55 protein-coding genes are annotated in these 43,538 nt (G+C 45.3%); 18 read left to right on the top strand and 37 right to left on the bottom strand.

Annotation, left to right across the window (positions count from 1 at the left end):
* Window positions 1-158: 158 nt before the first annotated feature.
* The 6 genes from ACE1AQ_RS17570 to ACE1AQ_RS17545 all read right to left on the bottom strand — a co-directional run bounded on the left by ACE1AQ_RS17570 (window position 159) and on the right by ACE1AQ_RS17545 (window position 4,637).
* Entirely contained in the window at window positions 159-335 is a 177-nt protein-coding gene (locus ACE1AQ_RS17570) for a hypothetical protein (protein ID WP_008197130.1), read from the bottom strand.
* A 112-nt stretch (window positions 336-447) separates the two neighbouring features.
* On the bottom strand, window positions 448-1,401 hold the full coding sequence (locus ACE1AQ_RS17565; protein ID WP_008197132.1) for an asparaginase: 954 nt from the start codon (window positions 1,399-1,401) through the stop codon (window positions 448-450).
* A gap of 22 nt (window positions 1,402-1,423) precedes the next feature.
* A complete protein-coding gene (locus ACE1AQ_RS17560; RefSeq protein WP_002763155.1) occupies window positions 1,424-1,927 on the bottom strand; it encodes a CGLD27 family protein in 504 nt (167 codons plus the stop codon).
* A gap of 5 nt (window positions 1,928-1,932) precedes the next feature.
* Window positions 1,933-2,337 carry a ribosome silencing factor gene (rsfS, locus tag ACE1AQ_RS17555; protein ID WP_008197135.1) on the bottom strand — a complete coding sequence of 135 codons (405 nt, stop codon included), beginning with the start codon at window positions 2,335-2,337 and terminating at the stop codon, window positions 1,933-1,935.
* A 55-nt stretch (window positions 2,338-2,392) separates the two neighbouring features.
* Window positions 2,393-2,989 (bottom strand): bis(5'-nucleosyl)-tetraphosphatase (symmetrical) YqeK, encoded by a 597-nt coding sequence (gene yqeK / locus ACE1AQ_RS17550; RefSeq protein WP_008197136.1) that lies wholly within the window; start codon window positions 2,987-2,989, stop codon window positions 2,393-2,395.
* A gap of 79 nt (window positions 2,990-3,068) precedes the next feature.
* Window positions 3,069-4,637 carry a YcjF family protein gene (locus ACE1AQ_RS17545; RefSeq protein WP_008197138.1) on the bottom strand — a complete coding sequence of 523 codons (1,569 nt, stop codon included), beginning with the start codon at window positions 4,635-4,637 and terminating at the stop codon, window positions 3,069-3,071.
* A 913-nt stretch (window positions 4,638-5,550) separates the two neighbouring features.
* Here ACE1AQ_RS17545 and ACE1AQ_RS17540 point away from each other — a divergent pair.
* Both ACE1AQ_RS17540 and ACE1AQ_RS17535 read left to right on the top strand, forming a co-directional pair.
* Window positions 5,551-6,312 carry a PEP-CTERM sorting domain-containing protein gene (locus ACE1AQ_RS17540; protein ID WP_253257692.1) on the top strand — a complete coding sequence of 254 codons (762 nt, stop codon included), beginning with the start codon at window positions 5,551-5,553 and terminating at the stop codon, window positions 6,310-6,312.
* A 556-nt stretch (window positions 6,313-6,868) separates the two neighbouring features.
* Window positions 6,869-7,597, top strand: a complete 729-nt coding sequence (locus ACE1AQ_RS17535) for a PEP-CTERM sorting domain-containing protein (protein ID WP_110544159.1) — start codon at window positions 6,869-6,871, stop codon at window positions 7,595-7,597.
* A gap of 304 nt (window positions 7,598-7,901) precedes the next feature.
* Here the strand turns inward: ACE1AQ_RS17535 and ACE1AQ_RS17530 are convergent, their stop codons facing one another.
* Complete coding sequence (locus ACE1AQ_RS17530; RefSeq protein ID WP_002756874.1) at window positions 7,902-8,219, bottom strand: DUF3067 family protein; 318 nt, start codon at window positions 8,217-8,219, stop codon at window positions 7,902-7,904.
* A gap of 285 nt (window positions 8,220-8,504) precedes the next feature.
* On the opposite strand from ACE1AQ_RS17530, the gene efp reads away from it, so the two are divergent.
* The 9 genes from efp (at window position 8,505) to ACE1AQ_RS17485 (ending at window position 15,842) form a co-directional block, all read left to right on the top strand.
* A complete protein-coding gene (gene efp / locus ACE1AQ_RS17525) occupies window positions 8,505-9,062 on the top strand; it encodes an elongation factor P (RefSeq protein WP_008197149.1) in 558 nt (185 codons plus the stop codon).
* A gap of 166 nt (window positions 9,063-9,228) precedes the next feature.
* Window positions 9,229-9,723 carry an acetyl-CoA carboxylase biotin carboxyl carrier protein gene (gene accB / locus ACE1AQ_RS17520; protein WP_008197151.1) on the top strand — a complete coding sequence of 165 codons (495 nt, stop codon included), beginning with the start codon at window positions 9,229-9,231 and terminating at the stop codon, window positions 9,721-9,723.
* A 5-nt stretch (window positions 9,724-9,728) separates the two neighbouring features.
* Window positions 9,729-10,715: a zinc-dependent alcohol dehydrogenase family protein gene (locus ACE1AQ_RS17515; protein WP_008197152.1), complete on the top strand. Its 987-nt coding sequence runs from the start codon at window positions 9,729-9,731 to the stop codon at window positions 10,713-10,715.
* 947 nt (window positions 10,716-11,662) lie between these two features.
* The gene (glmS, locus tag ACE1AQ_RS17510) at window positions 11,663-13,564 is read left to right on the top strand and encodes a glutamine--fructose-6-phosphate transaminase (isomerizing) (RefSeq protein ID WP_008197154.1); all 1,902 of its coding nucleotides are present in this window, start codon (window positions 11,663-11,665) and stop codon (window positions 13,562-13,564) included.
* A 55-nt stretch (window positions 13,565-13,619) separates the two neighbouring features.
* Window positions 13,620-13,922, top strand: a complete 303-nt coding sequence (locus ACE1AQ_RS17505; RefSeq protein ID WP_008197156.1) for a hypothetical protein — start codon at window positions 13,620-13,622, stop codon at window positions 13,920-13,922.
* Window positions 13,913-14,152 (top strand): DUF2283 domain-containing protein, encoded by a 240-nt coding sequence (locus ACE1AQ_RS17500; RefSeq protein ID WP_002794713.1) that lies wholly within the window; start codon window positions 13,913-13,915, stop codon window positions 14,150-14,152. Before ACE1AQ_RS17505 ends, ACE1AQ_RS17500 begins: the two co-directional genes overlap by 10 nt.
* Before the next feature lie 289 nt (window positions 14,153-14,441).
* A complete protein-coding gene (locus ACE1AQ_RS17495; protein WP_106909451.1) occupies window positions 14,442-14,642 on the top strand; it encodes an aspartate aminotransferase in 201 nt (66 codons plus the stop codon).
* A 30-nt stretch (window positions 14,643-14,672) separates the two neighbouring features.
* Window positions 14,673-15,539 carry an Rpn family recombination-promoting nuclease/putative transposase gene (locus ACE1AQ_RS17490; protein WP_110544156.1) on the top strand — a complete coding sequence of 289 codons (867 nt, stop codon included), beginning with the start codon at window positions 14,673-14,675 and terminating at the stop codon, window positions 15,537-15,539.
* Window positions 15,540-15,599: 60 nt separating this feature from the next.
* Window positions 15,600-15,842: a hypothetical protein gene (locus ACE1AQ_RS17485; protein ID WP_110544154.1), complete on the top strand. Its 243-nt coding sequence runs from the start codon at window positions 15,600-15,602 to the stop codon at window positions 15,840-15,842.
* 65 nt (window positions 15,843-15,907) lie between these two features.
* Here the strand turns inward: ACE1AQ_RS17485 and ACE1AQ_RS17480 are convergent, their stop codons facing one another.
* Window positions 15,908-16,537 (bottom strand): PEP-CTERM sorting domain-containing protein, encoded by a 630-nt coding sequence (locus ACE1AQ_RS17480; RefSeq protein WP_110544152.1) that lies wholly within the window; start codon window positions 16,535-16,537, stop codon window positions 15,908-15,910.
* A gap of 213 nt (window positions 16,538-16,750) precedes the next feature.
* On the bottom strand, window positions 16,751-17,509 hold the full coding sequence (locus ACE1AQ_RS17475) for a sulfite exporter TauE/SafE family protein (protein ID WP_061432451.1): 759 nt from the start codon (window positions 17,507-17,509) through the stop codon (window positions 16,751-16,753).
* 315 nt (window positions 17,510-17,824) lie between these two features.
* Here ACE1AQ_RS17475 and ACE1AQ_RS17470 point away from each other — a divergent pair, with 315 nt between their 5' ends.
* Window positions 17,825-18,712 carry a lipid kinase gene (locus ACE1AQ_RS17470; protein ID WP_008197180.1) on the top strand — a complete coding sequence of 296 codons (888 nt, stop codon included), beginning with the start codon at window positions 17,825-17,827 and terminating at the stop codon, window positions 18,710-18,712.
* Window positions 18,713-18,714: 2 nt separating this feature from the next.
* On the opposite strand, the gene ACE1AQ_RS17465 is transcribed toward ACE1AQ_RS17470, so the two are convergent.
* Both ACE1AQ_RS17465 and ACE1AQ_RS17460 read right to left on the bottom strand, forming a co-directional pair.
* Window positions 18,715-19,770, bottom strand: a complete 1,056-nt coding sequence (locus ACE1AQ_RS17465) for an amino acid ABC transporter substrate-binding protein (RefSeq protein ID WP_110544150.1) — start codon at window positions 19,768-19,770, stop codon at window positions 18,715-18,717.
* Window positions 19,771-19,794: 24 nt separating this feature from the next.
* A complete protein-coding gene (locus tag ACE1AQ_RS17460) occupies window positions 19,795-20,535 on the bottom strand; it encodes a TIGR00297 family protein (RefSeq protein WP_110544148.1) in 741 nt (246 codons plus the stop codon).
* Window positions 20,536-20,580: 45 nt separating this feature from the next.
* On the opposite strand from ACE1AQ_RS17460, the gene ACE1AQ_RS17455 reads away from it, so the two are divergent.
* A complete protein-coding gene (locus ACE1AQ_RS17455; RefSeq protein ID WP_106909445.1) occupies window positions 20,581-21,285 on the top strand; it encodes a cytochrome b/b6 domain-containing protein in 705 nt (234 codons plus the stop codon).
* A gap of 100 nt (window positions 21,286-21,385) precedes the next feature.
* Here ACE1AQ_RS17455 and ACE1AQ_RS17450 read toward each other — a convergent pair whose 3' ends face one another.
* From ACE1AQ_RS17450 to ACE1AQ_RS17435, 4 genes are all read right to left on the bottom strand, one after another.
* Window positions 21,386-22,003: a bifunctional 2-polyprenyl-6-hydroxyphenol methylase/3-demethylubiquinol 3-O-methyltransferase UbiG gene (locus tag ACE1AQ_RS17450; RefSeq protein WP_106909444.1), complete on the bottom strand. Its 618-nt coding sequence runs from the start codon at window positions 22,001-22,003 to the stop codon at window positions 21,386-21,388.
* Window positions 22,004-22,290: 287 nt separating this feature from the next.
* Window positions 22,291-22,530, bottom strand: coding sequence for a 2Fe-2S iron-sulfur cluster-binding protein (locus ACE1AQ_RS17445; RefSeq protein ID WP_008197189.1), 240 nt, complete (start codon window positions 22,528-22,530; stop codon window positions 22,291-22,293).
* A gap of 9 nt (window positions 22,531-22,539) precedes the next feature.
* On the bottom strand, window positions 22,540-24,015 hold the full coding sequence (gene cobQ / locus ACE1AQ_RS17440) for a cobyric acid synthase CobQ (protein WP_110544145.1): 1,476 nt from the start codon (window positions 24,013-24,015) through the stop codon (window positions 22,540-22,542).
* Between the two features lie 191 nt (window positions 24,016-24,206).
* Entirely contained in the window at window positions 24,207-24,608 is a 402-nt protein-coding gene (locus ACE1AQ_RS17435) for an Npun_F0494 family protein (RefSeq protein WP_172456630.1), read from the bottom strand.
* A gap of 115 nt (window positions 24,609-24,723) precedes the next feature.
* Here ACE1AQ_RS17435 and ACE1AQ_RS17430 point away from each other — a divergent pair, with 115 nt between their 5' ends.
* The 3 genes from ACE1AQ_RS17430 to ACE1AQ_RS17420 all read left to right on the top strand — a co-directional run bounded on the left by ACE1AQ_RS17430 (window position 24,724) and on the right by ACE1AQ_RS17420 (window position 26,344).
* The gene (locus tag ACE1AQ_RS17430; protein ID WP_008197202.1) at window positions 24,724-25,026 is read left to right on the top strand and encodes a hypothetical protein; all 303 of its coding nucleotides are present in this window, start codon (window positions 24,724-24,726) and stop codon (window positions 25,024-25,026) included.
* A gap of 55 nt (window positions 25,027-25,081) precedes the next feature.
* The gene (locus ACE1AQ_RS17425; RefSeq protein ID WP_106909442.1) at window positions 25,082-25,537 is read left to right on the top strand and encodes a ferredoxin; all 456 of its coding nucleotides are present in this window, start codon (window positions 25,082-25,084) and stop codon (window positions 25,535-25,537) included.
* A gap of 132 nt (window positions 25,538-25,669) precedes the next feature.
* On the top strand, window positions 25,670-26,344 hold the full coding sequence (locus ACE1AQ_RS17420) for a response regulator transcription factor (protein WP_374808890.1): 675 nt from the start codon (window positions 25,670-25,672) through the stop codon (window positions 26,342-26,344).
* A 376-nt stretch (window positions 26,345-26,720) separates the two neighbouring features.
* On the opposite strand, the gene ACE1AQ_RS17415 is transcribed toward ACE1AQ_RS17420, so the two are convergent.
* Both ACE1AQ_RS17415 and ACE1AQ_RS17410 read right to left on the bottom strand, forming a co-directional pair.
* Complete coding sequence (locus tag ACE1AQ_RS17415) at window positions 26,721-27,320, bottom strand: ATP-dependent Clp protease proteolytic subunit (protein WP_002734165.1); 600 nt, start codon at window positions 27,318-27,320, stop codon at window positions 26,721-26,723.
* A 35-nt stretch (window positions 27,321-27,355) separates the two neighbouring features.
* Window positions 27,356-28,042, bottom strand: a complete 687-nt coding sequence (locus ACE1AQ_RS17410) for an ATP-dependent Clp protease proteolytic subunit (protein ID WP_002746650.1) — start codon at window positions 28,040-28,042, stop codon at window positions 27,356-27,358.
* Between the two features lie 741 nt (window positions 28,043-28,783).
* Between ACE1AQ_RS17410 and ACE1AQ_RS17405 the strand changes: the two genes are divergently transcribed.
* Together ACE1AQ_RS17405 and ACE1AQ_RS17400 are read left to right on the top strand one after the other, a co-directional pair.
* Entirely contained in the window at window positions 28,784-30,085 is a 1,302-nt protein-coding gene (locus ACE1AQ_RS17405; RefSeq protein ID WP_374808887.1) for a DNA methyltransferase, read from the top strand.
* The gene (locus ACE1AQ_RS17400) at window positions 30,016-31,008 is read left to right on the top strand and encodes a hypothetical protein (RefSeq protein WP_374808885.1); all 993 of its coding nucleotides are present in this window, start codon (window positions 30,016-30,018) and stop codon (window positions 31,006-31,008) included. Before ACE1AQ_RS17405 ends, ACE1AQ_RS17400 begins: the two co-directional genes overlap by 70 nt.
* 652 nt (window positions 31,009-31,660) lie before the next feature.
* Here the strand turns inward: ACE1AQ_RS17400 and ACE1AQ_RS17395 are convergent.
* From ACE1AQ_RS17395 to rplC, 20 genes are all read right to left on the bottom strand, one after another.
* Window positions 31,661-32,227, bottom strand: coding sequence for an adenylate kinase (locus tag ACE1AQ_RS17395; protein ID WP_002753892.1), 567 nt, complete (start codon window positions 32,225-32,227; stop codon window positions 31,661-31,663).
* Between the two features lie 71 nt (window positions 32,228-32,298).
* The gene (secY, locus tag ACE1AQ_RS17390; RefSeq protein WP_008197232.1) at window positions 32,299-33,618 is read right to left on the bottom strand and encodes a preprotein translocase subunit SecY; all 1,320 of its coding nucleotides are present in this window, start codon (window positions 33,616-33,618) and stop codon (window positions 32,299-32,301) included.
* A gap of 310 nt (window positions 33,619-33,928) precedes the next feature.
* Window positions 33,929-34,372 carry a 50S ribosomal protein L15 gene (gene rplO / locus ACE1AQ_RS17385; protein WP_002780095.1) on the bottom strand — a complete coding sequence of 148 codons (444 nt, stop codon included), beginning with the start codon at window positions 34,370-34,372 and terminating at the stop codon, window positions 33,929-33,931.
* A gap of 10 nt (window positions 34,373-34,382) precedes the next feature.
* Window positions 34,383-34,904 carry a 30S ribosomal protein S5 gene (gene rpsE, locus ACE1AQ_RS17380; RefSeq protein WP_002757584.1) on the bottom strand — a complete coding sequence of 174 codons (522 nt, stop codon included), beginning with the start codon at window positions 34,902-34,904 and terminating at the stop codon, window positions 34,383-34,385.
* Between the two features lie 26 nt (window positions 34,905-34,930).
* Window positions 34,931-35,293 (bottom strand): 50S ribosomal protein L18, encoded by a 363-nt coding sequence (gene rplR / locus ACE1AQ_RS17375; protein WP_008197243.1) that lies wholly within the window; start codon window positions 35,291-35,293, stop codon window positions 34,931-34,933.
* A 3-nt stretch (window positions 35,294-35,296) separates the two neighbouring features.
* The gene (gene rplF / locus ACE1AQ_RS17370) at window positions 35,297-35,857 is read right to left on the bottom strand and encodes a 50S ribosomal protein L6 (RefSeq protein ID WP_374808882.1); all 561 of its coding nucleotides are present in this window, start codon (window positions 35,855-35,857) and stop codon (window positions 35,297-35,299) included.
* A 105-nt stretch (window positions 35,858-35,962) separates the two neighbouring features.
* Window positions 35,963-36,364: a 30S ribosomal protein S8 gene (gene rpsH, locus ACE1AQ_RS17365; protein WP_002734721.1), complete on the bottom strand. Its 402-nt coding sequence runs from the start codon at window positions 36,362-36,364 to the stop codon at window positions 35,963-35,965.
* Between the two features lie 229 nt (window positions 36,365-36,593).
* Window positions 36,594-37,133 (bottom strand): 50S ribosomal protein L5, encoded by a 540-nt coding sequence (gene rplE, locus ACE1AQ_RS17360; protein ID WP_008197247.1) that lies wholly within the window; start codon window positions 37,131-37,133, stop codon window positions 36,594-36,596.
* 54 nt (window positions 37,134-37,187) lie between these two features.
* The gene (gene rplX, locus ACE1AQ_RS17355) at window positions 37,188-37,541 is read right to left on the bottom strand and encodes a 50S ribosomal protein L24 (protein ID WP_002733835.1); all 354 of its coding nucleotides are present in this window, start codon (window positions 37,539-37,541) and stop codon (window positions 37,188-37,190) included.
* Between the two features lie 73 nt (window positions 37,542-37,614).
* Window positions 37,615-37,983, bottom strand: a complete 369-nt coding sequence (gene rplN / locus ACE1AQ_RS17350; RefSeq protein ID WP_002732358.1) for a 50S ribosomal protein L14 — start codon at window positions 37,981-37,983, stop codon at window positions 37,615-37,617.
* Between the two features lie 20 nt (window positions 37,984-38,003).
* On the bottom strand, window positions 38,004-38,246 hold the full coding sequence (gene rpsQ / locus ACE1AQ_RS17345; RefSeq protein ID WP_002734070.1) for a 30S ribosomal protein S17: 243 nt from the start codon (window positions 38,244-38,246) through the stop codon (window positions 38,004-38,006).
* 6 nt (window positions 38,247-38,252) lie between these two features.
* The gene (gene rpmC, locus ACE1AQ_RS17340; protein ID WP_002746608.1) at window positions 38,253-38,471 is read right to left on the bottom strand and encodes a 50S ribosomal protein L29; all 219 of its coding nucleotides are present in this window, start codon (window positions 38,469-38,471) and stop codon (window positions 38,253-38,255) included.
* The gene (rplP, locus tag ACE1AQ_RS17335) at window positions 38,471-38,890 is read right to left on the bottom strand and encodes a 50S ribosomal protein L16 (RefSeq protein ID WP_002734310.1); all 420 of its coding nucleotides are present in this window, start codon (window positions 38,888-38,890) and stop codon (window positions 38,471-38,473) included. The genes rpmC and rplP overlap by 1 nt, the downstream gene beginning before the upstream one ends.
* A 30-nt stretch (window positions 38,891-38,920) precedes the next feature.
* Entirely contained in the window at window positions 38,921-39,649 is a 729-nt protein-coding gene (gene rpsC / locus ACE1AQ_RS17330) for a 30S ribosomal protein S3 (RefSeq protein WP_008197249.1), read from the bottom strand.
* A 23-nt stretch (window positions 39,650-39,672) separates the two neighbouring features.
* Window positions 39,673-40,032: a 50S ribosomal protein L22 gene (gene rplV / locus ACE1AQ_RS17325; RefSeq protein ID WP_002746605.1), complete on the bottom strand. Its 360-nt coding sequence runs from the start codon at window positions 40,030-40,032 to the stop codon at window positions 39,673-39,675.
* A 153-nt stretch (window positions 40,033-40,185) separates the two neighbouring features.
* Window positions 40,186-40,467 carry a 30S ribosomal protein S19 gene (rpsS, locus tag ACE1AQ_RS17320; protein WP_002753908.1) on the bottom strand — a complete coding sequence of 94 codons (282 nt, stop codon included), beginning with the start codon at window positions 40,465-40,467 and terminating at the stop codon, window positions 40,186-40,188.
* 30 nt (window positions 40,468-40,497) lie between these two features.
* Window positions 40,498-41,331: a 50S ribosomal protein L2 gene (gene rplB / locus ACE1AQ_RS17315; RefSeq protein WP_002771036.1), complete on the bottom strand. Its 834-nt coding sequence runs from the start codon at window positions 41,329-41,331 to the stop codon at window positions 40,498-40,500.
* 33 nt (window positions 41,332-41,364) lie between these two features.
* Window positions 41,365-41,670, bottom strand: coding sequence for a 50S ribosomal protein L23 (locus ACE1AQ_RS17310; protein ID WP_002746599.1), 306 nt, complete (start codon window positions 41,668-41,670; stop codon window positions 41,365-41,367).
* Window positions 41,660-42,292 (bottom strand): 50S ribosomal protein L4, encoded by a 633-nt coding sequence (gene rplD / locus ACE1AQ_RS17305; protein WP_008197253.1) that lies wholly within the window; start codon window positions 42,290-42,292, stop codon window positions 41,660-41,662. Before rplD ends, ACE1AQ_RS17310 begins: the two co-directional genes overlap by 11 nt.
* A gap of 20 nt (window positions 42,293-42,312) precedes the next feature.
* Window positions 42,313-42,951: a 50S ribosomal protein L3 gene (gene rplC / locus ACE1AQ_RS17300; protein WP_002796429.1), complete on the bottom strand. Its 639-nt coding sequence runs from the start codon at window positions 42,949-42,951 to the stop codon at window positions 42,313-42,315.
* Between the last annotated feature and the right edge of the window lie 587 nt (window positions 42,952-43,538).

Below are 43,538 nucleotides of genomic sequence, written 5' to 3'. Positions count from 1 at the left end.
TCCCAGCTTTGGTGGGTAAAATGTATTCTAAGATACATTTCTCAAGAGCGAGGGGGTGGAACGAACCACAAAGACACAAAGGACACAAAGATCGACCGATCCTATGTCAATTAAACTTATCACACAGAACCTAGAAGAGCCATATTCTGAATAGCTTGTTAAGTTTTTTGGTTAAAATCACTTATGGTATAAGTCCCTTCTGCAATTCGTCGTTCTTTTTCCGCTTCTTCTAAAAATTCAGCTAGGTGTTTTTTTAGATAGGTTGCTAGGCTATCTTGTTGTTCTTCAGAAAGCAGTGCAATTTGCTCGAAAGTTTCTTGAATTAATTTAGTCATAGGTATTGTACTCCGAAGTTCAGTTTTTGAGGAAAAAAATCAAGAGATAAATACTGCCCTAACACACCAAAAAGAAAAGTTTTTGATGTGTTACCCTTGGTCAACCTACTATTTATAACAAAGCCATTTCTCCCACCACTTCCAAGCGGGTATAACTGCCGATTTTAAGGAATTTTTCCGAGAGAGATTCGGCCACATTGGGAGTAATCCAGCCTAACTGTTTGAGAATTTGCAAAGCGGCGGCATATTTAGCCCGTTTGGAACCATCTAAAGCTTTAATTGCTAATCCTAAACCTTCACCGACGCGCCCAATACATTGAATCCCTTCGGCCCCGGCTTTACTGACGATTTCCCCTTGGCTAACCTGCATTAATTCCGTATCAAAAGCCCCTTCTCCTGCTACCATGCGGGGATGATAGGTCATCGCCCGGACGATTCTTTCTAAGTCTAAACGGTTGCCAGAGGCTAACTGGGCGTAGAGATGGGCCATTTGCCCCAACTGCATTGAATAGGTGGGCGCACCGCAGTCATCGTGGGCGCTGATTAATTCATCCCCCGGCATTCCCAATAATTCGGCAATTTTGCTTAAAATTAGCTTTTGTATCTGACTAGAACGCCGCAGATAGGTATTTAACGGCCAGCCACGCTGTTGACACACTGCTAACATCCCAGCGTGTTTGCCAGAACAATTGTACTGCAAGCGACTGGGTTTGCCTTCGGGGAGGGGACATTGCAGGGCATTGGGATCGATATCGGCGCGCCAGAGAATATTAAAGACTTGACGGGCGTGTTCCACCGTGCCTTGGTGAGAACTACAGATAATGGCTAGATCCTTATCGTTGAGATCGTAGCGTTCGAGGGTGCCGGTACTGATGACAGCCAGTGCTTGAAAAGGTTTCAGGGCCGAACGAATAAAGGCGCTAGTTTCGGCGCTGCCGGCGGTGGATAATACCCGGCCGCGGTCATCGCAAATAGCGGCCTCGACATGATGAACCGATTCAATAATACCTTCCCGGAGGAGATGAATTTCTAATCGGTGGGTTGGTGAACGTTTTACCCTATTCATTCAGATTGGTGATTGGTTGCGGTTAGTGAGTGAAAAATAGCCAGAAAAGACCACTGATAGCGACAATTGCCCCTAAAATCAGGGCGGTTTTTTGTAAACGCTGGAGAATGGGCTGGATTTGATAGGAGACGATTAAACGATCGCGGGTTAAAATGGCGGCGGTTTTTGTCCAGATTTGGCCATCGTACCAGCCCGACTCTTCATAAAATACTTTCTCCGATTGCAAGCGATCATAGACGTAGATCCAGCCTAAATACAAGCGCAATAACACCAATCCTACCAAAATTGTCGAGCCAAAAATCCCCGCGCAGAAGAAGAGAAAAGGGGCCTTTTTGAGGGGAAAACTAGCGGCGGCAATCGGTCCGACAATTAACCATGTCCACAACCATAACCAGACAATTTTTTTTGTATAAGAGGCTACATCTAGCGTCGCCCAACGGAAAAACCAAGATTCTTTTAATTGTTCGTACTCGTTAACCGGTTGCTGTTCTTCCGGGACGGGACAGAAATCAAGGGAGGATTTCATGGATTCTACTCCTCTAAATGGTCGCTAGGTAGAGGAATCCGTTGAGCATGACCCCAAAATGCTTCTAAATTATAAAATTCTCGCTCTTTTGGTAAAAAGATATGGACAATGATAGCGCCATAATCCATCAGGATCCAGCTACCTTCGCTTTTTCCTTCCACTTGTCGGGGGGATTGTTGCCATTCTAGTTCCATAGCAGCTTCGATCGCATCCTCGATCGCTCGCACTTGGGTGGTAGAATAGCCGGTAATAATCAGAAAATAATCGGTTAAATAACAGATATCGGCGACTTTCAGGATGGCGATGTCCCCTGCTTTCTTGTCCTCGGCAGCGGTAACAATTGTCTCTAGAAAATTTTCGGTCTTGAGATTTTCGGCGATGGGGGTAATAATTCCAGTGGGATTGGTCATTCAGGTTGTGGTTATCCTTTGGCTGAGGTGGTTGTAAGCGAGTCTTGAGATTATGTTAATCAATGGTTTTAGTTTCTGTTGGTTGTTCTTTAACAATTTGTAACGCCCAGTTGCGCGTTAGCACGGTGCGGGGATGAATGGGACAATGGCTACTTAAAAGATATTTTAGGGAATAATCGCAGGTTTGTTGAACGCTTTTATGGAGATTTTGATAGCTGAGTTGTCGTAGGGCGTTTAATTCGGGTGTATCGCCGCGATTGGGTTCCAAGGCATCGGCAATAAAGACTATACAGCTAAGATCGCTCATATTGGGTTTACCGAGGGTATGATTGCGAATTGCTTCGAGAATTTCCTCGTCGGTAACGTTAAATTCTTTTTTGGCGACAATTGCGCTCACGTCGGCGTGGAGTAAGTGGGGATGGGATGCACAGATATTATCCACGTCTATTCCCGCCGATTCCGCCATTTTTAGCAGTTTTTTGGGCTTGAAAAATTTAGCCAGATCGTGCATTAACCCGGCTTGCCCTGCTTGGACGGTATCGAGATCGTGATGACGAGCTAAATCAATACACATGGTCTCCACACCGAGAATATGGCGCAGACGGTGTTCGTTGACGTTTTCTTTTAACCAGTCGATAACTTGCTGTCGCATCTTTTTTTGCCCTTGTGGAACCCCAAAACGATTGTAACAATTACTATACAATTTTGCCTATCGCTTCAAGGTTCGATCTTTACCAATCATCCTCGCGAGTAGCTTCTAAAACTTCTTCTTGCTGCCAATCATCCTGAAAAGGTTGTACCACTTTACCGATCGCATCGGCCACAAAAGACTTAATAAATTCTTCCTTGCGACTGAGTTGAAATTGTCTTTGTACCACTTCCGTCATACCACCGTCACCCCAGTCTTGATCCTGACGGAAATATTCAATAAAACTTTTGCCAGCAATGCGGGTTAAATAGGCGGCACTGACCCCTTGAATTGCCTTACCGACTATATAGGTAGTAAAATTTAATTGTAGGATTCTGGCTAATAATTCTACTGCTCCTTTCACTACTCCCAAACTAACTAGAGTTTTGCCTAAAGATAGAGCCAATTCCTTGCCTCGATCGCTGTTAATTTCACAGCCATAAACTTGACCAATTTCTCTGACCATTTGAGCATTAACCGCCGCCGTTGCTAACAGATCGAACACTGGTAAGGGAGTCACCGCAATCACTCCCGCACCGATCCACTGATAGCGATCGATAATTTTATCAGCTTGGCGACGACGTTGGCGATCAATAATTTTCCTAGCTTCTTCCCCCAATCTTTGGGATTGTAAGAGGATATTATCCGCCACTAAATCCTCCCCTTCGGCCCGTAAAACTGAAGCTAAACGTTTAATTAAAGCTAAAATATCCGGTTCTGGTGTGATGATTTGTCCACCGGTTAACTGTACTGGTTGGGGATTAGCGGTAACGGCAATAATATCGGCGGAAAGGATCACTCCTTTTAGCCGTTCTCGTAATTGTTTTAAAATCATTTCTCGATCTTCGTCGCTATAGAGATCGATTTTATTAAAGACTAAGAGAGAACGTTTACCAATATCAATTAAACGCAATAAAGGGCCGTATTCCGATTGTCGAATATCGTTATCGATGACAAATAAAAGTAAATCTGCTTCCGTGGCTAATTGTCGCGCTAACTGTTCCCTTTGACCTCCGGCCGCACCAATTTCGAGAATGCCGGGGGTATCGGTAATTTGAATTTCCCGATTCACACCTTTCATTTTTAAACTATAGGTTTCCCCTTTTTCCGTGGTTCCCATGGTTGCCTCCACATTGCCCACCATTTGACCGATGAGGGCGTTAATTAGGGAGGTTTTTCCCGCCGATCCCGTGCCGAAAACAATGATTTTAACTTCTTTTCTGACTAAACTTCGCTCAATTTCTTGGGAACGCTTAATAAAAACCTGTTGGGTTACTTTATCTTGAATTTGCTCCACTTGTTGCCGGATAGCTTTTAAGGTTTCCCCGGCGGCCTCGGTTTTTTCTACTGGTAATTTTAGGGGTGGACGGGAGGAAGAACGCAATCCGCGGCGACTTTTTTGCTGCTGGGGCAGCAGATAAAAGTAGTACAAAAGAACGTATATTAGCAAACCCAGCAGTCCGATAATGAGCAAAAGCAGAATATTAGCTAAGATAGGAGCGGTAAAGGCGATCTGGATGTAAAGACGATAGATAGAGTTGACTAACCACAACATTAATCCGAAAATAAAGCTCAGACCAATGATTAAAGTGGCAAGACGGGGTAATTTCATCAGCTTTAACGGTAGGGGGTTCCTTAATCTTGATCTTAGTTCTTTGCCGGCCGATTGTCGGGAACTAGAATAGACTATTATCTATAGTCATAATTGTTTTTATTTACCTCGTTGCAAGGGTCTCCCTTGCAACGCATTTCCAGAGGATTAGGGGTCGAAGAAGGTCGTCACCGACCTCCCCTCCCATTCAGAGTTGCCTTTTGCAAGAGCGCCTCTTGCCTCGTCTCAACAAGCAATTTGAATTAGGAACAGCTTATCTAGGACTGACTGAATAAATCTAAAAACCTTGTTGGATCAGACTTTTAGGCTTTTTCCCCTCCTGAAAATGGCTAAAACCCGACGGCCGAGGCCTGCCCCCAGGAAAAACTTTTTGCCGCAAACCCCGATAGGCATCTGCAAAAATTGTCACCCAATCACAGCTTCCTTTTCGGCTGTGTACTAACAAAATAGTTCTATAACTGAAATGTCTATCTAAGTAGGTAGGCACAATTATTTGTAGGATGGGTTAGCGGTAGCGTAACCCATGCGGGCGTTGGGTTTCATGCTTCAACCCAACCTACGTTCATTTTATATTTAATTCCACCCACCTACTTATCGTTGCTAATTCAATTTCACAGAAAAAATATCAGGCAATTAAAATCATTTTTATTTGGGTAGATTTCTTAACTAGAAAAACGTTTAGTCTTGACATAATATCATGTCGAGGTTCAATGATGATCTGCGTTGCAGCTTACCTGTGACCATAAACACTTCCTTGACTAAATGAAATCACACAAGTCTTTAGATACGGGCTGTATGATAGTCGCAGTAGATAACATTATTGCGATTGCTTTCTGCTTCTAATCTATACCGTATTACTATTTGTCAAAGTGCAATAGTGATATTTTACAGCCCATCTTTTGCAAGTTTGTTATTGAACGATATCCGTTTTTTGCCCTATTACCAACTACAAATCAAAATGATCACAAACATCTCTAGACAACTAACCACTGGCGCTCTTGCTATCGCTGGCACCGTTGCCGCCTTCGGCTTTGCTGGTACTGCCCCCGTCCAGGCGCAGGCGTTGTGTACATCGCAAAGTTTCACCACTTTCATGACCACTCCTTGCCGGAGGACGGACAAGTTGTTTACATACATCAACTCAAGTGGCAGTACGATTAGTGACATAGGCAATTTTCTGGGCATTACGCACAGCACGATGATGCCAATACACAGTTTCACCTTCACCCCAGCTGATCCTCTAAATACCATGATGGGTTCTCATACCATAAGCTACTCGGTCGAGATAGTTAATGACCCTCTCACTCCCGAAAATGAAGCTTTGACGCAGATGTTCTCAACGTTCAGCGCTGGCTATACCGCGACTGGCAATACTAACTTCGGTATCTCTCTGCAAAAGGAGGTTTGGTCAGATGGTATCGCTGGGGCGGTGTTGCTCGGAACTTCGTCGGCTAGTAGCGCCACTAGCTCTGTTGGTAACGTAGTTACAGTTCCGACAGGTACCACGAAAATTTTCGTCAGAGACACTTTCGGTGTATCCAGTCCTTCAGGATCACTGAATAATATCACCAACGTCTTCACACAACAAGCAAGACAAAGCATTTCCGAACCTTCTGCTATCCTCGGTATCTTCGCTGTTGCCGGTGTTGGCTTTTTCCTTCGTCGCAAGAGCTAGTCACTGCCATTAGAGCAAAGACAAGCGTTAAGGTTAAGCTTAACGCATTTTTTTGTGTCTAGAGAAGGGGATGGGGAAGTGGGGGAGTGGCGAGTTCGAGCATTTGTATTAAAATATCCAATACGCAATTTAAATGCAGTATACTGTTCACTTAACAATCCCACTGGTCACTGATAAGCTAAGACGCATTTAAAGTTGGGTAGGGTGCGTTAGGCAATCCCTTGTTTTTAGGGCAAAAATCAAGCTCTGAATATTGCCGTAACGCACCACAAAGAAAGGTTTTTGGTGAGTTACGCTAACGCACCCTACTGGGGAGCATCTCACTTTCTTTTCATTTCATTAACTTGACTGGTGCAAGTTGGGAATCTGGTAATGTACCGCAAGTCCTTCGTCATCGCTGTGCTTATCTAAATGGTTGCCTTTTTTAACTTTTTTATTGATCTCATTAAGCATTTCTACTTATGCCAAGGGGCAGATGCTCCCAGGTCATAACTATTCTAGACTACGGAGGTATCCGCATTACTGCCCTAATTAATAAATTGACAAACAACTTAAAATGATCACCAACATATCTAGACAACTAACCACTGGCGCTCTTGCTATCGCTGGCAGCGTTGCCGCTTTCGGCTTTGCTGGTGCTGCCCCCGTGCAGGCGCAGGCGGTGTGTTTACCACAAAGTTTCAACAATTTCAAGACCAATCCTTGCCGAAAAGGGGACAAGTTGTTTACACACATCTCCTCAACTGGCATTGGTATAAATGACCCGGCCAATTTTCTGACCATTACGGAAACCGTGCTGCCCTTGGGCGATTTGCACACCGTGACCTTCACCCCAGCTACCCCTCTGACCAGTCTAGCTGGCCCTTATGTCATAGATTACACGATCGAGATCGTTGATGACCCCGACACTCCCAACGTCAACGAACTTTTGACGAAGATGTTCGAAGCATTCAGCGCTGGCTATACCACAACTGGCCAGACTGACTCCGGTGTCTCTCTGAACAAGACGGTTTGGTCAGATGCTTTCGGCGGGACGAGTTTGGTCGGAACCTCGGAGGCCAAAAGCTCTGATATTGGTGGCATTGGCTCTCCTGGCCTAACGGTTCCAGTTGATCCGAATATCCTGAAACTTTACGTCAGAGACACTTTCTTTGTCTCTAGTGTTGACGGATCACTTAACAGTATCACCAACGATTTCAGACAAAAATCCATTCCCGAACCTTCTGCTATCCTCGGTGTCTTAGCCGTTGCCGGTGCTGGTGCTTTCGTTCGTCGCAAGAGCTAGTCACTGTCATTAGATTAAAGGCAAGCGTTGAGGTTAAGCTTAACGCCTTTTTTGTGTCTAGAGAAGGGGATGGGGGAGTGGGAAGTGGGGGAGTGGGGAGAAACAGTACATAACAGGGTTTTTCAGGTTGGATTGGCAGTTAATCGGTACCCTTAGAAAGGGATTTGGTGAGCTAAGACCCATTGTAGCCGCCTCTCCTTAGATTAGCTGAATCTCCCCCGCCCCCCCAACCCCCCCGACATCGGGGGGGGCCAGGAGGGGTGTTGCCTCTTGCAAGAGTGCCTCTTGCCTGATCTCAAATTGATCACTGATCACTGATCAGCCATTCCGAGGCCCTTTCACCTAAATCTAAGGCCAGACTAACCGCTTTACCGAGACGGGGACGCTCGCGAGTTTCGCGGATAAAAGCTTGGAATTGACTAAAACCCCCCCATTCGTGGAGATAATTAGCGATCGCATTGAGATGTTCCAGATATTCAGACTCGGAGAGGGGAAAAGAAGCTTGTTCGAGATATTTCCACATTACCTGGACATGAACCTTATCTTTGATGCGTCGCAGCTGGATATCGTAGGAACGACCCCATTTTTCTAGTAATAATTGCTGTAAGTCCACACCCGTCATGGTTGCTATCGCTTCTCAGATGTCAGTCAGTCAATTAATTCTAACTTACTTTTAGCTGCTGCCCCTAGGCTATCCTAAATCCGGTTATTAAAACCGGATTATCTATTGCCCCTATTGCCTATTGCAAGAGTGCCTATTGCCTGTCCTGATATATAGCCTACACTCAACGGATTTAGTATTAGTCCACCTCGCTTCGATGGGGACAAATTCCCGCAAAAAAGTTTTTTTCGGTACGGCGAGTATGTAAAATGGAATGTTGATCTTTCTTGGCCTAAACAGCATTTCATGATTTCGAGTAACGACTTTCGGAGTGGCACGACCATTGAGATAGATGGCTCTGTCTGGCGGGTGGTGGAATTCCTGCACGTCAAACCGGGTAAGGGATCGGCCTTCGTGCGAACCAAGTTAAAAAATGTTCAGACCGGCAACGTGGTAGAACGGACGTTCCGGGCGGGGGAAACCTTACCCTCAGCCACGATCGAAAAGCGGACCATGCAGCACACCTACAAAGAAGGCGATCAGTTTGTCTTCATGGACATGGAGACTTTTGAGGAAGCAACTCTCACCCCGGCACAGATGGGCGATCGAGCCAAGTATCTGAAAGAAGGAATGGAAGTCAATATTCTCTTTTGGAATGAGCAAGTGTTAGATGTGGAATTGCCCACCTCGGTAATCTTGGAAATCACCGATACGGACCCAGGAGTCAAGGGAGATACGGCCACTGGTGGCACCAAACCGGCGATCGTAGAAACGGGAGCGCAGGTGATGGTTCCCCTGTTTATTTCCATCGGTGAAAGGATTAAAGTGGACACCAGGGATGGTTCCTATCTGGGACGGGAATAATTGTGATCAGAAGCCCAGAAATGGGGCATTAGGGACGGGTTTAGGACTAAAGCCAGTGTTTCTGAGCCTGTTTCCCAAAACTTAGCCGCTAGATGGGAAAAATCGACGGTTTAGTGGGTGTGAATTTGGATTTGTTGCTTTTTATTTGCGGGGGGATTTCAGAGCGGTGACTATTGATTACAACGAAATTCGAGAACTGATCAAAACACTGGCAGCAACGGATATCAGTGAATTTAGCCTGAAAAGTACGGATTTAGAGCTAAATATCCGTAAAGGAACCGTTAATGCTGCCCTTAGTCCTCTCCCCGCTCCCTTGCCGGTGGTGACGGCCCCAGTCGCCCCTCCAGTGGTGGCCGCCAGTCCTACCCCGGCCCCAGAAACCCCCACTGCCGAACCCGTGGCCGCCGCTATTGATAAAAAATGGTTGGCGATTACCTCTCCCATGGTTGGCACTTTTTATCGCGCTCCCGCTCCCGATGAACCGTCCTTCGTGGAAAAAAACGATCGAGTTCGGGTGGGGCAAACGGTCTGTATCATCGAAGCGATGAAGTTGATGAACGAAATCGAAGCGGAAGTGGCCGGGCAAATCGTCGAAATCGCCGTCGCTAACGGTGAACCGGTAGAATTTGGCCAGACGTTAATGTGGGTTAATCCCGAATAGATAGAATGAAAGCTATCCTCATGACTGCCGTGGATGTGCTGCAGCTTCAGCAAGTCGCCACCCCGAAAATTAGTCAACCGCATCAGGTTTTAGTGGCATTAAAAGCGGCTGGTGTCAACCCTATTGATACAAAAATTCGTAAACGCGGCACTTTTTACCCCGAGCAAATGCCAGCCATTTTGGGCTGTGATGGGGCGGGAATTGTCGAGGCCGTTGGGGCGGCGGTGCAGGATTTTCGCCCCGGGGATGAAGTGTACTTTTGTAGCGGCGGACTGGGCAGGGCCGGCACGGGAAATTATGCTGAATATGCCCTAATCGAGGCGGATTATCTAGCCCACAAGCCGAAATCTCTTTCTTTTGCCGAGGCGGCCGCTGTACCTTTGGTTTTAATCACCGCTTGGGAAGCACTCTACGATCGCGCCCGTCTCCAGTCGGGACAAAGCGTCCTTATCCATGGCGGGGCCGGGGGTGTTGGTCATGTCGCGATTCAATTGGCGAAATTGAAGGGGGCTAAAGTTTATACGACGGTGGGAAATAGCGATAAAGAGCGTTTAGTGCGGCAATTAGGGGCAGATTACCCGATTTTATACAAACAAACCGATTTTGTCGCGGCGATACTTCAAGAAACCGCAGGGAAAGGGGTAGATATCGCTTTTGATACGGTGGGAGGGGAAACTTTTGGGCAAACCTGCCGAGCGGTGCGAGTGTACGGCGATCTGGTGACGATTTTGGAACCTACGGGCAGCTGGAAAGAAGCCCGCGATCGCAATTTGCGGATTAGTTTAGAATTAATGTTAACCCCGGCTTTGATGGGACTGCCAGAAGCGCAAAAATATCACACAGAAATTCTCAGACAAGGGGCGCGTTTAATTGACGAGAAAAAGTTAACCATTCATCTCTCCCAAACCTTCCCTTTAGCGGCAGCTATCAGCGCCCATCAATTGCTAGAAACTGGTTCGGTGACGGGGAAAATCTCCCTAATTATCGACTAGAAATCTGCCGGTCACTATTTTCTCTCATAAGCTCGGAGCTGCCTTTTTACTGAAAAAGCTCCCCACACCCCACACCCCACACCCCACTTCCCCACTTCCCCACACCCCACTTCCCCACTTCCCCACACCCCACACCCCTAGGGCTGTTTCATTCTCCGAATCTAATTCTTTTTTTTGCTACCTTTAATCGCTTATGAGGCAAGCAAAGCACGGCGTTTTTAAAAATTTTCAGATATATATTTCCGAGAAATCGACTAAAAACGTTGCCAGATAAGGATTTGAGAGAATGAAACGACCCTAGTGGTCGGGGGGCAAGGGGGTCAGATTCAGCTAATCTCAGGATAGACGGTTAAAATGCGTCTTAGCTTAGGCCCGCAAAAATTAAAACTTTTCTGGACTCATCCCAGCAGATTCGGTGACTGAATTACCTTTGATAAGTTTTTTATATCAAACAAGCTTTAATAATTGAGAATATTTAAATTTACATTTCGCAATATTTATGATTTTTTCAGAATTTATTGAGAATACTTCTCATTTGTTTACGAGGTTGCAATACTTCCAGCGATTATGGTATAATTTCGCAGTATGAAATGATGGGTCTTTTTGTGCTTTTTAGGCTTTTTAGCTGTCTGTTGATCCTAAAAACCCTTGCTAAATCTACACGGGTCTATTCAGCAACAGCAATAACTGGGGATTATACAGCCTTTTTTAAGCCAACCCGTTGATCAATTAATTGTGTAGTTTTGTTGCAAAGGGAAAGTTTTTTTGACAAAAAGAACAGAATATGCTGCTGGGTGATCTATATTGCTTTTATTTATTCTCCCCACACCCCACTCTCCTATAGGGGAAACTTTACCCTTACCCCTGCGTCTTTAGGCTCTAAGCAAACAAGCGCCACGCTTGCGATAGAATAGATCGGACTTAGCCTAAATGGGGTGAGCGAAAGAATGTGCGGAATTGTTGGCTATATCGGAACCCAAACAGCGATCGATATTCTCCTAGCTGGTTTGGAACGTTTGGAATATCGGGGTTATGATTCGGCAGGGATTGCCACAATTCTCGAAGGTGAATTACATCGAGTCCGCGCCCAGGGAAAACTCTACAATCTGCGGGAAAAATTAGAACAGGAAGTTAATCCCTCCCAAATTGGCATCGGTCACACCCGTTGGGCAACCCACGGCAAACCCGTAGAAAGTAATGCCCATCCCCACACCGATAATAATCAACGGGTGGCAGTGGTACAGAATGGCATTGTCGAAAATTTTCAGGCATTAAGAACAGAATTAAAGGAAAAAGGCTGTATATTTGACTCGGAAACCGACACAGAAGTTATTCCCCATCTAATCGCCAGTTATCTACCCAAACCTACCGATGAAGAAGACTTGGGGGTGAGTCCTTTCCTCAAGGCAGTTTTAAGGGCAATTCAACGTTTAGAGGGAGCCTTTGCCCTAGGGGTGATTAGTCCCGATTATCCCGATGAATTGATTGTCGTGCGGCAACACGCCCCTTTAATCATCGGTTTCGGTCAAGGGGAGTTTTTCTGTGCCTCCGATGTCAGTGCTTTAGTTCCCCATACCCGGGCGGTGCTGTCCTTGGATAATGGCGAAATCGCTCGGTTAACACCCTTGGGAGTAGAAATTTATAATTTTGAGGGGAAAAGAGTCCGTAAAAACCCCAGAGTTCTCGATTGGAGTCCGACCACCGTAGAAAAACAGGGTTATCGTCACTTCATGCTCAAGGAAATCTACGAGCAACCGGGAGTGGTGCGCGACTGTTTAGGGACCTATCTGCATCCCCATTGGAATGCACAAAATGGGGATAATGTCAACCCGATAAATCTTAATTTTTCTGAGGAAATTTACGAAAATTTAGAACATATTCAGATTTTAGCCTGTGGAACCAGTTGGCACGCCAGTTTAGTCGGGAAATACTTGATTGAGCAGTTGGCAGGTATTCCCACAAGGGTACAGTACGCCTCGGAATTTCGCTATGCCCCCACCCCCCTGATGCCCAATACTTTAACCATCGGGGTGACACAATCTGGGGAAACAGCCGACACTTTAGCGGCGTTGGAAACAGAAAAACAGCGTCGTTTAGGGTTAGGAAAAAAATATCAGGCCCGGATTATCGGGATTACTAATCGCCCCGAAAGTACCCTAGCACAAATGGTCGATCAGATTATTAATACCCAAGCGGGGATCGAAATCGGGGTGGCGGCAACTAAGAGTTTTACCGCCCAGTTATTGGGTTTTTATCTCTTAGCTTTGGATTTGTCCTATCGTCGTCAAACTCTGTCTTTAGAGAGAATCGAGCAAATTATTAATGAAATGCGATCGCTGCCAAGATCGATCGAAACTGTCTTAGAAAAACAGGAAAAAGCGATCGAAGAATTAGCCCATGAATTTAATGACACCCAGGACTTTATTTTCCTGGGACGGGGGATTAATTTCCCCATTGCCTTGGAAGGGGCCTTAAAACTCAAAGAAATCAGTTATATTCATGCGGAAGGCTATCCCGCTGGAGAAATGAAACACGGACCGATTGCGCTTTTAGATGCAAAAGTTCCCGTAGTGGCGATTGCGATGCCGGGGATAGTTTATGATAAGGTTCTCTCCAATGCACAGGAAGCAAAAGCCAGGGATGCGCGGTTATTGGGAGTAGTTGCCGACAGCGATACGGAAGCACCGAAAGTCTTTAATGATTTGTTGTATGTGCCGGAAGTTGAGGAATTATTATCGCCAATTTTAACAGTAATTCCCCTACAATTGCTCTCCTATCATATCGCGGCCCGTCGTGGTTTAGACGTGGATCAGCCGCGCAATTTAGCCAAAAGTGTCACGGTGGAATAGGGTTCATCGGGTTAAAAGTGTGGTTTAAAGGTCTATTAGCACTGAATCGGAACCGATGAATCTTCATGCAACTTCTCAGAATGGGGTTTTAATTCGTCTGACAGAGGAGAGATGGAAACACATTATCAGTGGACATAGTGAATTAGTATCGTATCAAGCGGAGATATTGGAAACCATCCGCTATCCTGAGAAAATCCTAGTAGGAAACCAGCAGGAATTGTTGGCAGTTAAACAAATAGTTTCTGGAAAATATCTAATCGTTGTTTATCGAGAATTATTAGATGGGGGATTTATTATTACTGCTTATTTAACCCGTCGTCTTCGTGAATTAACCAAGAGGAAACAAATATGGCCATAACTAGCATTAATATTCAATCCTATCTTAACTTCGCCAAGATGATTCACGCTCTGCCTCAGCAAGATTTTTGGACAGCTTATGATGCAAAAGCAGATGTTTTGTATATTAATTTTCATCAACCATCTTTACCGGCGGATGATAGCGAGTTAACAGATAATGATGTGATTATTCGTTATCAAGGGGATAAAATCATTGGTTTAAGTATTCTCAATGTTAGTAAAATCCAATGATGCTATAAGTAGGGTTTGCGGCAAAAAGTTTTTCGTGGGGACAGGGTGTGGGGTGTAGGGTTTTACTGGTTTTGAGGTGGCCAATTACCTAATTTTCAGGGAAAAAGTGCCTAAATTTTCCCCCCGATCACTCCCAGACCCGGAACTTTTTGATTTCAAAAAAGCCTAAAGATATTATCCAACAAGGTTTTTAGATTTATTCAGCAAACCCTATATAGGAGCGATCAATCTTTGTGTCCTTTGTGTCTTTGTGGTTCGTTCCACCCCCTAGCCAGTTTTAAGTAGGTAGGTGTTAAAAGTTGTCAGACCCCCTCAGTATTTTCAAGATGTGCGCGAGGAAGCGCGTCAGGAAGGTCGTCAGGAAGGCAGACTAAACAAAGCATTAGAGGCGGTCCCCCGTTTGTTGGCCTTAGGGTTAAGTGTTGAGCAAGTCGCATCCGCCTTAGAGTTAGAGGTTAAACAGGTTAGAGCTATACAAAAAGGGACATAAAAAAATGCGATCGCCTTGTAAAATAAAAGCATGAAAACTGACACGATTTTTTATCAACTCTTTCAATCATTCCCCTCTATCTTCTTTGAATTAATTCAACTCCCTATCAGCGAAGCCAATAACTACCGCTTTGACTCAGTGGAAGTCAAACAACTTTCCTTTCGTCTTGATGGAGTCTTTCTGCCTCAAAATAATAACCCCCAGACTCCTATCTACTTCTGTGAGGTACAATTTCAAGAAGATGAGGCTTTTTATCAGCGCTTTTTCACTGAAATATTCTTATATCTCAGTAAAACTGACTTAACCAATGATTGGCGGGGTGTGATTGTCTATCCTAACCCTCAAGTAGAAACCAATCAAATTCAACGCTATCGGGAACTCCTCAACTCCGAGCGAGTCAGACGGATTTATCTGAATGAACTAGAAAACATTCCTCAAACTTCGATTGGTTTAGCTACAGTGCAATTAATCACCCTATCTAAAGCAAAAGCGATTGATAGCACCCGAAAATTAATCCAAAGAGTGCGGCAAGAATTAACCCCCGACCAAAAACCCCAAGAACTCTTACAATTAATAGAGACGATTCTCGTTTATAAGTTACCGCTTCTCAATCGTCGGGAGATAGAAACTATGTTTAGTTTAGATGAATTAAAACAAACTCAGTATTTTCAAGATGTGCGCGAAGAAGCGCGTCAGGAAGGTCGCGAGGAAGGCATTGAGGAAGGTCGCGAGGAAGGTCGTCAGGAAGGTCGTCAGGAAGGTCGCGAGGAAGGCAGACTAAACAAAGCACTAGAGGCGGTCCCCCGTTTGTTAGCCCTAGGGTTAAGTGTTGAGCAAGTCGCATCCGCCTTAGAGTTAGAGGTTAAACAGGTTAGAGCTATACAAAAAGGGAGATAATCTTCTTCTGTCCTCATGTCTAGGAGGTCCTGTTAATCCTATCGTCGGGAGATAGAAACTATGTTTAGTTTAGATGAATTAAAACAAACTCAGTATTTTCAAGATGTGCGCGAGGAAGCGCGTCAGGAAGGTCGTCAGGAAGGTCGTCAGGAAGGTCGTGAGGAAGGCATTGAGGAAGGCAGACTAAACAAAGCATTAGAGGCGGTCCCCCGTTTGTTAGCCTTAGGGTTAAGCGTTGAGCAAGTCGCATCCGCCTTAGAGTTAGAGGTTAAACAGGTTAGATCTATACAAAAAGGGAGATAACACTATACCGCCCCCCTAACCAAAAAAGAAGGCTTTTAAACCTTCCTTACAGCAGAATTGGTCATTTATTGCCGTTTGCGAGCCAATACACCCAGAGAACCCACCGCTAATAAACCTAAAACGGTGCCTGGTTCCGGGGTTGTCTGTGTCTGGGCAGGTTGAATGGTCCAGTTAGCAGCAACGATATTACCTGATACATTGGTCAATCCGACCCCGTTGCCGAAATCATTAGTATAGTAAACTTCATTGCCCCCACTTACAAACCATGCGTTAGGTGTTTGTGTAGAATTGGTTGAGACGACATTGACATTAGAGTTATCGCTCCAATCAGAAGGAACAGCCGTTAATGTTCCTGAGGCATTGGTGACAAAACTTCCTGTATTATCATACAACCCATTACCCCCATTAGGATTAAAGGTAGTAACGTGGGCCCCATTACCAAAATTGAAGGTGACACTCACAATGTCACTGGCGGTCCATGTTTGGCTCAACAGGGAAGTTCCCCCATTGTCAAGCTGATAGGTAATAACCGCAGTATCACCGACACTAACGTTATCGACAAGGGGTAAAGATGTGGTTGCTGCAACAGTGTCCGTATAGGTAGCGGTAAAAATGGCGGCATGGGCGGGAATGGCACTGAAAACGGCACAAGTCACCGCAGGAAGGCAAAGGGCTTTTAGCAGTTGATTAGTCATTTTTGATTGATTGACAAGTTAATTTCATGGCTAAGAATGGGAAAAAATTGCTATTTATACCCCATAAATCATTGCTTAATAGTAATAAGCAGCATAATTCTACCCCCCCCCCGAATTTGTCAAGTATTCTCCGTTTTTTATTGATGAATCCGGAAAAAAGCCCATCAGGGAGAGAGTGGAAGGGTTAGAAATTAACCAGTCCGTTGATCCGGTCTAAGAGCAAGCGCGGATGAAGAAATAAATGGCCATCAGTAGCAGAAAAATATAAAAAGTAATCCGCACCAATCGATCCGGTAATTTCGGTAAAAAACGAGTGGTTACTTGTACACCTAGGGAACCACCGATACCTAAAATAATCCCTTGTAGATAAAGAATATGACCGGCTTGGGCATGAGCGAAACAGGCGGCGATCGAATTGAGTAAAACCACACCTAAACTGGTGACAATGGCGATTTTGATCTTTTCTGCCAAAAAAATCATTTGTAGTGGCACCATGATCGCCCCACCGCCAATTCCGAAAATACCGGCTAGAAATCCAGCGATTCCTCCGGTTAGCAGACAGGCTAGATTAGGATGCAATCTAAGGGCAGAAACTGGCTCTTTTTGGCTTAAATTTTGCTTGAGATTGGTTAAATAGATATTGAGTAGTAAAAAACAACCAAAAGCCGCTTCTAGGAGGTGTTTGGGGCTAGATTTGACCAGATAGACCCCGATAAATGCCGTAAAAATCCCGGGTAAACCTAAGAGGAGAACTCGCTGCCATTTGAGGGAACCTAATCGCCAATTTTGGATCGTACCCCCTAGGGAAGTGAAAACGATCGCTAAACTGCTGGTAGCCACCGATTCCCCGTAACTGTAGCCCAAATTTAACAGGATCGCCACGGAGATAGTGCCACCCCCAATACCAAATAAACCCGCTAATAAGCCCGAAAAAACGCCCGTTATCAGTAAAATCAAGTAATTGTCTGCCATTATCTTCGGTTCATGGCCTTGAGGGGTCTGAATTTGCTATTATACATAGGACTTACTGAAAAAGTTTGTTGGTGGGGTGTGGGGTTTTATGGCTGGCACTTTTTGAGGGCAAAAAAGTCTAAAAGTCTGATCCAACAAGGTTTTTAGATTTACTCAGGCAGCCCCACCTAGAGGCAATGGTAGAACATTTTCTCGAAGAAAGGGCTATTAAACTAAAATTTAGTGATCAATGGGGCTAAATTATTGACAATCACCCGATATTTTTTCTGATTTAATTACATAACCTTTATCCCTGCACTGCTGAGAAACTTACCTATGACTAAAAGAGCTTTACTACTAATCAATCGTCACTCGCGCAAGGGTAAAGAAAACTTTGCTCAAACTGTCGATCTGCTCAATCATTGGGATTTTGAAATTATCAGCGTCCCTTTGAAAAAGGTAGAAGATATACCTTTTTTGATGGAAAAATATCGCTATGATATTGATTTAGTTATCGTCGGTGGTGGTGATGGGACTCTCAATGCTATGGCGGATATGTTGGTAGAAACTCAACTGCCCCTAGGTATTATACCTTTGGGAACGGCTAATGATTTGGCCCGGACTTTAGGGATACCGAATTCTATTGCCGAAGCCTGTCGAATTATTGCGGAAGGTAACTTAAAATATATCGATTTAGGTTGGGTAAATAATAAATACTTTTTCAACGTGGCTAGTTTAGGATTAAGTGTGAAAATTACCCAAAAACTGAGCAAGGGTTTAAAGCGACGCTTGGGAATTTTTGCCTACGCTTGGACAGCCCTACAGGTATTAAGTAAAACCCGTCCTTTTACCGCTATGATCCGTGTTGATGGCCAAAATATCAAAGTTAAAACCCTACAAATAGCGATCGGAAATGGCCGTTATTATGGGGGAGGAATGCCGATCGCTCATGATGCCCAAATCGACGATCAAAGATTAGATTTATATAGCCTAGAAATTCAACACTGGTGGCAAATTTTCCCGCTTTTATGGACATTACCGCGAGGACAACAGGGTTTATTATCTTGGGTGAGAACTCTTAAAGGGAAAGAAATTCAAATTCAGACTCGTAAACCCCATAGTATCAACACCGATGGCGAAATTACTAGCACTACTCCCGCCATGTTTCGAGTTATTCCAGCGGCCTTAGGAGTCTATATTCCCCGTCAGGAAACACAATCTTAAAATTAACGAAAAGGAGGAGAATACAATAAACCACCCTTTGTCCAAAGATTATTTAAACCTCGATCGAGTTGCAGGGGTTTACCGATTTCACGATCATAAATTTCACCGTAATTACCCACCTGTTTTAAGACTCTTTGGGCAAAATCATTGGGTAAACCCATATCTTCGCCTAACTTCTCATCGATACCCAAAAAGCGCCGAATACTGGGGTCTTTGCTATCGGCAAAAGTGGCAATATTTTGGGAGTTAATCCCGAATTCTTCCCCTTGAATTAAACTAAAAACGATCGAGCGGACGGCATTCGACCAAGCGGGATCACCATCGGCCACGGCCGGGGCCAAGGGTTCCTTTGATATTACCACTTCTAATAATTGATGATCCTGCGGTCGGGGAAAAACCGAGCGCCGGGCCACCAATTGGGAGCGATCGGAGGTGACAGCCTGACAGCGCCCCGCCTGATAAGCTGTATATAAAGCCTCCACATCATCGGAAACGATCGGTTTATAACCTTGCACTGCCGCTTTTGCCATGGCATCGGCCAGATTTTGTTCTGTGGTGGTTCCCGATAGCACACAAATGGACTTTCCGCTTAAATCTTCTAATTTCTTAATATTACTGGCTTTCGTGGCCATAATTCCCTGACCATCATAGAAAACCGGGGTGATAAACTCCATCCCCAGGGCGGTATCCCGGTTAATCGTCCAGGTGGTGTTGCGACTGAGGATATCCACTTCTCCCGTCTGTACGGCAGTAAATCTCTCTTGGGGGCTAAGTTTACGATATTCGACTTTGGCGGGATCATCAAAGATAGCCGCCGCAATAGCTCGGCAAATTTGCACATCTAAGCCTGAATATTCGCCTTTTTCATTAACAAAGCTAAACCCCGGTACTTCTCCGTTAATGCCACAAATTAACTTACCGCGATTTTTCACCGTTTGCAAGCGGCCCGCATCGGGACTATTTGCGGTGGTAGAACTAGAATTAGGTTGATTTTCCGTCCCACAGGCAGTAATTAGCAGTAACAGCAGGGACAATGCACAAAAACGCCACTTTAGCATAGATATTTCTTTAGTCACTTAATTTTAGCTGAAAGACCAGAACAAGCTTAACAGGATAGCCACGATCGCACCGATAACCGTATTGATCACATTGACCAATTCATTAGTTAACCACAGAAAGCGAGTCTGTAGAGTAGCTCCGATGAGACTTTCGATATTGGTAGCGATAAATGCCGCAATTACGCACCATAACACACCAAGAAGATCGATCGCACCGATACCCCATGCTAACAGGGAAATAGCCGTGGCTGCCAGCAAACCGGCGAGCGTTCCTTCTAAACTAACAGCCCCTTCCGTTCCCCGGGGGACGGATTTAAAATTAGTAATCAGATAAGTGGTTTTACCGTAAGCTTTGCCCACCTCACTGGCAGTAGTATCGGCTAATTTGGTGCTAAAACTAGCCACATAAGCGAGTATTAACAGGTAATCCCAGGGAGAAGCGGCAAAAAGACTTAGGATAGCGCAAATTGCCCCCGCTAAAGCGGAACCCCAGACATTTTCAGGACCGCGCACCCCCGCTCTTTTTTCGGCAATTCCCTCCGCTTCCTTGCGAGCTAAACCGATGCGGGTGACAGTAGAACCGACGAGGAAATAGAATAAAACAATCAGATAACCGCGCCATCCCAAGCTTCCCCAGACAATTACCCCTAAAACCCAAGCATGGAGATAACCCATCGGAGTTAAGAGCTTTTTTGGGGCAATTGCAGCGATTCCGAGGAGGACGGTATTGAGAAGAATAGCGACGAGCCAAGGATGAGTTAACATAGTATCTGGGCAAAGTTTACCTCCCCTATTGTATCGATCGAGTCGATGAAAACTAATCAACCTTATCAACCTCTTTTACTGCGAATTCTGCACGGATTAACAGGAATTGCTCTCATTGCCGCCATGGTTACGGCCTATTGGACTTATGATACTTTTGACGGTCGTTGGTTAAAACTGCCCTTACCAGAATATCGAGAAATTGAAAGTATTCATGGCACTTTTGGCCTCTATACTCTGATTATTTTTCCCGTTTTTGCTATCTATGCTTTTCGTCGGGGCAACAAAAGATTAATTCAGAGTGATTCTCTTAACAAATTAACCCAATTTGGTCGGCCGATTTGGTGGTACAGTCTCCATCGTTTAGTCAATACTTTGACTCTTTTTGCCCTAACTTTTGCCTTGTATAGTGGCCGGATGATGGATTCCGAATGGCTACCGGAAGGGGAATTAAATCACTTTTGGTATTATGCCCATTTGCTCAGTTGGTTAATTATGGTAGTAGTTCTGATCCTGCACCTACTCATGACTGCTAAAGTGGGAGGGATTCCCCTATTATTATCTATTCTTAAATGGCGTTTTCGTGAACAAGATAATCCGAAATTATGGTTATCTCAATTACGTCAATGGCGGTTAAATTTGCGTCTAGCCAATACTTGGCAGTGGCTACAATCCCTTAACTTATATAAAGTCCTAGAGATTGTTATTTTATTGGCTATTATAGCGGCTTGGATTGTTCCCAAGTTTGACTAAGCTGTACTGTATTTAAACTGCGTATTGGGAATTTTAGTACAAATGCTCAAATTCCCTGCTCCCACCTCTCCTATACCTTTTAAATAGGATTTAGTATGATTTATTGACCCCGACGAGCGAGAATAATCATCGTCTTTGCTAAGGGAGCAATACGACCAATAGGATAGACTTTTTCTACCGATAAATTAGCTTCTGTTAACAGTTCTGTGATGGTTTTAACAGACCAAAATTTAATATGTCCGTGATCCCAAAGAGCGGTAAAATGCTCGTCCATCTTACCCATAGCCGCTAGGAACAAATTTTTGAGATAACCATGATAGGGAGTGGAGATCAGTGCATATCCTCCGGGTTGCAGGAGATGATAAACGGTCTTAGCATAATCGCGCGGGGCATAGACGTGTTCTACCACTTCCAAACTAATTAGCAGCGGAAAAGTACCAAATTTACTAGCCAGATCATCATAGGCCGAGCCAACGTGTAGATCAAGCTCAGGATAGGCTTTTTTTGCCTCTGCTATCCCCGATTCGGAAGGATCGCAGCCACTGACTTGAAATCCTTTTTCTGATAACCAATTAGCGATCGAACCGTTGCCACAACCGAGATCAAAAATACGCTTTTCAGGAGGAGCAAGATCGGCAAAAATCTGACTTAGAGAGGGGAGCAAATAAGCGTGGGCAGTCCCACAGCAAGAATTCTGATAATGATAATAATCTGACATATTCTAAAATAGTTAATATGTAAGTGTTTTCTATGGTATCACCACTATCGCAGGGTATTACAAAAAGTAACTTTTGTCAAGGGTTTGGTAAAATTTATTCTTACCTCCCATTGATACGAGCTATTATATTATAATGTCAATATATTGCATATACTATTATCAATGGACATGGTGCAAAAATTAAAAACCTTCTCCTAGGCGAGAAGTCTCCGAGTCAGTATTCTCCGAGTTAGAAGTCGGAAACTTAACAGTAATAGCTGAATTCTGTTATCAGAAAACCCGAACAATTACCAGAGCGGATCGGAGTATAAATGAACGGTTAAAGAATCTTGATCGCCGGGGATACCAGTAATACAGCTACAAATTTGAGTGCCATCATCTAATTCTACTTCACAGGCGTGACAGGAACCCATTAAACAGCCGGTAGGAATGTCAATTCCTGCTTTTTTGGCCACATCTAATAATAGTTCTCCGGTTTCCGCTTCTATGATGATATCATCGGGTAAAAAATGCACTGCAATAGTCATAATTTCTCCTTACAAATGAGAAAAAATAGGTTTAATATTTAAATGTTCTTCCAGTAAATTAGCCATAGTATCGAGGGTTATTTCTCTTTGTTCACTATAGTTAGCAATTCCCGTAGGCAAAGACAATAAACCGCGACGCTGACGTAGATGATTTAACCAAGTTCTTCGCCAAGAACCATTATCAAAGATACCATGTAAATAACAGCCCCAAATTGACAGAGAATCATTGACAATTCCTAGACTAGCATCTTCCTCGAACATTTTTTGATAACCTGATTGACTTTCCCATTCGCTTATTCCCTGGTGAATTTCGTATCCTGTTATCGGTAAACCCCCTTGGGGATAATTAGATAAAACCTGTCGTTGACGGGTAATTTTTTCGGCAGTAATTACGGTTTTTAAGGGCAGTAAATTTAAGCCAGCTGCCTCACTATCGGAACCTTCTCGATGTTCAGGATCGAGGATTAATCGCCCTAACATTTGCAAACCACCACAGATGCCAAAGATAATACCTCCCCTTTGGTGATAGGCTTGTAATTGATTAGCCATACCACTTTGATTAAGAGCAATTAAATCAGCAACAGTGGTTTTAGATCCGGGGATAATTACCCCATCGGGATCACCTAAAGATTCCTGTAATTCTAGATAACGTACATTGACCGTTGCTTCACCACAGAGAGGGTCAAAATCAGTAAAATTAGCGATATGAGGCAGACGAATGACACTGATATTTAGTTCAGCTTTAGGTTTTTGGGCGGGTCGATCGAGTAAACTAAGAGAATCCTCGGCACTTAAAAAGATATCACTATAGGGAAGAACTCCCAAAACGGGAATTTTTGTGTAATCTTCTAGCCAAGTAATCCCCGAATCTAAGAGAGATTTTTGTCCGCGAAATTTATTGATCACAATACCTTTAATTAAAGCTCTTTCCTCCGGTTCTAATAATTCTAACGTACCGACGACGTGAGCAAAAGCCCCCCCGCGATCAATATCCACCACTAAAATAGTAGCGGCATCGAGATATTTAGCCACCCGCATATTAGTTAAATCCCGATGTTTGAGATTTATTTCCGCCGGACTTCCCGCACCTTCACAGACAACTAGATCAAATTCTGTTGATAATTTAGCTAAAGATTCTTTAATTGCTTGCCAACCTTGGTCAAAATAATTCTGATAATAATCCGCTGCCGTGGTGACACCCACAGCCTTGCCTTTAATAATCACCTGAGAGGTCATATTTCCCTGGGGTTTTAATAAAATTGGGTTCATTTCTACCCGGGGGATTGTCCCCGCGGCCCATGCTTGCACCGCCTGAGCGTGACCCATTTCTCCCCCTCCGGCGGTAACATAGGCATTAAGGGCCATATTCTGACCTTTAAAGGGTGTTACTTGCCAGCCTTTCCGGTTGAATAAACGACATAAAGCCGCAGTTAAAAAAGATTTACCCGCGTGGGAGGTTGTCCCCACTACCATAATTGCTTTCATCTAGTTTTTTTATTGAGTATTTTCAGTGAACAGTAATCGGTAAACAGTAATCAGTTGATACTAAATCCGTTGAGTATATGCTACTTATAAGGACAGGCACTCATGCAAGAGGCTAATAACTGAAAACTCACATCTGATAACTGATAACTGATAACTGATAACTGATAACTGATAACTGACACCCGACAGCATTAAAAAGAAAACCAACGTTGCAGAGTATTTAAAAATCTTTGCCAGAAAGTGGGTTTAGGGAAAAGGTCCCCTTGGGGTTGCCATTTTTCTATTAATTTTCTCCCTAAAGGAGTGAGACGAAAACTATCGGTTATCCCCTGTCCATCTACTTCGCGCCGCAAAATTCCCACCTTAATCAACCAGAGAAGATAGCTTTCCGCTGCTGCTTCCGTCAGCAGTCGGGAAGTATAACCTTTTTCTAAACCCCCAGCACCCGGAATGCTTAAAAGTGATACACTTTGCTCCAGCATAGCCGCAAATAAGGTGACACGGAAAGGGGAACAACACAGGGCGCGTTCGGCCCTAGTGATGGTAGCATCAGGATAATTGATGGCGGTAACGGTGGCAGTCGATAGGCTCATAGATTCCGATCGTTTAGCTATTGATAAACTCATTGTTACATTAATTCTGCGTCAACCCCTGTCAACCCCAATCATCGATAGAATAGGGATGAAGTGTTAATTAGCTTGAGTGTTTATGCAGTCTCCCGAACCGTTCGATACTAAATATACCCCAGAAGCAGTGGAAGTGGAAATTGAAACCGACGATTTCCCCCCCATTGATACCCCGGTTAGTTTCGCTACCACCCTCGAAAAAGTGAAAACTTGGTATGGCAGCCTGTCCACACCGGCACAGGTAGTGGTGGCAGTGGCGGGGGTTTTTGTGGCTCTTTCGATTTTAACGGCGATTTTACGGCTAGTTAGCGCAGTTTTAAGCGCTTTAATCCTCGCCGCTATCGTTTATCTCATCTATCGTTACATCCTCAAACCGAAAGTTTAGTCGGCCATGCACATTTTCTGTTCAATGTCAAGAGTTTAGTTGATAAAAAAAATTTATGGAAGAAGCGGACACCAGAGATATCTTAGGGGAAAATGTGGCTAAGTTGGGATTGGCCCAGATCCAGCGTCATCTATTTCTCTGCTGCGATCAGACTAAGCCAAAATGTTGTGACAAGCAAGAAGGGTTAGAAGTGTGGGATTATTTAAAGAAGCGGTTAAGTGAATTAGAACTCGATCGTCCTAGGGCCGACCGTCCGGGTTGTGTTTTTCGCACTAAAGCCAACTGTTTGCGGGTTTGTAGCCAAGGACCGATTTTATTAGTGTACCCGGAAGGGGTCTGGTATGGAAGGGTAAACAAGGAAGCGATCGAAAGAATTATCCAAGAACACCTAATCGGTAATCAAATCGTCACCGAATATGCTTTCCTTCGCCACGATTTACCAGCAATTTCTCTGAACTGTCCAGAAGAAGAACCCGAAACAATAGAGGAAAACAGGGTTAAAACTAACTGAAATCACTGATTCGATCGATTAAGATAAGTAGCTAGACACAATTAATTGCACATATCTAACTACCTGTTGCCTCTTGCCTATCGATCCTTTGTCCGTCTCCATTCCCCCAACCCTGCAGCCCGGAAAATAGCGATGAAAGAGACCAACAAAGACAATAAACAACTTTTATTAATCGACGATGACCCAAATTTAATACTTTTGGTGAAGGATTATCTAGAGTTTCGTGGTTATAGGGTGACAACCGCAGAAAACGGTCTTGAGGCCCTGGAAATCCTCGAACGCGGGGCAAATACTGCCAAAGCATCGGAAATCCCCGATATGATTATCTGTGATCTGATCATGCCGGAAATGGACGGTTATGCCTTCCTCGAAAAAATTCGTCGGGACAGTCGTTTTAGTGGCATTCCCGTGATTTTTCTCTCCCCTGAGGGGGACAGTCAGGACAAGGTAACAGGTGTAACCGCCGATGTCTATATGGTCAAACCCTTTGAACCGGAAGAATTAGTGGCCCGGGTGGAGTCTTCCCTTAAACAAGCGGGCCGGTTGCTGAAACGCAGCACCCGCATCCATTCCCCGGATGTCACCCCTGTTCAAGTCCAGGGTAATGTGGAATTAACCCCAACGGAGTTAAAAGTAGTACAATTGGTCGCCCAGGGCATGGCTAATCGGGAAATCGCCGCAAAACTCAATGTTAGTCAACGGACAATCGAAAGTCATGTGTCGAATATGCTCCATAAAACCGGTCTTCATAATCGCACGGAATTGACCCAATGGGCGATCGAAAGTAATAAGCTGTTGACTATCTAGAGCTTGCTGAAAAACTTTTTTAGCATACCCTAAGTAAGTTGGTCTCTTGGAACGAAACCCAACAGATACCCTCTTAAATCAACAGAAGCGAGTTTATTTTTTTCTAATTTCTGCTACTTTTGATACAGATTTTTTAGTTTTTTTATAGTATGGGAGTCAGGTTTATTCCCTCAATATCAGAAAAAAAAAGAGCCTCTCTTGGCCCTTGGCTGAAAAATGTTCACAATGTCACATTATGGGCGCAAGCAGTTCGATAAACTGACTGACCACGTTGCGCCCCTACATTGCAGCTGCTGTGATTGGTAGGGACCCATAGCGTACGCCCTTCATTTGGGAGTTAGAACAGGTTTCTCGCCTGTTCTAACCTCTGACTGACTTAAGCCGGTCTTCCCTCCACCACCTTATCGATTAAACCGTAGGCGACGGCTTCCTCGGCGGAGAGGAAATAATCGCGGTCAGTGTCTTTTTCGATGCGTTCGATGGTTTGTCCAGTGCGATTAGCCATAATTTCGTTTAATTGCTGGCGAATACGCAGGATTTCCTTAGCTTCAATGTCGATATCCGTCGCTTGCCGGCGCCCGGTTCCGCCCATGGGTTGGTGAATCATAATCCGCGCATGGGGAAGGGCGAGACGCTTACCCGGACTACCGGAAGCCAGTAAAAATGCCCCCATGGAGGCCGCTAATCCCACACAAATAGTCACCACTTCCGCTTTGATGTACTGCATGGTGTCGTAGATGGCCATACCGGCGGTAACGGAACCCCCCGGCGAGTTGATATAGAGATAGATGGGTTTAGTGGGGTCTTCTGAGTCGAGATAAAGCATTTGGGCCACAAGGGCATTGGCTAACCCGTCGGTGACTTCCTGCCCCAAAAAAAGAATGCGTTCCACCGAAAGACGGCTGTAAATGCTAATCCACTGTTCGTATTGGCTACCCGGCAGACGGTAGGGAACTTTTGGCACACCGATAGGCATAATTGGTAACAACTCCTGCTAATTTGTAATAAATCTTAACTAACTTGGGCGAGGGGTTTCGGTAGTTCCTTGCGACTTTCGAGAACGCGATCGATTAATCCGTAGTCTTTCGCCTGTTGTGGGGTGAGATAGAAGGTGCGATCCATATCTTTCGCCAGTTTTTCGGTGGTTTGACCCGTATTTTTCGAGAAAATTTCCAACATCGTCTGTTTGTTGGCGATTACCTCCTTGGCACGAATCTGGATATCGGTGGCTTGTCCCTGGGCCCCGGTGCGATTTTGGTTGAGAACAATGGTAGCGTGGGGCAAGGAGGCGCGAAAACCCTTGGTTCCCGCAGAAAGAATCATCGCTGCAGTTCCCATGGCCTGTCCGATACAGATAGTATGAACGGGAGGTTTAATGTAGTTGAGGGTGTCACAGATGGCGAAAGCTTCCGTTTCGTAGCCGATCGCGTCGCCAGTGTACCAGGATGTGCCGGTAGAGTTGATATAGAAGAAAATCGGTTTTTCGGGATCGTCAAATTGCAGGTAGAGCAGTTGGGCGATAATTAATTCCGTCACGTCCACCCCGACATTGCGCTTGACATCATCGGAGGAAAATAAGGGCAACCCCAGATAGACAATTCTCTCTTTGAGCAGGAGAGATTCTAAGTCCGGTGGTGGTGTCCGATAGGCTGCATCCCCATAATAGGCAGTTTGTACCGCTTTAATCACTGAGTTCATCGAGTTTTTCCGTCATACACAGTATCCTGCTTTTGATTTTAACGTAATCGGGTTGACCGATTGCGTGGGGGTATTTTTAGCTAGGTTCTTCCCCCAAGAATCTCTCATCGACTCCCCGCAGATCTAATACTAAATCCGGTTATTAAAGACTGATTATCTATTGCCCCTATTGCAAGAGTGCCTATTGCAAGAGTGACTTTTGCCTGTCATCATAATACTAAATCCTGTTTAAAAAGTATAAGAGAGTGGGGGGAGTGAGAAGTGGGTTTTTAAAGTTGGATTGGGAGTTAATCAGACTATTAAAAACGGATTTTGTATGACTAGAAGCGGGTTGAAACTGGACTTCTACTCGATTACGATATATTTTAGGAAGCCTGTCTAACTCATATTGTTGAGGCATCGTCAAAGATACTCTATCCACCTTGTCTAGAGAAACCGCCAGAACGGGCAACGCCAGAACAAATGTCAAATCCTGTCATCAGCTGCCCGCGCATTTAAATTGCTTGTTCAGATGAGGCAAGGGGCAAGACCCCTGCCCCCCCAACCCCCCGACATCGGGTAGGGCAGGGGCGGGGTTGGGGGGGGTGGGCGAGATGTAGCTCATCTAAGGATAGGCGGTTAAGATGCGTCTTAGCTTACCCAACTTCACGGCAGGTTAATGGTAAGTGTTCAAAGTTAATCGGTCTGATTTTCCCCTGAGTAAGGAAGATTTATCGAAACTATCACAAACAATGCTAACCCATGAATCATATTTTTTCTGCTATTGATTTTCAGGCAATTAAAAATAACCCTAACTTTAAGGAAGACAGCGTTAGAGAAGTGATTATTTTGCCTCTTTTAACAAGTTTGGGCTACCGAGAAGATAATATCGAAAGAAGTAAAACCCTACGGCATCCCTTTTTAAAGGTTGGCAGTAAAAAACGTCCGATAAATTTAATTCCTGACTATGTTCTCAAAGTTAATCAAAGTTATGCTTGGGTATTAGAGGCTAAAAAACCAACGGAAAATATCTACGAAGGTGATTCAGTAGAACAGGTCTATAGTTATGCGAGTCATCCTGAAATCAGAAGTAATTATTTTGCTCTTTGTAATGGCCTAGAATTTAGTTTATTTAAGACCCTCGATACCAGTACACCTATCTTATATTTTTCTCTTGATGCAATTGCCGATAGTTGGCAAGAGTTGACCCAGTATTTAGCCCAAGATAGATTTCAAGTGGGGAAAAGTTTTAGTTATCAAAGCCATTCCCCAATCAGTCGCAAAACTTTTGACTACTCAAGTCGTCCCTTGTTAGAACCAATTGAAGTAAAAAAACAACAAGCTAAAAGACATTTTGGTGTTCATGGATATTTTACTAAACAAGCATGGAATGTGGTGGCAGAATATATTAAAAACTTCAGTCAACCGGGAGATGTCATTCTTGATCCTTTTGGCGGTAGTGGAGTGACGGCAATTGAAGCTTTAATGAATAACCGCAAAGCGATTAGTATTGATATTAACCCTCTGGCTATTTTTCTTGTTAATTCTTTAATTAGTCCCGTTGATTTTGATGATTTAAGTCAAGCTTTTGAACGAGTTAAATTAGCTTACCAAGAGCGAGAACCCCAAACCAAAGAGGAAATAACAAAGGCACTCAATACCTATCCCTATCCCCAAGGATTGAAACTGCCTAAAGGTTCTGATGTGGCTACTGTTGAACAGTTATTTAGTAACAAACAATTAGCTCGACTAAGTTTATTAAAACATTTGATTAAACAAGAACTAAACGAGAATGTTAGAGAGTCTTTATTGTTAGTTTTTTCCAGTACAATCAATAAGTATAATTTGACTTTTCATTACACAAGAAGTGCGGCGGGGGGTGATAGTTCTGTATTTAGATATTATCGGTATAGAATTGCTCATGAACCTGGAGAAATGCCCTTAATAAAAATTTTTGAAACTAAATTAAAAAACTTGTTGCAGCTAAACAAGAAATGGAGTTTTATCTTAATAAAAAAACTATTGATAACGCAACAATTGTTAAAGGAACAGCGACAGACTTAAGTTTTATTGAAAATGAAAGCGTTGATTATATTTATACCGATCCTCCCTACGGAAAGAAAATTCCCTACTTAGATTTATCAATAATGTGGAATGCTTGGTTAGATTTAGAAGTGACGGAAAAGGACTATCAATTAGAAGCTATTGAAGGTGGAACAATCCAAAAAAGTAAACAGGAATATAATCAATTAATTGCCCAAAGTATTCGAGAAATGTATCGGGTTTTGAAATTTGAGCGATGGTTATCCTTTGTCTTTGCTCACAAAGATCCTGAGTTTTGGCATTTAATTTTAGATACCGCAGAAAGTTGCGGATTTGAATATGTGGGAGCAGTGCCACAAAAAAATGGCCAAACTAGCTTTAAAAAGCGGCAAAATCCCTTTACAGTTTTATCAGGACAGTTAATTATTAATTTTCGGAAAGTTCGTAGTCCTAAAGCAGTAATGAAAGCTAACTTAGGCATGGATATAACCGAGATTGTCATGCAAACTGTTGAAGGAATTATTGCTAAAAATGATGGGGCAACCCTAGAACAAATTAACGATGAATTGATTATTAAAGGTTTGGAATTAGGGTTTTTAGATTTACTAGCAAAGGAGTATTCAGACTTGACTCCAATTTTGTTAGATAATTTTGATTATGAGGAAAAGACTGAATTATATACCATCAAAAAAGACAGTAAGTTTAAGTCAAAAATCGATGTTAAATTGAGAATTAAATACTATTTGATTAGCTATTTGAGAAGGATGGAAAGAGATAATAAAAGCTCTAGTTTTGATGATATTGTTTTTAATATATTACCTCTGTTAAAAAATGGCACAACTCCCGAAAATCAGACGATTCTAAGCGTCCTCGAAGATATTGCCCAGAGAGTTGGTGATGATAACTGGCGCTTAAAACAAGAAGGACAATTGAGTTTATTTTAAATCCAGTGGCAGCACACTTTGTTCTTTTTGTCAAAAAAACTTTCTCTTTGCAACAAAACTACACAATTAATTGATCAACGGGTTGGCTTAAAAAAGGCTCTTTAACTGCCATTTATTGCTGTTGCTGAATAGGTGAGTGTAGATTTAGCAAGGGTTTTCAGGATCAACAGATAGCTAAAACCCTAAAAAGCACAGAACATCCCATCATTTCATACTGCGAAATTATACCATAATCGCTGGAAGTATTGCAACCTCGTAAACAAATGAGAATTTTTTTCAATAAATTCTTAATAAAAGATAAATATTGCGAAATGTAAATTTTAATATGCTTAACTATTAAAGCTTGTTTGATATAAAAAACTTATAATACTAAATCCGTTGAGTAACGCACAGAAAACGGGTTTCTCCGAGAAACCCGTTTTCTACTCAGGCACTCATGCAAGAGGCAAAAGAGGGAATAAATAATCAGTTTTTAATAACTGGATTTAGTATAAGTAGGGAGGCACAATTATTTGTAGGATGGGTTAGCGGTAGCGTAAACTATGCGGGCGTTGGGTTTCATGCTTCAACCCAACCTACTGATCACTGATAACTGATCACTGATTACTGATGACTGATTACTGATGACTGAATTGATGATCTGAGAGAAACTTTAAACAGGAGTCACAACTGCTGTTAGAGCGGCAGTAACTGCGTCCATCGGTTGATTACCGTCGATATGGTTAAGAGTGCCTTTTTGACCGTAATAATCTAAAACGGGGGCAGTTTGATCGATATAAACCTGTAGGCGACGGGCGATCGTTTCTTTAGTATCATCTTGACGACCGCGTTGCATGAGACGCTCAATTAAGACCGTATCTGGTACAGCCAAATTAACCACAAATGTGTAACTATCGGCCAATTCCTCCAGTAATGCGTCTAAAAAGCTCGCCTGTGCCACCGTGCGGGGAAAACCATCAAGAATCCAACCCTTAGCACTGTCAGGCTGTTTTAAACGTTCCTGAATTAAACCTAATAACAACTCATCGGGGACTAATTCGCCCTTTTCCACATAAGCTTGTGCTTGTTGACCAAGTTCTGTCTTCTCTGTAATTGCTTGACGTAAAATTTCACCGGTAGAAATATGGGGAATCGTCAGAGATTCCGCTAATTTTGCCGCTTGAGTACCTTTTCCCGATCCGGGCGGTCCCAAAAATATCACACCGATCCGTTTGCTCATGGGATTAAATATAGGGTTTTAAGGGAAAAAATAACCAGTAACCGCTAAAAGGTCACTGGCTAACTATCTAACTACTTTTTAATCATGTCCTCATAGCGTTGAGACATGACATAGGTTTGAATTTGTTTCGCCGTATCGATCGCCACCCCCACCAGAATTAACAGGGAAGTTGCCCCCAAACCGCGAAAAGTGGTGACACCGGTGGCGCTTTCTACTACAGTCGGCACAGTAGCCACCAAACTTAAAAAGAGAGCGCCCAAAAGGGTGAGACGATTCAGCACCCCTTCCAGATAATTAGTAGTAGCGGTCCCCGGTCGAATCCCCGGAATACTGGTCCCCATTTTTTTCAGGTTTTGGGACATATCCTTGGGGTTAACGATCAGGGAAGCGTAGAAGAAACTAAAACCGAGAATTAGTAAGCTATAAAAAGCCACATAACCCCAACTATCGGGACGCAGGGCATTAACCAGCTGGACTAAAACCTGACCGACCGGGTTATCCGTGGGTAAAGCTTGCACCAATTGGAAAGGTAAGACCAACACTGCCGAGGCGAAAATAATCGGCATCACGCCCCCTTGATTGAGTCGTAGGGGTAGATAACTGGTTCTTTCCCGATAGAGACGACGACCCACCTGACGACGGGCAGAAACAATAGGAATCCGACGGGTTCCTTCCTGAACAAAAACAATGCCGATAATCATCACCAAGAAAACCAGCAAGAGAATCACCACTTGAGCGATCGCTTGTCGGCCACCCTGTTGAGCAAAAGTAATCGTATCACCGAGGGTTTTCGGCAAAACGGCGACAATGTTGACAAAAATCAGCAAAGATGCTCCATTTCCCAGACCGCGTTCTGTGATCAGTTCCGAAATCCACATCACGAACATAGAACCGGCCACTAAAGCGAGAACCGTAGCGGCGATCGAGGGTAAAGTTCCAGCCACAACACCGTTAGCCACCAATAAACCGAGAGTAATACCGATACTTTGAATAATTGCCCAACCAAAGGCAACATAACGGGTAATTTGGGCAATTTTTCGCCGTCCTGCCTCTCCTTCATTTTTCTGTAAATCTTCCAAAGAAGGAAGGGCAGCGGTGAGCAGTTGCACGATAATTGAGGCGTTGATATAGGGAAGAATGCCGAGGGCAAAAATCCCTAACGTCGATAATCCTCCCCCGGTAAACAGGTCAAGGATTCCCAAAGCGGCGTTACTTTGAATAATTTCTGCTAATCTTGCCCGATCCAAACCGGGGATCGGTACAAACATCCCAAAACGGAGCAGAACCAGTAAACCCAATGTAATCAACAAGCGACCGCGTAAACCAGCCGCCTGTGCCATTTGCATAAACGTTTCCTGTGCCGTGGGAGCCTTATCACGACTGACGACCATTAACAGTTACCTCTAGTGCAGTTTTTTTATGGGAAAAAGTAATCGAGGGGGAAAACTTTCTCGATTTTTTTAAGATTTCCCCTGTCTTTCTTATGATATAGCAATCCGGTCTTGGGGATTGGGTGTTAGGGTGTGGGGTGTCGGGTGTGGGGTGTCGGGTGTGGGGTGTAGGGTGTGGGGAGAACAGAGCTGCCCTTTACCTTTTACCTTTTGCCTTTTGCCTTTTGCCCTTTACCTTTTGCCTTTTGCCCTTTACCTTTTGCCTTTTATCTCCTGTCTCCTGCCTCCTGTCTCCTGTCTCCTGTCTCCGTTAAATTTCTTCCCAAGTCCCTTGAGCGGCGGTAATTTTCTCTTTAGCACTATTGCTAAAAGCGGCGGCCTTCACCTTGAGGGGAACGGTAATTTCACCATCACCCAAAACTTTTAAAGGGCCGTCATTACTGGTGAGAATTTTAGCTTTTAGCAGACTTTCCAGGGTAACTTCCGTATTAGCGGGTAAAGAAGCCAATTTTCTCAGATTAACAATCGTGTATTGACGGGGGTTAACCAAAGGAAAATGCTTTAATTTGGGAACCCGACGATAGAGGGGCATTTGTCCCCCCTCAAAACCGGGACGAGTCCCCGTCCCAGAGCGAGATTTTTGTCCGCGCATTCCCAGACCGCAACTAGCGCCCTGGCCGGCCGAGACACCCCGGCCCACACGACGACGGCGTTTAGTTGACCCCGGTTGGGGGGCGATTTCGTGGAGTTTCATGGTGATTTCTCTAGGTGTACAAATGTTCTACAGATACGCCTCGATCCTTGGCCACTTCCGAGAAAGTACGGAGAGTTTCCAGGGCGTTAACGGCGGCTCTAGCGTTATTGAGGGGGTTATCGCTACCGAGTTGTTTAGCGAGGATATTTTTCACCCCGGCTAGTTCTAAAACGGTACGGACAGCACCCCCGGCAATAACCCCAGTCCCCGGGGCAGCTGGACGCATAAGCACCTGAGCGCCACCGGAAGCCCCCCGGGTGAGGTGAGTGATAGAACTAGCCTTAGTTAAGGAGACTTCAATTAGTTGTTTTTTGCCATCGGCCACGCCTTTACGGACAGCCCCGATAACGTCCCCTGCTTTGCCAACTCCCACTCCCACCTGGCCGTTTTCATTACCGACCACGACGATGGCCCGGAAGCTGAGTTTTTTACCACCCTTAACCACTTTACTAACCCGGCGAATCTGGATGACCCGCTCTTGCCAAGTGGTTTCTTTTTCTTTTTCGCGGTTGCCCTTGCGACGTTTTGCCATAGTTTTATCAGTGTTGAAAGGATATTTTAGAAGTTTAAACCGGCTGACCGAGCCGCTTCTGCTAAGGCTTTGACGCGACCGTGATAGAGATTGCCACCGCGATCAAAAACCACTTGTTCGATGCCTCTTTCTAGGGCCCGTTGGGCCACCAGTTTACCCACGGCTGCCGAAGCTTCTTGGGTAGCGGTGGATTCTAATTCCCCGCGCAAGCTGGCCTCTAGGGTAGAAGCGGCCGCGAGGGTGTGTTGGGCTACGTCGTCGATAATTTGGGCGTAGATGTGGTTATTAGAACGAAATACGGATAAACGGGGCCGTTCAGCAGTGCCATTAATTTTGCGACGCACACGCTGGTGACGACGACGGACTGATTCTTTGCGACTAAGTTTCATGGTTTATTTTTTACCTCCTTTACCGCCTTTACCGCCAGCTTTACCCACTTTGCGACGGACGACTTCACCAAGATAGCGAATCCCTTTTCCTTTATAAGGTTCGGGGGGACGAACTTCGCGGATTTTAGCGGCGGTGTTACCGACGGCTTCTTTGTCGATGCCACTGACGATAACTTGGGTGCTGTTCTCTACGGCGACGGAAACACCATCGGGCATCTCCATTTCCACGGGTTTACTGTAGCCGACGTTAAGAACTAATTTACCATCCTGCAACTGGGCGCGGTAGCCCACCCCTTGGATATCGAGGCGTTTTTGAAAACCAGTCGCGACTCCTTCTACCATGTTGGCCACTAGAGTTCTACAGAGTCCGTGGCGTTCTCTGGCAGTACGGGAATCGTCTTGACGGGTAACGAGCAGGGTTTCGCCATCTTTATTGATGGTGACGGCGGTGGGTAGGGTTCTCTGGAGAGTTCCTTTGGGCCCTTTGACCGTCACGGTAGCACCATCGATATCGACGGTGACTTTATTGGGAATAGGAATCGGGCGTTTGCCAATACGAGACATAACAGTTATCAGTTATCAGTGGGTCAGATATCCCGGAAGAGTTATCAGTGGGTCAGCTATCGGGTTTAAACTTGGAAAGGCTGACGGCTGATAGCTTATCCTTGTTTACCAGATGTAGCAAAGGACTTCGCCGCCAACGTTTTGTTTACGGGCCTCGCGATCGGTCATAATGCCTTTAGAGGTGGAAACAATGGCGATGCCAATGCCACCGAGGACGCGCGGTAAGTCTTTACTGTTGGAATAAACTCGTAAACCGGGTTTACTGACTCTGGTGAGGGTAGTAATGATCGGTTGACGGTTTTTGCCTTTATATTTGAGGGAAAGCACTAATTGAGATTTAATCCCCTCACCCACTTCCTCAAAGTCAGCAATAAAGCCTTCGTCCTTGAGAACTTGAGCAATACTGCGCGTCATCCGCGTGGTGGGAATTTGAGTAGTGGTCTGCCGAACCGCGCAAGCGTTACGGATGCGGGTCAGCATATCCGATATGGTATCGTTAGCAGACATGAATTACCTGTTTTTCTCCTAAATTGGGATCAACATCAGTTATCAGTTATCAGTTATCAGTTATCAGTTATCAGTTATCAGATTTGAGTATTAAGTGAGTAGTATTAAATAGCAGTTTCCTGCTGTCTTTTCACTGAATCACTGTTTACTGTTTGCTGTTCACTGTTTACTGTTTGCTGTTCACTGTTCACTTATTTACCGGTCACTGTTTACTTTTCTCTTGATTGATTTATCTAAAGGGCATTCCCATCTCTTTGAGGAGGGCGCGTCCTTCTTCGTCGTTTTTAGCGGTGGTGATGATTGAGATGTCCATCCCGCGAATTTGATCGATTTTGTCGTATTCAATTTCGGGGAAGATCAACTGTTCACGAATGCCTAAACTGTAGTTACCACGACCATCAAAACTGTTACCGCTGATACCGCGAAAGTCGCGAATGCGTGGTAAGGCCAGATTAATGAGACGGTCTAAAAAAGCGTACATTCGATCGCCGCGCAGTGTCACCATCACACCCACGGGCATTCCTTCGCGAATTTTGAAGCCAGCGATCGCTTTTTTAGCTCTAGTCACTACCGGTTGTTGTCCGGTGATGGTGGACAGTTCCTCCTTGGAAGACTCCAAAGCTTTGGCATTTTGTGAAGCTTCCCCAAGACCGCGGTTAACAGTAATTTTGATAACTTTAGGTACTTGGTGGACATTGGTATAACCAAATTGTTCTTTCAGTTTCGGAACAATGGTTTCTTGATAGGTGGTTTTTAGTCTTTGGCTCATAGTTTTGCTGCTTACTTTTCCTGGGCTTGGTCAGGAACTAGAATTGATAGGAAACTAATCGATAATTTCGCCAGTTTTCTTCAGTATCCGCACTTTCCGACCGTCTTCGGTAAAGGTATAACCCACCCGACTGGCGATTTTTTTCTTCTCGGAATAAAGCATCACTTTGGAACTGTGAATCGGTGCTTCGTAGGTAACGATTTGACCCGATTCCCCTTCCTGTTGGGGTTTAGTATGTTTGGTGCGGATATTAACTCCCTTGACCACCACGGTACTTTCTTGGGGTAAAGCCCGTAAAATTTCGCCCACTTTGCCCTTATCGGAACCGGCGATTACCTGAACGACATCCCCTTTTTTAACGTGCATTTTTTGCCTTTGGGGCGGGGTTTGAATGTTTTTCTTACTCATTTTTTTTTGACCTCAAGGTGTGAAAAGTTTTAGACTAGCCATCAGCCAATTGCCTTGGTACTTTTCACTTTGATCAGAGAACTTCTGGGGCTAAGGAAACAATTTTGGTGTAGTTTTTATCGCGCAATTCCCTGGCGACTGGACCAAAAACCCTAGTACCTTTGGGATTACCGTCATTATTAATAATCACGGCGGCGTTATCATCAAAACGGATGCTCATGCCACTATCGCGACGGACGGTTTGACGGGTCCGCACAATCACCGCAGTGACCACATCGGATTTTTTCACGGGCATATTGGGGATAGCGTCCTTAACCACGGCGATAATTTTGTCACCGATGCCACCGTAGGTACAGTTACCTGTTCCCAGCACCCGCAGACACATCAGTTTCCGCGCCCCGCTATTGTCAGCGACATTTAAGTAGGTTTGTTGTTGAATCACGGTTTTTACCTAGGTGAAATTTAACTATCGGTTAATATTTCCGCCACTTCCCAACGTTTGGTTTTACTGAGGGGGCGGGTTTCACGAATGCGAACTCGATCGCCTTGTTTGGCTTGATTTTCTGCGTCGTGAGCCTTAAATTTCTGGGTTTTTACGACGATTTTGCCGTATTTAGGGTGAGGAGAGCGGTTTTCAATGGCTACCACTACGGTTTTATCCATTTTGTCGCTGACCACTACCCCAACTCTTTCTTTAACTGCCATAGCGGGTTATGCCTCCGGGGTGGACTGGGCTAGTTGGCGCTCTCGTTCTACGGTCAATAATTGGCCGAGACGGTGGCGGGTGTGTTTGAATTCGTGGGTTTTTTCCAAGCGGCGGGTGGCCTGTTGCAAACGCAATTCAAACAGTTTCTTTTTGGCATCGAGGATAGCGTCGGCGATGTCGTCATCGCTCATCTTCCTCACTTCGGCGATTTTTGGTAGAGCCATTAGACAAAATCCTCCTCGCGAGTGATAAATTTGGTCTTAATTGGTAATTTTTGAGCCGCTAGGCGCATGGCTTCCCGGGCTACTGGTTCAGCTACCCCGGCAATTTCAAACATAATGAACCCCGGTTTAACCACGGCCACCCAGAATTCGGGGGAACCTTTCCCGGAACCCATCCGGGTTTCTGCAGCCCGTTGGGTGACGGGTTTATCGGGAAAAACGCGGATCCAGATTTTGCCACCCCGACGAATATAACGAGTCATTGCCCGTCTGGCCGCTTCGATTTGACGGGAAGTAATCCAACAGGGTTCGGTGGCTTGCAGGGCGAAATCGCCGAAATTAATCGTATTTCCGCCGGTGGCCAGCCCGCGCATCCGTCCGCGCTGTTGTTTGCGGAATTTTGTTCTTTTGGGACTTAACATGAGCTATTTACCACTGATAAATATTAGGGATCAGCCCTCACTAGAGCGATCTTCAAACTGTTGACGGCGACGCTGTTGACGGCGCGGTGCTTGAGCGGGAACGGCGGCGGCAATTTCTTCTTGGCCGGGGATAATTTCGCCCTTAAAGATCCAAACTTTCACGCCTAGAATCCCGTAGATAGTGCTGGCGGTTTTATAGGAGTAATCGATATCGGCCCGCAGGGTATGCAGGGGAACTCGTCCTTCCCGCACCCATTCGGTGCGAGCGATTTCTGCCCCGTTGAGACGGCCGCTAACTTGAATTTTGATCCCTTTGACTTCGGCCCTTTGCGCCCGTTGGATGGCTTGCCGCACCACACGACGGAAGGAAACCCGTCTTTCTAGTTGTTGGGCGATGTATTCGGCGATCAGGTTGGCATCGGCATCAACGCGAGCCACTTCGATGACGTTAATGCGAATTTGACGCTGGCCACCGAGGGCTTTTTGCAAACCTAGGCGCAGCTGTTCGATTCCCGTGCCACCACGACCGACGACGACCCCGGGGCGAGCGGTATGGATGGAAATATCTACTTGATCGGCCTTGCGTTCGATGCGAATATCGGCGATACCTGCATTAGAGAGGTTTTTTTCGACGTAATCACGAATACGGCGATCTTCTTGCACTAATTCGGGGTAACGTTTCGCGTCGGCATACCAGCAAGATTTGTGATCTTTGATAACGCCGAGACGAAAACCGAGGGGATGGATTTTTTGTCCCATTGTGGTTTTTTTAGTTAAGGTGATTAGTCTTTGTTGCTAGGAGCGACGGCGACGGTGATATGACAGGTGGGTTTGCGAATTTGGTAGGCGCGGCCTTGGGCCCGGGGTCGAAAACGTTTTAGGGTCGGACCGCCATCGGCAAAGGCTTGGCTAACCACCAAAGTGGCGGGATCGAGTCCTTCGTTATTTTCGGCGTTGGCAACAGCGGAACGCAGGACCTTCAGGATCGGGTCACAGGCCCGGTAGGGCATGAATTCGAGAATAATTAGGGCTTCCCGATAGGAGCGACCGCGGATCTGATCGAGTACCCGTCTGACTTTCAGGGGTGACATCCGAATATAGCGGGCGATCGCTTTGACTTCGTTAGAGGTATCGATGGTCATTTCAGTTATCAGTTATCAGTTAGGTAGGGTGGGTTAGGCGACGACAACTTATAAGACTTAGTTATTAATTTATCTAGTCGCCGTAACCCACCATCTCATGGTTATCTGAACGCTGACCGGGGGCTGACGGTTTTAAGATAACCGCCCACCGATCTATTTCCGTCCTGCTTTTTTGTCGCTCTTGGCGTGGCCGCGGAAGGTGCGGGTGGGAGCGAATTCACCGAGTTTATGACCGACCATCTGCTCGGAAACATAGACGGGAACGTGCTGTTTGCCGTTGTGAACGGCGATCGTGTGACCGACCATATCGGGAATGATTGTCGAGGCCCGGGACCAAGTTTTAATCACTTGTTTACTGCCCTGGGCGTTGAGTTTTTCGATTTTTTCCATCAGGTGGCCGGCGACAAACGGCCCCTTTTTCAGTGAACGACCCATAATTTTCAGTCAAAAGTAAAGTAATAATTTCTAACCCTGGTTACGACGGCGCACGATCAGATCGCTACTGCGTTTTTTCTTGTTGCGAGTTTTGCGACCGAGGGCGGGTTTACCCCAGGGAGTCATCGGGCCAGAACGTCCGATCGGAGCGCGACCCTCTCCACCTCCATGCGGGTGATCCACTGGGTTCATGACGCTACCCCGAACATGAGGCCGTTGACCCCGGTGACGGGTACGGCCGGCTTTACCGAGACTGATGTTTCTAGCTTCGGCGTTACCGACTTTTCCGATGGTGGCGTAGCATTCACGCCGGATCATGCGTACTTCTTTGGAGGGGAGGCGGATGGTAACATAATCGCCTTCTTTGGCTACCACTTGGGCGAAACCACCGGCGGCCCGCACCATTTGACCACCGCGACCGGGGACGAGTTCGATGTTATGAACTTCTGTCCCTAGGGGGATGCGACTTAAAGGGAGGGCATTACCCACCTCGAAGGGAGCGTTTTCTCCAGCGATGACGGTATCACCAACGCCTAAACCGGCGGGGGCGATGATGTAGCGTTTTTCCCCGTCTTTGTAGAAAAGCAGGGCAATGCGGGCGTTACGGTTAGGATCGTATTCGATCGCCGCTACTGTGGCGGGAATATCCCGTTTATCGCGACGAAAATCGATAATCCGGTAGAGGCGTTTATGGCCACCGCCCCGGTGACGACTGGTGACGACACCGCGATTATTACGCCCTTGTTTGCTGTGTTTGTGATGAGTTAGGGACTTTTCCGGTTCGGTTTTGGTGATCTCCTTAAAGTCGGAGATGGCCGCCTGCCTTGTCCCGGGGGTTAAAGGTCTAAAAGAGCGAATACCCATAGTTTAGTTTTCCGTTATCGGGTTTCTTGGTGGTTATACGTCGGGATAGAGGGCGATCGAGTCGCCTTCGGCTAGGGTCACGATCGCACGTTTGTATTGGGGTTTGTAACCGAGGAAACGGCCGACGCGTTTTTTCTGACGAGAGGGGCGGCTGGTGTTCACTTTCGTTACTTTCACGTCAAACAGCAATTCGATCGCCGCTTGAATTTCCGGCTTAGTCGCTTTCAAGGCGACATCGAAGACGTATTTATTTTGTTCTAGGAGTAGGGTGGCTTTCTCGGTCACGATCGGCTTTAGGATCAGATCGGCGAGTTGCCTGGCTTCAGTTTTAAGCACCATAGACCTCCTCAATTTTGGCTAGGGCTGCGGCGGTGGCGATAACTCGATCGGCTAGGAGGACATCATAGACGTTGAGACTATCGGCGCGAATAATTTTGAGATTGCAGATATTACGTCCCGATAAATAGACATTTTCGGGAATTTCCGTCAAAATCAGCAGAATTTTTTCCTCTGGACTGGCTCCCCAGCGACTTAAGGCAGCGGTGAGTTCTTTGGTTTTGGGTTGGGAGAATTGTTCGGCGAAGCTTTCAACCACGATAAAGTTATCGGCCTGGCTGATCAAAGCGGTTCTCAGGGCTAATCTTTTCTCTTTGCGATTGACCTTAACCTCAAAATCTCTCGGTTTTGGTCCGAAGATGACACCGCCACCACGCCAGAGGGGAGAACGGATCGAACCGGCCCTGGCACGACCGGTGCCTTTTTGCCGCCAGGGTTTGCGACCACCGCCGCGCACTTCCGAGCGGGTTTTGCTGGAGGCATTACCTTGGCGGGCCGCCGCTAGATGGCTGATGACGACGCGGTGAATTAGGTGTTTGGCGGTTTCGGGTTTAGCGGTTTTCAGTTCCAGGGTGCCTGTTCCCGCTTCTTCCCCTTGCCAATTTTTGACTGTGTAGTTAACCATGGCTTTAATCTTTCCTTGCCCTATTTGCCAAATTTCTTGGCGGGGGTGATGTTTAACAGGGTTCCTGGTTTGCCCGGGACGGCTCCTTTGATCAGGATCAGGTTGCGTTCGCTATCGATTTTGACCACGGACAATTTGCGGATGGTCACTTGGGTGGCTCCGTATTGTCCGGCCATTCTCTTACCCGGGAAGACGCGGCCGGGGGTAGTACCGGCACCGGTGGAACCGGGGAGACGGTGGTTTTTGGAACCGTGGGTCATGTTACCGCGTTTGAAGTTATGGCGTTTTTGATAGCCGGAGAAACCCCGTCCGATGGTGGTTCCGGCCACATCGACTAAATCCCCCTCTTGGAAGATGTCGGCGGTAATTTCTTGGCCTAAGGTGTAAGCGGATGCGTCCTCGAGGCGGTATTCGATTAAATGCCGCAGGGGGGAGACACCGGCTTTGGCTAAATGACCCAGCAGCGGTTTATTGAGGGCTTTTTCTTTGACGGTTTTGTACCCCACTTGGATGGATTCATAACCGTCGGTTTTTTTAGTTTTGACTTGGGTGACGGGACACGGACCGGCTTGAACGACGGTGACGGGAATGGCGACTCCCGTTTTGTTGTCGAAGATTTGGGTCATGCCCAGTTTTGTACCGAGGATACCGATAGACACGGATTGTTCTCTTTATCTTTACTAGACGACAATCAAAAATAACGTGGCCGTGGCTATAGGAGCGGGAAAAATCTTTCCCGCTTTATCAGCCTGCCCAACTTGAATGACTTTTTTGGAGTTATTTAAGCTGGCATCCCGTTAAATTCGTAAGTGAGACTAGACAGGTTTGCTGGTTCTGCCTAGATTGTTGCTGGTCTTTGTTTCTTCGGGACTTAAAGGGTTTATCTTCAGTATCCAGGCGAAGACCGACTGGCCAAGACGCCGCTGCTTGGCAGTGCCTTTAGCACCACCTAACACCGATTTTGGCCACGATCAAACATTATATAATATTTGTGACTTTTTAGGCAAGAGGTTTTTTTAGTTACCTGAAATGATCAGAGCTAGTCTGGTCAAATTACCTGTGAGCAGTCTTCCCCAGCGATGGGAGCAGACCGAGCCAAGAGATTTAATGGGAGCATCTCACCTTTGCAATGAGCATAAATACTTAGTGGAAAAATAGGCTTTTCGAGGGTAATTCTTGTTTTAATTCTCCATGTACGCAGTCTTTAAAAGCCTCTATTTCGTTCCAAGACACGATTAAGAGTGGC

This window comes from Microcystis sp. BLCC-F209 (assembly GCF_041928595.1).
Classification (GTDB): domain Bacteria; phylum Cyanobacteriota; class Cyanobacteriia; order Cyanobacteriales; family Microcystaceae; genus Microcystis.
This window is presented reverse-complemented; position numbering and strand designations above follow the sequence as displayed.

Excerpts from the sequence above, each read along its gene's own strand:
- ACE1AQ_RS17570 (WP_008197130.1), bottom strand. The coding sequence starts at position 335 with ATGACTAAATTAATTCAAGAAACTTTCGAGCAAATTGCACTGCTTTCT.
- ACE1AQ_RS17565 (WP_008197132.1), bottom strand. The coding sequence starts at position 1,401 with ATGAATAGGGTAAAACGTTCACCAACCCACCGATTAGAAATTCATCTC.
- ACE1AQ_RS17560 (WP_002763155.1), bottom strand. The coding sequence starts at position 1,927 with ATGAAATCCTCCCTTGATTTCTGTCCCGTCCCGGAAGAACAGCAACCG.
- rsfS (WP_008197135.1), bottom strand. The coding sequence starts at position 2,337 with ATGACCAATCCCACTGGAATTATTACCCCCATCGCCGAAAATCTCAAG.
- yqeK (WP_008197136.1), bottom strand. The coding sequence starts at position 2,989 with ATGCGACAGCAAGTTATCGACTGGTTAAAAGAAAACGTCAACGAACAC.
- ACE1AQ_RS17545 (WP_008197138.1), bottom strand. The coding sequence starts at position 4,637 with ATGAAATTACCCCGTCTTGCCACTTTAATCATTGGTCTGAGCTTTATT.
- ACE1AQ_RS17535 (WP_110544159.1), top strand. The coding sequence starts at position 6,869 with ATGATCACCAACATATCTAGACAACTAACCACTGGCGCTCTTGCTATC.
- ACE1AQ_RS17530 (WP_002756874.1), bottom strand. The coding sequence starts at position 8,219 with ATGACGGGTGTGGACTTACAGCAATTATTACTAGAAAAATGGGGTCGT.
- efp (WP_008197149.1), top strand. The coding sequence starts at position 8,505 with ATGATTTCGAGTAACGACTTTCGGAGTGGCACGACCATTGAGATAGAT.
- ACE1AQ_RS17515 (WP_008197152.1), top strand. The coding sequence starts at position 9,729 with ATGAAAGCTATCCTCATGACTGCCGTGGATGTGCTGCAGCTTCAGCAA.
- glmS (WP_008197154.1), top strand. The coding sequence starts at position 11,663 with ATGTGCGGAATTGTTGGCTATATCGGAACCCAAACAGCGATCGATATT.
- ACE1AQ_RS17505 (WP_008197156.1), top strand. The coding sequence starts at position 13,620 with ATGAATCTTCATGCAACTTCTCAGAATGGGGTTTTAATTCGTCTGACA.
- ACE1AQ_RS17500 (WP_002794713.1), top strand. The coding sequence starts at position 13,913 with ATGGCCATAACTAGCATTAATATTCAATCCTATCTTAACTTCGCCAAG.
- ACE1AQ_RS17490 (WP_110544156.1), top strand. The coding sequence starts at position 14,673 with ATGAAAACTGACACGATTTTTTATCAACTCTTTCAATCATTCCCCTCT.
- ACE1AQ_RS17485 (WP_110544154.1), top strand. The coding sequence starts at position 15,600 with ATGTTTAGTTTAGATGAATTAAAACAAACTCAGTATTTTCAAGATGTG.
- ACE1AQ_RS17480 (WP_110544152.1), bottom strand. The coding sequence starts at position 16,537 with ATGACTAATCAACTGCTAAAAGCCCTTTGCCTTCCTGCGGTGACTTGT.
- ACE1AQ_RS17475 (WP_061432451.1), bottom strand. The coding sequence starts at position 17,509 with ATGGCAGACAATTACTTGATTTTACTGATAACGGGCGTTTTTTCGGGC.
- ACE1AQ_RS17470 (WP_008197180.1), top strand. The coding sequence starts at position 17,825 with ATGACTAAAAGAGCTTTACTACTAATCAATCGTCACTCGCGCAAGGGT.
- ACE1AQ_RS17465 (WP_110544150.1), bottom strand. The coding sequence starts at position 19,770 with ATGCTAAAGTGGCGTTTTTGTGCATTGTCCCTGCTGTTACTGCTAATT.
- ACE1AQ_RS17460 (WP_110544148.1), bottom strand. The coding sequence starts at position 20,535 with ATGTTAACTCATCCTTGGCTCGTCGCTATTCTTCTCAATACCGTCCTC.
- ACE1AQ_RS17455 (WP_106909445.1), top strand. The coding sequence starts at position 20,581 with ATGAAAACTAATCAACCTTATCAACCTCTTTTACTGCGAATTCTGCAC.
- ACE1AQ_RS17450 (WP_106909444.1), bottom strand. The coding sequence starts at position 22,003 with ATGTCAGATTATTATCATTATCAGAATTCTTGCTGTGGGACTGCCCAC.
- ACE1AQ_RS17445 (WP_008197189.1), bottom strand. The coding sequence starts at position 22,530 with ATGACTATTGCAGTGCATTTTTTACCCGATGATATCATCATAGAAGCG.
- cobQ (WP_110544145.1), bottom strand. The coding sequence starts at position 24,015 with ATGAAAGCAATTATGGTAGTGGGGACAACCTCCCACGCGGGTAAATCT.
- ACE1AQ_RS17435 (WP_172456630.1), bottom strand. The coding sequence starts at position 24,608 with ATGAGCCTATCGACTGCCACCGTTACCGCCATCAATTATCCTGATGCT.
- ACE1AQ_RS17430 (WP_008197202.1), top strand. The coding sequence starts at position 24,724 with ATGCAGTCTCCCGAACCGTTCGATACTAAATATACCCCAGAAGCAGTG.
- ACE1AQ_RS17425 (WP_106909442.1), top strand. The coding sequence starts at position 25,082 with ATGGAAGAAGCGGACACCAGAGATATCTTAGGGGAAAATGTGGCTAAG.
- ACE1AQ_RS17420 (WP_374808890.1), top strand. The coding sequence starts at position 25,670 with ATGAAAGAGACCAACAAAGACAATAAACAACTTTTATTAATCGACGAT.
- ACE1AQ_RS17415 (WP_002734165.1), bottom strand. The coding sequence starts at position 27,320 with ATGCCTATCGGTGTGCCAAAAGTTCCCTACCGTCTGCCGGGTAGCCAA.
- ACE1AQ_RS17410 (WP_002746650.1), bottom strand. The coding sequence starts at position 28,042 with ATGAACTCAGTGATTAAAGCGGTACAAACTGCCTATTATGGGGATGCA.
- ACE1AQ_RS17405 (WP_374808887.1), top strand. The coding sequence starts at position 28,784 with ATGAATCATATTTTTTCTGCTATTGATTTTCAGGCAATTAAAAATAAC.
- ACE1AQ_RS17400 (WP_374808885.1), top strand. The coding sequence starts at position 30,016 with ATGGAGTTTTATCTTAATAAAAAAACTATTGATAACGCAACAATTGTT.
- ACE1AQ_RS17395 (WP_002753892.1), bottom strand. The coding sequence starts at position 32,227 with ATGAGCAAACGGATCGGTGTGATATTTTTGGGACCGCCCGGATCGGGA.
- secY (WP_008197232.1), bottom strand. The coding sequence starts at position 33,618 with ATGGTCGTCAGTCGTGATAAGGCTCCCACGGCACAGGAAACGTTTATG.
- rplO (WP_002780095.1), bottom strand. The coding sequence starts at position 34,372 with ATGAAACTCCACGAAATCGCCCCCCAACCGGGGTCAACTAAACGCCGT.
- rpsE (WP_002757584.1), bottom strand. The coding sequence starts at position 34,904 with ATGGCAAAACGTCGCAAGGGCAACCGCGAAAAAGAAAAAGAAACCACT.
- rplR (WP_008197243.1), bottom strand. The coding sequence starts at position 35,293 with ATGAAACTTAGTCGCAAAGAATCAGTCCGTCGTCGTCACCAGCGTGTG.
- rplF (WP_374808882.1), bottom strand. The coding sequence starts at position 35,857 with ATGTCTCGTATTGGCAAACGCCCGATTCCTATTCCCAATAAAGTCACC.
- rpsH (WP_002734721.1), bottom strand. The coding sequence starts at position 36,364 with ATGTCTGCTAACGATACCATATCGGATATGCTGACCCGCATCCGTAAC.
- rplE (WP_008197247.1), bottom strand. The coding sequence starts at position 37,133 with ATGAGCCAAAGACTAAAAACCACCTATCAAGAAACCATTGTTCCGAAA.
- rplX (WP_002733835.1), bottom strand. The coding sequence starts at position 37,541 with ATGAGTAAGAAAAACATTCAAACCCCGCCCCAAAGGCAAAAAATGCAC.
- rpsQ (WP_002734070.1), bottom strand. The coding sequence starts at position 38,246 with ATGGCAGTTAAAGAAAGAGTTGGGGTAGTGGTCAGCGACAAAATGGAT.
- rpmC (WP_002746608.1), bottom strand. The coding sequence starts at position 38,471 with ATGGCTCTACCAAAAATCGCCGAAGTGAGGAAGATGAGCGATGACGAC.
- rplP (WP_002734310.1), bottom strand. The coding sequence starts at position 38,890 with ATGTTAAGTCCCAAAAGAACAAAATTCCGCAAACAACAGCGCGGACGG.
- rpsC (WP_008197249.1), bottom strand. The coding sequence starts at position 39,649 with ATGGGACAAAAAATCCATCCCCTCGGTTTTCGTCTCGGCGTTATCAAA.
- rplV (WP_002746605.1), bottom strand. The coding sequence starts at position 40,032 with ATGACCATCGATACCTCTAACGAAGTCAAAGCGATCGCCCGCTATATT.
- rpsS (WP_002753908.1), bottom strand. The coding sequence starts at position 40,467 with ATGGGTCGTTCACTGAAAAAGGGGCCGTTTGTCGCCGGCCACCTGATG.
- rplB (WP_002771036.1), bottom strand. The coding sequence starts at position 41,331 with ATGGGTATTCGCTCTTTTAGACCTTTAACCCCCGGGACAAGGCAGGCG.
- ACE1AQ_RS17310 (WP_002746599.1), bottom strand. The coding sequence starts at position 41,670 with ATGGTGCTTAAAACTGAAGCCAGGCAACTCGCCGATCTGATCCTAAAG.
- rplD (WP_008197253.1), bottom strand. The coding sequence starts at position 42,292 with ATGGTTAACTACACAGTCAAAAATTGGCAAGGGGAAGAAGCGGGAACA.